Source organism: Arthrobacter sp. 05T423 (assembly GCF_056396245.1).
In genome coordinates, this window is the sequence record NZ_JBFTLC010000005.1 from 1 (window position 1) to 57671 (window position 57671).

The 57671-nt window shown below is 67.4% G+C and carries 52 protein-coding genes (1 of these 52 running past the window's edge); 14 read left to right on the plus strand and 38 right to left on the minus strand.

Features of this window, described 5'->3' with window-relative positions; all coding sequences use genetic code 11:
- Positions 1-467: 467 nt before the first annotated feature.
- The 4 genes from tyrS to AC1DFE_RS05690 form a co-directional block, all read right to left on the minus strand.
- Positions 468-1781, minus strand: coding sequence for a tyrosine--tRNA ligase (tyrS, locus tag AC1DFE_RS05675; protein ID WP_476904938.1), 1314 nt, complete (start codon positions 1779-1781; stop codon positions 468-470).
- 92 nt (positions 1782-1873) lie between these two features.
- Entirely contained in the window at positions 1874-4102 is a 2229-nt protein-coding gene (locus AC1DFE_RS05680) for a HelD family protein (RefSeq protein WP_476904939.1), read from the minus strand.
- 173 nt (positions 4103-4275) lie between these two features.
- Positions 4276-4833, minus strand: coding sequence for an adenine phosphoribosyltransferase (locus tag AC1DFE_RS05685; protein WP_476904940.1), 558 nt, complete (start codon positions 4831-4833; stop codon positions 4276-4278).
- Positions 4834-4842: 9 nt separating this feature from the next.
- Positions 4843-5481, minus strand: coding sequence for a DNA-3-methyladenine glycosylase (locus AC1DFE_RS05690; RefSeq protein WP_476904941.1), 639 nt, complete (start codon positions 5479-5481; stop codon positions 4843-4845).
- Between the two features lie 111 nt (positions 5482-5592).
- Here AC1DFE_RS05690 and AC1DFE_RS05695 point away from each other — a divergent pair, with 111 nt between their 5' ends.
- Both AC1DFE_RS05695 and AC1DFE_RS05700 read left to right on the plus strand, forming a co-directional pair.
- Complete coding sequence (locus tag AC1DFE_RS05695; protein ID WP_476904942.1) at positions 5593-7293, plus strand: DNA-3-methyladenine glycosylase 2 family protein; 1701 nt, start codon at positions 5593-5595, stop codon at positions 7291-7293.
- Between the two features lie 13 nt (positions 7294-7306).
- Positions 7307-7816 (plus strand): methylated-DNA--[protein]-cysteine S-methyltransferase, encoded by a 510-nt coding sequence (locus AC1DFE_RS05700; RefSeq protein ID WP_476904943.1) that lies wholly within the window; start codon positions 7307-7309, stop codon positions 7814-7816.
- 42 nt (positions 7817-7858) lie between these two features.
- Here AC1DFE_RS05700 and AC1DFE_RS05705 read toward each other — a convergent pair whose 3' ends face one another.
- From AC1DFE_RS05705 to argC, 9 genes are all read right to left on the minus strand, one after another.
- Entirely contained in the window at positions 7859-8638 is a 780-nt protein-coding gene (locus AC1DFE_RS05705; RefSeq protein WP_476904944.1) for a maleylpyruvate isomerase family mycothiol-dependent enzyme, read from the minus strand.
- A gap of 143 nt (positions 8639-8781) precedes the next feature.
- A complete protein-coding gene (argH, locus tag AC1DFE_RS05710) occupies positions 8782-10245 on the minus strand; it encodes an argininosuccinate lyase (RefSeq protein WP_476905150.1) in 1464 nt (487 codons plus the stop codon).
- A 35-nt stretch (positions 10246-10280) separates the two neighbouring features.
- Entirely contained in the window at positions 10281-11486 is a 1206-nt protein-coding gene (locus AC1DFE_RS05715) for an argininosuccinate synthase (protein WP_079551246.1), read from the minus strand.
- A gap of 74 nt (positions 11487-11560) precedes the next feature.
- Positions 11561-12097, minus strand: coding sequence for an arginine repressor (locus AC1DFE_RS05720; RefSeq protein WP_476904945.1), 537 nt, complete (start codon positions 12095-12097; stop codon positions 11561-11563).
- Positions 12098-13093 (minus strand): ornithine carbamoyltransferase, encoded by a 996-nt coding sequence (argF, locus tag AC1DFE_RS05725; RefSeq protein WP_476904946.1) that lies wholly within the window; start codon positions 13091-13093, stop codon positions 12098-12100.
- Positions 13090-14358, minus strand: coding sequence for an acetylornithine transaminase (locus AC1DFE_RS05730; RefSeq protein WP_476904947.1), 1269 nt, complete (start codon positions 14356-14358; stop codon positions 13090-13092). Before AC1DFE_RS05730 ends, argF begins: the two co-directional genes overlap by 4 nt.
- Positions 14355-15314 carry an acetylglutamate kinase gene (argB, locus tag AC1DFE_RS05735; RefSeq protein ID WP_476904948.1) on the minus strand — a complete coding sequence of 320 codons (960 nt, stop codon included), beginning with the start codon at positions 15312-15314 and terminating at the stop codon, positions 14355-14357. The genes AC1DFE_RS05730 and argB overlap by 4 nt, the downstream gene beginning before the upstream one ends.
- A gap of 30 nt (positions 15315-15344) precedes the next feature.
- Positions 15345-16511 (minus strand): bifunctional glutamate N-acetyltransferase/amino-acid acetyltransferase ArgJ, encoded by a 1167-nt coding sequence (argJ, locus tag AC1DFE_RS05740; protein WP_476904949.1) that lies wholly within the window; start codon positions 16509-16511, stop codon positions 15345-15347.
- Positions 16508-17539 (minus strand): N-acetyl-gamma-glutamyl-phosphate reductase, encoded by a 1032-nt coding sequence (argC, locus tag AC1DFE_RS05745; RefSeq protein ID WP_476904950.1) that lies wholly within the window; start codon positions 17537-17539, stop codon positions 16508-16510. The genes argJ and argC overlap by 4 nt, the downstream gene beginning before the upstream one ends.
- Before the next feature lie 185 nt (positions 17540-17724).
- Between argC and AC1DFE_RS05750 the strand changes: the two genes are divergently transcribed.
- The 4 genes from AC1DFE_RS05750 (at position 17725) to AC1DFE_RS05765 (ending at position 25382) form a co-directional block, all read left to right on the plus strand.
- Positions 17725-18813 (plus strand): fatty acid desaturase family protein, encoded by a 1089-nt coding sequence (locus AC1DFE_RS05750; protein WP_476904951.1) that lies wholly within the window; start codon positions 17725-17727, stop codon positions 18811-18813.
- A 92-nt stretch (positions 18814-18905) separates the two neighbouring features.
- Entirely contained in the window at positions 18906-19871 is a 966-nt protein-coding gene (locus tag AC1DFE_RS05755; protein WP_476904952.1) for a quinone oxidoreductase family protein, read from the plus strand.
- 167 nt (positions 19872-20038) lie between these two features.
- Positions 20039-23971, plus strand: a complete 3933-nt coding sequence (locus AC1DFE_RS05760; RefSeq protein WP_476905151.1) for a Pls/PosA family non-ribosomal peptide synthetase — start codon at positions 20039-20041, stop codon at positions 23969-23971.
- A gap of 61 nt (positions 23972-24032) precedes the next feature.
- A complete protein-coding gene (locus tag AC1DFE_RS05765; RefSeq protein ID WP_476904953.1) occupies positions 24033-25382 on the plus strand; it encodes a M1 family metallopeptidase in 1350 nt (449 codons plus the stop codon).
- A gap of 84 nt (positions 25383-25466) precedes the next feature.
- Here AC1DFE_RS05765 and pheT read toward each other — a convergent pair whose 3' ends face one another.
- The gene (gene pheT / locus AC1DFE_RS05770) at positions 25467-28010 is read right to left on the minus strand and encodes a phenylalanine--tRNA ligase subunit beta (RefSeq protein ID WP_476904954.1); all 2544 of its coding nucleotides are present in this window, start codon (positions 28008-28010) and stop codon (positions 25467-25469) included.
- 2 nt (positions 28011-28012) lie between these two features.
- Positions 28013-29074, minus strand: coding sequence for a phenylalanine--tRNA ligase subunit alpha (gene pheS / locus AC1DFE_RS05775; RefSeq protein ID WP_476904955.1), 1062 nt, complete (start codon positions 29072-29074; stop codon positions 28013-28015).
- Positions 29075-29502: 428 nt separating this feature from the next.
- Here pheS and AC1DFE_RS05780 point away from each other — a divergent pair, with 428 nt between their 5' ends.
- Together AC1DFE_RS05780 and AC1DFE_RS05785 are read left to right on the plus strand one after the other, a co-directional pair.
- Positions 29503-29883 (plus strand): eCIS core domain-containing protein, encoded by a 381-nt coding sequence (locus tag AC1DFE_RS05780; protein WP_476904956.1) that lies wholly within the window; start codon positions 29503-29505, stop codon positions 29881-29883.
- Positions 29876-30571: an SIMPL domain-containing protein gene (locus AC1DFE_RS05785; protein WP_476904957.1), complete on the plus strand. Its 696-nt coding sequence runs from the start codon at positions 29876-29878 to the stop codon at positions 30569-30571. Before AC1DFE_RS05780 ends, AC1DFE_RS05785 begins: the two co-directional genes overlap by 8 nt.
- A gap of 21 nt (positions 30572-30592) precedes the next feature.
- Here AC1DFE_RS05785 and pcp read toward each other — a convergent pair whose 3' ends face one another.
- Positions 30593-31234: a pyroglutamyl-peptidase I gene (gene pcp, locus AC1DFE_RS05790; protein ID WP_476904958.1), complete on the minus strand. Its 642-nt coding sequence runs from the start codon at positions 31232-31234 to the stop codon at positions 30593-30595.
- An 82-nt stretch (positions 31235-31316) separates the two neighbouring features.
- Here pcp and AC1DFE_RS05795 point away from each other — a divergent pair, with 82 nt between their 5' ends.
- Positions 31317-32486: an Rv2578c family radical SAM protein gene (locus tag AC1DFE_RS05795; protein WP_476904959.1), complete on the plus strand. Its 1170-nt coding sequence runs from the start codon at positions 31317-31319 to the stop codon at positions 32484-32486.
- A gap of 56 nt (positions 32487-32542) precedes the next feature.
- On the opposite strand, the gene AC1DFE_RS05800 is transcribed toward AC1DFE_RS05795, so the two are convergent.
- Positions 32543-33001: a (deoxy)nucleoside triphosphate pyrophosphohydrolase gene (locus AC1DFE_RS05800; protein WP_476904960.1), complete on the minus strand. Its 459-nt coding sequence runs from the start codon at positions 32999-33001 to the stop codon at positions 32543-32545.
- Positions 33002-33190: 189 nt separating this feature from the next.
- Between AC1DFE_RS05800 and AC1DFE_RS05805 the strand changes: the two genes are divergently transcribed.
- On the plus strand, positions 33191-34396 hold the full coding sequence (locus AC1DFE_RS05805) for an MFS transporter (protein WP_476904961.1): 1206 nt from the start codon (positions 33191-33193) through the stop codon (positions 34394-34396).
- A gap of 84 nt (positions 34397-34480) precedes the next feature.
- Here AC1DFE_RS05805 and AC1DFE_RS05810 read toward each other — a convergent pair whose 3' ends face one another.
- On the minus strand, positions 34481-35434 hold the full coding sequence (locus AC1DFE_RS05810) for a cation diffusion facilitator family transporter (RefSeq protein ID WP_476904962.1): 954 nt from the start codon (positions 35432-35434) through the stop codon (positions 34481-34483).
- A gap of 230 nt (positions 35435-35664) precedes the next feature.
- Here AC1DFE_RS05810 and AC1DFE_RS05815 point away from each other — a divergent pair, with 230 nt between their 5' ends.
- Positions 35665-35940 (plus strand): GlsB/YeaQ/YmgE family stress response membrane protein, encoded by a 276-nt coding sequence (locus AC1DFE_RS05815; protein WP_076798106.1) that lies wholly within the window; start codon positions 35665-35667, stop codon positions 35938-35940.
- Between the two features lie 176 nt (positions 35941-36116).
- Here the strand turns inward: AC1DFE_RS05815 and AC1DFE_RS05820 are convergent, their stop codons facing one another.
- The 4 genes from AC1DFE_RS05820 to infC form a co-directional block, all read right to left on the minus strand.
- Positions 36117-37013 (minus strand): TrmH family RNA methyltransferase, encoded by an 897-nt coding sequence (locus tag AC1DFE_RS05820; RefSeq protein WP_476904963.1) that lies wholly within the window; start codon positions 37011-37013, stop codon positions 36117-36119.
- Between the two features lie 53 nt (positions 37014-37066).
- Positions 37067-37522 carry a 50S ribosomal protein L20 gene (rplT, locus tag AC1DFE_RS05825; RefSeq protein WP_476904964.1) on the minus strand — a complete coding sequence of 152 codons (456 nt, stop codon included), beginning with the start codon at positions 37520-37522 and terminating at the stop codon, positions 37067-37069.
- Positions 37523-37638: 116 nt separating this feature from the next.
- Positions 37639-37833 carry a 50S ribosomal protein L35 gene (gene rpmI / locus AC1DFE_RS05830; protein ID WP_009358635.1) on the minus strand — a complete coding sequence of 65 codons (195 nt, stop codon included), beginning with the start codon at positions 37831-37833 and terminating at the stop codon, positions 37639-37641.
- A 118-nt stretch (positions 37834-37951) separates the two neighbouring features.
- The gene (gene infC / locus AC1DFE_RS05835; protein ID WP_476904965.1) at positions 37952-39046 is read right to left on the minus strand and encodes a translation initiation factor IF-3; all 1095 of its coding nucleotides are present in this window, start codon (positions 39044-39046) and stop codon (positions 37952-37954) included.
- A 382-nt stretch (positions 39047-39428) separates the two neighbouring features.
- On the opposite strand from infC, the gene AC1DFE_RS05840 reads away from it, so the two are divergent.
- On the plus strand, positions 39429-39815 hold the full coding sequence (locus AC1DFE_RS05840) for a DUF1844 domain-containing protein (protein ID WP_003798723.1): 387 nt from the start codon (positions 39429-39431) through the stop codon (positions 39813-39815).
- Positions 39816-39942: 127 nt separating this feature from the next.
- Here the strand turns inward: AC1DFE_RS05840 and AC1DFE_RS05845 are convergent, their stop codons facing one another.
- The 8 genes from AC1DFE_RS05845 to AC1DFE_RS05880 all read right to left on the minus strand — a co-directional run bounded on the left by AC1DFE_RS05845 (position 39943) and on the right by AC1DFE_RS05880 (position 46225).
- Complete coding sequence (locus AC1DFE_RS05845; protein ID WP_476904966.1) at positions 39943-41241, minus strand: MFS transporter; 1299 nt, start codon at positions 41239-41241, stop codon at positions 39943-39945.
- 59 nt (positions 41242-41300) lie between these two features.
- On the minus strand, positions 41301-42212 hold the full coding sequence (locus tag AC1DFE_RS05850; RefSeq protein ID WP_476904967.1) for an SseB family protein: 912 nt from the start codon (positions 42210-42212) through the stop codon (positions 41301-41303).
- 9 nt (positions 42213-42221) lie between these two features.
- Positions 42222-42968, minus strand: a complete 747-nt coding sequence (gene priA / locus AC1DFE_RS05855) for a bifunctional 1-(5-phosphoribosyl)-5-((5-phosphoribosylamino)methylideneamino)imidazole-4-carboxamide isomerase/phosphoribosylanthranilate isomerase PriA (RefSeq protein WP_476904968.1) — start codon at positions 42966-42968, stop codon at positions 42222-42224.
- A gap of 91 nt (positions 42969-43059) precedes the next feature.
- A complete protein-coding gene (locus tag AC1DFE_RS05860) occupies positions 43060-43218 on the minus strand; it encodes a hypothetical protein (protein WP_476904969.1) in 159 nt (52 codons plus the stop codon).
- Entirely contained in the window at positions 43219-43956 is a 738-nt protein-coding gene (gene hisH / locus AC1DFE_RS05865) for an imidazole glycerol phosphate synthase subunit HisH (protein WP_476904970.1), read from the minus strand. It abuts the gene before it with no gap.
- Positions 43953-44579, minus strand: coding sequence for an imidazoleglycerol-phosphate dehydratase HisB (gene hisB / locus AC1DFE_RS05870; protein WP_476904971.1), 627 nt, complete (start codon positions 44577-44579; stop codon positions 43953-43955). Before hisB ends, hisH begins: the two co-directional genes overlap by 4 nt.
- 59 nt (positions 44580-44638) lie before the next feature.
- Positions 44639-45757 carry a histidinol-phosphate transaminase gene (locus tag AC1DFE_RS05875; RefSeq protein ID WP_476904972.1) on the minus strand — a complete coding sequence of 373 codons (1119 nt, stop codon included), beginning with the start codon at positions 45755-45757 and terminating at the stop codon, positions 44639-44641.
- Positions 45758-45892: 135 nt separating this feature from the next.
- Entirely contained in the window at positions 45893-46225 is a 333-nt protein-coding gene (locus AC1DFE_RS05880; RefSeq protein WP_476905152.1) for a LysM peptidoglycan-binding domain-containing protein, read from the minus strand.
- A 459-nt stretch (positions 46226-46684) separates the two neighbouring features.
- Here AC1DFE_RS05880 and lexA point away from each other — a divergent pair, with 459 nt between their 5' ends.
- A complete protein-coding gene (lexA, locus tag AC1DFE_RS05885) occupies positions 46685-47431 on the plus strand; it encodes a transcriptional repressor LexA (RefSeq protein WP_476904973.1) in 747 nt (248 codons plus the stop codon).
- Positions 47432-47493: 62 nt separating this feature from the next.
- Here the strand turns inward: lexA and AC1DFE_RS05890 are convergent, their stop codons facing one another.
- Together AC1DFE_RS05890 and hflX are read right to left on the minus strand one after the other, a co-directional pair.
- Entirely contained in the window at positions 47494-49554 is a 2061-nt protein-coding gene (locus AC1DFE_RS05890) for an ATP-dependent DNA helicase (RefSeq protein WP_476904974.1), read from the minus strand.
- Positions 49547-51124: a GTPase HflX gene (gene hflX / locus AC1DFE_RS05895; protein ID WP_476904975.1), complete on the minus strand. Its 1578-nt coding sequence runs from the start codon at positions 51122-51124 to the stop codon at positions 49547-49549. Before hflX ends, AC1DFE_RS05890 begins: the two co-directional genes overlap by 8 nt.
- Positions 51125-51520: 396 nt before the next feature.
- Between hflX and AC1DFE_RS05900 the strand changes: the two genes are divergently transcribed.
- A complete protein-coding gene (locus AC1DFE_RS05900; protein WP_476904976.1) occupies positions 51521-52135 on the plus strand; it encodes a class I SAM-dependent methyltransferase in 615 nt (204 codons plus the stop codon).
- Here the strand turns inward: AC1DFE_RS05900 and dapF are convergent.
- From dapF to AC1DFE_RS05930, 6 genes are all read right to left on the minus strand, one after another.
- Positions 52116-53060 (minus strand): diaminopimelate epimerase, encoded by a 945-nt coding sequence (dapF, locus tag AC1DFE_RS05905; protein WP_476904977.1) that lies wholly within the window; start codon positions 53058-53060, stop codon positions 52116-52118. The two genes, AC1DFE_RS05900 and dapF, sit on opposite strands and share 20 nt — an antisense overlap.
- 133 nt (positions 53061-53193) lie before the next feature.
- Complete coding sequence (miaA, locus tag AC1DFE_RS05910; RefSeq protein WP_476904978.1) at positions 53194-54093, minus strand: tRNA (adenosine(37)-N6)-dimethylallyltransferase MiaA; 900 nt, start codon at positions 54091-54093, stop codon at positions 53194-53196.
- 4 nt (positions 54094-54097) lie between these two features.
- Positions 54098-55651, minus strand: a complete 1554-nt coding sequence (miaB, locus tag AC1DFE_RS05915; protein WP_476904979.1) for a tRNA (N6-isopentenyl adenosine(37)-C2)-methylthiotransferase MiaB — start codon at positions 55649-55651, stop codon at positions 54098-54100.
- A gap of 130 nt (positions 55652-55781) precedes the next feature.
- A complete protein-coding gene (locus AC1DFE_RS05920; protein ID WP_476905153.1) occupies positions 55782-56270 on the minus strand; it encodes a regulatory protein RecX in 489 nt (162 codons plus the stop codon).
- A 112-nt stretch (positions 56271-56382) separates the two neighbouring features.
- Complete coding sequence (gene recA, locus AC1DFE_RS05925; protein WP_476904980.1) at positions 56383-57435, minus strand: recombinase RecA; 1053 nt, start codon at positions 57433-57435, stop codon at positions 56383-56385.
- 210 nt (positions 57436-57645) lie between these two features.
- Positions 57646-57671, minus strand: the final stretch of a protein-coding gene (locus tag AC1DFE_RS05930; protein WP_476904981.1) for a DUF3046 domain-containing protein. 214 nt of this gene lie beyond the right edge of the window; 26 of the gene's 240 nt are visible here — the last part of the coding sequence; its start codon lies beyond the right edge, outside the window — the gene reads right to left on this strand; it ends in the stop codon at positions 57646-57648.

A 57671-nucleotide genomic window follows, 5' to 3' on the forward strand; every position in this document is an offset into this window, starting at 1 on the left:
GCGGACACCCGACTGCACAAAATTTGAAACCAGCCAAAAACACCAGACCACACCACGGAAGCGGATAGGCCCGGCAAATTCAACCAATTTAATAAAAAACCGGTATCAACAAACTTGGCACACTATTGAGTTCTCAAACAACAGACACATTCGAATACTTGTCGAAAATAAATCCTGGTTTATAACCGGGAATTTGTATTTCGCATTTCCTCGCTGCGATGTTTCCAGCTTATTTCATTCATTTTCACTTTGCAAATCCGGGTTATTCACCCGATATTCACTTCGTGGAACGAATCCGCCCAGCACTAATCGAAGCCTTTCTTCATTCATGCTTTGAAGTTGAAGAACTGCTTCTCAGTGAAGGGGGTCTGTCACCACTCAGCGGCGGCGACTCAGAAGACATTACACGCTCCCCCGCGGCCGTGCAAATCGGCTGCGGAGGAGCGTGCAATTTGTCCATTCCGGTGCTAGGAGCCGGACACCTGCACCGTGGCCAGGTTCTTCTTGCCCCGGCGCAGCAACAGGTACTTGCCGTGCAGCAGCTGGGACGGGGAAATCACCGCGTCCGGATCCGTGACTTTGGCGTTGTTGACGTAGGCGCCACCCTCGCCGACGACCCGGCGCGCCGCGGACTTGCTGTCCGACAGCCCCGAGGCCACCAGCAGATCGATGATGCCGAGGCCTGTCCCGTCCACAGAAGCAGACGGCAGTTCTGCAGTCGCAGCGGCAAGCGTCTGCTCGTCGAGCACCGACAGGTCGCCGTTGCCGAAAACAGCCGCGGAAGCAGCAATGACCTTTTCGGTGGCTTCAGCACCGTGGACCAGCGCGGTCGCTTCGTAGGCGAGCTTCCGCTGACCTTCGCGGGCGAACGGGCGCTCCGCGACAGACACGGCCACCTCTTCAATCTGGGCCCGGGTCAGGAAGGTGAACACCTTCAGCCGGTCCACAACATCCGCATCGGCGGTGTTCAGCCAGAACTGGTAGAAGGTGTAGGGGCTGACCATGGCCGAGTCCAGCCAGATGGCATTGCCCTCGCTCTTGCCGAACTTGGTGCCGTCAGCGTTGGTGATGAGCGGAGTGCCCAGTGCATGGACCGTCTTCCCCTCCACTTTACGGATCAGTTCGGTACCGCTGGTGAGGTTGCCCCACTGGTCGGATCCGCCGGTCTGCAGCATGCAGCCGTAGTCGCGGTAGAGCTGGAGGTAATCCATGCCCTGCAGGATCTGGTAGCTGAACTCCGTGTAGCTGATGCCTTCATCAGAGCTGAGGCGTGAAGCCACTGCGTCCTTGCGCAGCATGGTGCCCACGCGGAAGTGCTTGCCCACCTCGCGGAGGAAGTCGATCGCGCTCAGCGGTGCGGTCCAGTCCAGGTTGTTGACCATCCGGGCAGCGTTGGGGCCGTCAAAGCTGAGGAAGCGGCGGACCTGGGCCTGCAGGTAGCCGACCCACTCCGAAACGGTGTCCTTCGTGTTCAAGGTGCGTTCCGCCGTCGGACGCGGATCACCGATCAGCCCGGTGGAGCCGCCCACGAGGCCAAGGGGCTTGTGGCCGGCGAGCTGGAGCCGCCTCATGAGCAGGAGCTGGACCAGGTTTCCCAGGTGCAGGCTCGGCGCCGTGGGGTCGAATCCGCAGTAATACGTGACCGGTTCCCCGGCGAGGAGCTTTTCCAGTTCCACTTCGTCGGTGGACACGTGGACAAGTCCGCGCCATTTGAGCTCCTGCCAGATGTTGGCGAAGCTGGGGTCGTTCTGCTGGGATTCGAGGTCGTTTAGTTGTGACACGCCTTCTAAGTTAGCAGGATCAGCGGCACCCTGACCCTCGTGAAGGGCCGAAGGCAGGCCGGGCCGCGAACGGCCGGCCTGCCCTGGAAATATTAACGCTCGATGCCCGCCGGAACGTCCGCGGCCGCGATCAGCCGAAGGCGCTGCGTGGGGCGGGTCATGGCGACGTACAGATCGCCCACCCTGCCGTGCTCGTGGTTCAGCATGACGCTTGGTTCCAGGACCACGACGCCGTCGAATTCAAGTCCCTTGGCCTCCCGCGGGCTGATGACCACCACATCCTGTTCATAGCTGCCGGCACCGGTGCCCAGCCGGGAACCGTACTCCGCGCGCAGCGCCGCGGTGGCTTCCCGCAGCAGGTCGCCGTCGGCAATCACGGCGAGCAGACCGCCGTCGAGCGCCTGGAGCTCCTCGGGGAGAACCTCCACCAGCCGGCTCACGATGCCCGAATGCTCTACGCGGTCGATGATCGGCGACCAGCGGCCTTCGCGGACGGCCTTCGGCGCGGAAACCACCAGGCCGGCGGCATTGGCCATGCGCGCCGCCGCTTCGGCGATCTGTGAAGGCGTTCGGTAGTTCACCGTGAGCTCCTCCAGCTGCCAGCGGTCACCGAACATCGGGGCCAGGGCCCCCTGCCATGACTTCGCGCCGGCCACGGAACTCGTCTGGGCGATGTCCCCCACGATGGTGAAGGACTTGAGCGGGCAGCGGCGGACCAGGAGCCGCCACTGCATGGGCGACAGTTCCTGCGCCTCATCGACGACGATATGGCCGAAGGCCCAGGTGCGGTCGCTCGTGGCACGCTCGGCGGCCGTCAGACGGGCCTCGCGTTCCTCGTTCTGTTCAACGAGTTCCTCGGCAGACATCAGCACATCAACACCGGCCGACTCCATGTTGACCAGGGTCTGCCGGGCGTTGGCCAGCGCACGGGCCCGGTCCTGCTCCTGCTGGGCGAGGCCGCGGCCTGCAGCAGGATCCAGTTCGCCGAGCAACTCTGCTGCTTCGTCGAGCAGGGGGACGTCGGCCTCGGTCCAGGGCGCATCCGGGGCCCGCAGCAAGAGCTCGCGTTCCCTGGCGGTCAGGCCGGGGGTGCAGGCTTCGAGGAGCGCGGGCTTGCTGAGGAGCTCTTTCACGAGCTTCTCAGGGGTCATCGGCATCCAGCACAGGTTCAGCGCGATGCGCACGTCACGGGACGTCCGCACGTCCTCGGCGAGGTAGGAGCGGTCGGCGTTGTTGCCGATGTTGCCGGCCTCGACGAGCTCGGTCATCTGCTCCGTCAGCTCGCGGAGCAGGATCTTGACGAACGTAACGCGGGCCTCGTTGTGCGGCTTGCCGGTGGAGCGGGCGCGTTCACGGGCACGGCGGACCTGCCGGGGCGTGAGGGTCAGCTTGCGGCCGTCAACTTCCAGGATCCGGTTTTCCGCCGGAACGCGCTGCCGGTTGGCCACGGCGTTCGCGATGACGTCGGCCATGTCCAGCCTGCCCTTGATGGCGGCAACGTCGGCTTCCTGCTCCGGCACGGCGTTGATGCCCGGCATGAGCCTGCCGAGGCTGGCCATGACCACGCCGGTTTCCCCCAGCGACGGCAGGACGCGCTCGATGTATTTCATGAACGACGACGACGGGCCCACCAGCAGCACGCCGGCGGACTTGAGCCTGTCGCGGTGGGTGTACAGCAGGTAGGCGGCGCGGTGCAGTGCCACGGCGGTTTTTCCGGTGCCCGGCCCACCCTGGACCACGAGGGCACCGGAGATGGAGGACCGGATGATGCGGTCCTGCTCGGACTGGATGGTGCCCACGATGTCCGACATCCGGCCGGTGCGCTTGGAGTTCAGGGCGGCCAGCAGCGCGCCCTCGCCCTGCAGCGAGTCGGCGTCGGAAAGCATGTCCGCATCCAGGACGTCGTCCTCGATGGCCTTAACCTCCCGGCCCTGCAGGATCAGGTGCCGGCGCCGGCGCACGCCCTGCCGGTCAAATGCCGTGGCCTGGTAGAAGTGGCCGGCCTCGGGCGCACGCCAGTCGACCATGAGCCGGACGAGGTCCTCGGTGGTGAGTCCGATGCGGCCGATGTACTGCGCCTCGCCGGAGTCCAGGTCCAGCCGGCCGAACACCAGGCGGTCGTCGACGGCGTCAAGCTGGGCGAGGCGGTCCTCGTACAGGGCCGCGAAGGCGTCGCGTTCGGAAACGTTCTGCATGGTGCCGATTGCTCCCGCGCGGCGCACCTGCGCCAGCTGGGCGCGCTTTTCCGCGCGCAGTTCATCAAGCCGCGTGTACAGACCGGCTACGTAGTCCCGTTCGTGGGCCAAATCGGCGTCGAGCATCGTTCCCCTATCGCAAAAGACAGACCGTCCATTCTATAACCATTTCGGCTGGCGTGGCGGCTCTTGAGCTGCATAAGGCAGGTTATCTGACGGGGCGGGCCGCGCGCTCACCGACAAGACCGCCGGTCAGGGCCCGGAAAGCCGGAGTCACGGCGGCCCACGCGGGAAAGGGGTCAGAGCCTCAGCAGGGAACGCACGCGGTGCCCGGCAAGCGCGGACCGGCCGCGCAGCTCGCCGAGTTCCATCACCACGCCCACTCCGGACACGTGCACACCGCAGCGTTCGAACAGCCGTGCTGCTGCCCCGAGGGTGCCGCCTGTGGCGAGGACGTCGTCGAGGATCAACACCCGGCTGCCGGCCGCCAGATCCGTGGTGTGAAGTTCCAGCGTGGCCGTGCCGTATTCCAAGGCGTAGTCCTCCGAGTACACCGCTCGCGGCAGCTTGCCTGCCTTGCGCACGGTGACCACGCCGGTGCCGGTGGCATAGGCCGCGGCGGCGGCGAGCAGGAAGCCCCGGGCCTCGACGCCTGCCACTGCATCGAACTGCCCCTTGAACGGTTCCACGAGCGCCTCAACCACCGCGCGGAACGTGGGGCCGTCGGCGAAGACGGGGGTCAGGTCCTTGAAGCTGATGCCGGGCTTGGGGTAGTCCGGAACCGTGGCGCAGAGTCCCGAAATGAGTTCGTCAACGGGGCGGGACCTGGGCGCAGGGGCTTGTTCGCTGTGATTCACGCGTCAAGCCTACGCCCGCGGCGGGCGCGCCTTCGCAGCCTTGTAGCGGGACACGGTGGGGTCACCCGTGACCCAGAACCGCCACGGATAGTCGTGTGTGCCGCCGTGCCCGGCGACGCCGACCCGGGGCCCCGCGCTGACGTGGGCGGCGGGTGCCGGCGGCAGCACAAGACCAAACGGAGGGCCCAGTGCGTCCCGCCCGCTGTCCTCGGTGGTCAGCCCGAGCGCTGTGGCAAGCCTGGCGGGACCGCTGGCCAGGTCCTTTGCGGATTTCGACGCCGGCCGCCGCGCGAGGGCCAGCTCTCCGCCCTCAACAATTTCCCCTGCGCGCAGCAGGACAGCTGAGGCGTGGCCGGCCGGGCCGCAGACGATGTTGGCGCAGTAGTGCATGCCATAGGTGAAATAGACGTAGAGGTGGCCGGCCGGACCGAACATGGGAGCGTTCCTTCGGGTGGGGCCGCGGTAGGTGTGGGAGCCGGGGTCCGGGTGCAGGGAATCCACCGGTCCCATGTACGCCTCGAGTTCAGTGATCCTGACGGCGACGGAGCCGTCCTCGCTGGCATGGGTCAGGACGGCACCCAGCAGCAACGGGGCGATTTCCCGGGCATCGCCGGAGAGGAACTGCCGCACAGGGCCGCTGGTGGTCATGCCCCGACTTTACCGAAGCGTCTGTTGCCGGCCTGATGTCCGGGAAGCCACCTGTACGGCAATGTCCGATTTCCGCTAGCAGGGCACCGTTGCTGCTGGCAGGATGGAGTCATGGACTTCTGGCAGCGCTACCGCGCCATCGATGCGCGGGACACCCGCTTCGACGGGCAGTTCTATACCGCGGTGCGGACCACGGGCATCTACTGCCGGCCTTCGTGCCCGGCGAGGACGCCGAAGGCGGAGAACGTCACCTTCTACGAGACCTCCGCCGCGGCACACGATGCCGGCTACCGCGCGTGCAAGCGCTGCCTGCCTGAGGCTGTACCGGGCACACCGGCCTGGAACGTCCGTTCGGATACTGCCGGCCGGGCCATGCGGCTGATCAACGACGGCGTGATCAACCGCGACGGCGTCGAGGGGCTCGCCGCACGCTTGGGCTATTCTTCCCGGCAGCTGAACCGGATCCTCAGCCACGAACTCGGCGCCGGCCCGCTGTCCCTCGCCCGGGCCAGCAGGGCCCAGACCGCGCGCACGCTGCTGGTGTCCACCACGATGAAGCTCGCAGATGTGGCCTTCGCCGCGGGTTTCAGCAGCGTCCGCCAGTTCAACGAGACCGTGGCCGAGGTGTTCGACATGACGCCGACCGCACTGCGCAGCACCGCCAGGCACCATCCGTCCGCCCCCGCCAGCACCTCACTCACGCTGGCCCTCCCCTACCGTGAGCCGTTCGATCCCGGTGTGTTCAGCTTCCTTGCCGTCCGCGCCATTCCCGGGATCGAGGCCGGAACCGCAACGTCCTATGCCCGGACGCTGCGGCTTCCGCACGGCGACGCCCGGTTCAGCGTGGAATACACGGGTGCGGGGAACGGCAGCCTGGAGGGCGGCACGGCGTTTGGCGGCACGGCGTTGGGTAGCAAGCTGGCGTACGACGGCGGCCCGCACCGGCGGCCGCTGGTGCTCACCATTGGCGCGGTGGACCTGAGGGATCTGCCGGCCCTGCTGAGCAGGGTACGCAGGCTTTTTGACCTCGACGCAGACCCCGTCGCCATCGACGGGGCGCTTGGCGCCGACCCACGCCTAGCGGCGTCCGTCGCGGCAGCGCCCGGCATCCGCCTGCCGGGTGCCCTGGACCCACAGGAACTCCTGATCCGGGCCATGGTCGGGCAGCAGATCACGGTGGCCGCCGCGCGCACGGCCCTCACGCAGCTGGCCGCGGCCGGCAGCCCCAGCGCGGCCGCGGGCGACGGGCTTTCCAGGCTGTTCCCGTCACCGGCACAGATCGCAGAAGCGGGCGCGGAACTGCTGCGCGGCCCGCAGCGCAGAATAGACTCATTGCTGGCGGTTGCCGCGGCACTGGCCGGAAACAGGCTGGACCTTGGCTACGGCGACGACCTGGCCAGCCTTTCCGCCAAGCTGCTCCCGTTGCCCGGCGTGGGCCCGTGGACGGTGGGATACGTGGCCATGCGCGTCATCGGTGCGCCGGACATCTTCCTCGCCAACGACGCCGCGGTACGCAACGGAATCCGTGCACTGGCCGGCGGCGCGACCCTGGAAACCGGCGCGACCCTGGAAACCGGCGCGGGCCCGAACACCGCCGGCACTCCTGAAAGGGGCGCCGCGCCGTCGTCGGACTTCCGTGAAGTCAGCCCGTGGCGTTCGTACGCCACCATGCACCTCTGGCGGGCGGCCGCGGCTGGGTCCAAAGCGGCGGTGCCCAAAACAGCTGTCCGCAAGACAGCTGAACCCAAGACCGGTCTCCCCACAACCCCAACCGCCCGCAGGGCGCAGACAACGAAAGCGACAGTCCGATGAAAGCGACAGTGCAATGAAAGCCCAGCTGCTCACGATGACCACGCCGGACGGGCCGTTTACGATCATCGCCCGCGACGGCGTGGTGCTCGCCTCCGGCTGGACTGCCGACCCGCAGGACCTCACGGGCCAGATCCATCCGGACCTGCTGCCTGACGCCTACGAAGCGGCGGAGCATCTCGGCCCGATTTCCGCTGCCGTGGAGGCTTTCTACGAGGGCGATCCGGCTCCCGCCATGAGCGTGCCAGTCCTGCAGAAATCGGGCCCGTTCCGCGCCCATGCCTGGGACGTGCTCCGCACCGTCAGCCCGGGGGCACCGGTCACCTACACCGAATACGCGGAGCTGTCCGGCAACGCCAAGGCGGTCCGGGCTGCCGCCAGCGCCTGCGCCTTCAACGCGGCAGCGCTGTTCGTTCCGTGCCACCGGGTGGTCCGCACGGACGGCACAATGGGCGGCTTCCGCTGGGGACTGAGAATCAAGGAAAGCCTGCTGACCCGTGAAAAGCAGGGGCTCGCCGCAGTTTGAGCTGCTGCGCCCTGATCTGCGCGGCCTGGAATGCACCCTCAGCTATTTCGCCGGAACCCCGGAAGGCCACGGCAGCAGCTCCGGCAGGTCCACATCGTCGGCAGCGGCCGAGGCACGCAGGCTGCCAAGCGAAGGTTCCCGTCCGGCAAGCCAGGCGGCGATATCGGTGACCATGCCGCTGATGACCGTGGAACGGCCGCCGGTGCCGACGGTCACGGGAGGCATACCCAGCGGCTGCAGCACCAGCTTCTGGTCCTCGGGCACGCGTGCAGCGAGGAAGGCGAACAGGTGCTCGCAGAACGGCTTGCTCCACGTTTCCGGGCCGCGGCCGGTGTTGAGGTCTGAGGTGTGGATCACGAGCTCCCGCCAGAGGGCGAAGCCGCCGTCCAGGACCACTCCCCCACGGTAGGAGATGGGTGCGCGCCAGCCGTCAGCACTGGGCGCATCGTGAGCGGCGTCGGCATCGGCATCGGGAACGGGATCCAGCGAATCGAAGGCACGCAGCGCCCGCTCCAGCGCCGCGTCCAGGTCCGCGCGGTGCTCTTCCAGGGCATGCCCGGCGCTCATCTGGATGGCCTTCGTGCGGCCGTCATAACCGCCGTCGTACAGTTCCACCGTTTCGCCGCGCGCGGCGTACTCGAGCTGCCGGGCCATCGCGTTGGAGATGCCGGCGATGTGCGCGAGGACGTGCCCGCGGGTCCAGCCCGGAAGCGCGGAGGAAGCCGGGACGTCCTCCTCGGTGAGCTTGGCCGCAAGGGAGGCCACGGCGTCGGCCGCTTTGTGGAGTTCGGCGAGCAAAGCGTCAGGTGTGATCGCGGTCATGCCGCAATCGTAGCGGAGGGTTCAACCCCGTTAATGGAGGCCGGAACCAACCTTTAAACGCAGCGAGATGGCATTTCGCGGCAGTAGTTTCTAAAAACATTGCCGCGAAATGCCATCTCGCGCAGAAACGGGCGGGCAGTGTCCTATCCCGCGTACCCGCGGACGGCGTCGAGCTCGCCTTCCAGCACAGCCAGCTGACGTTCGACGGCGGCCGGTGCCGTGCCGCCCTGGGAGTTGCGGCTGTTGAGCGAACCTTCGGTGCTCAGGACGCTGCGGACCTCCGGGGTGAGGTGCTCCGAAATGGCGGCATACTCCTCATCCGTCAGGTCCCACAGCTCCACGCCGCGGCTCTCGGCCTGCTTCACGGCCGCACCGGACAGTTCGTGCGCCTCGCGGAAGGGCACGCCCTGGCGGACCAGCCACTCGGCGATGTCCGTTGCCAGCGCAAAGCCCTGCGGGGCCAGCGATTCCATCCGGTCGGCATTGAACTTCAGCGTGGCGATCATGCCCGAGACTGCCGGCAGCAGCAGCTCCAGCGTGTCGGCGGCGTCGAACACCGGTTCCTTGTCCTCCTGGAGGTCGCGGTTGTACGCGAGCGGCAGTCCCTTCAGCGTGGCCAGCAGGCCGGTGAGGTTGCCGATCAGGCGGCCGGCCTTGCCGCGGGCCAGCTCGGCCACATCGGGGTTCTTCTTCTGCGGCATGATGGACGATCCCGTGGAGTAGGAATCGTGCAGCGTGACGAAGGAGAACTCCTTGGTGGCCCAGAAGATGACTTCCTCCGAGATCCGGGACAGGTCCACGCCGATCATCGCGGCCACCCAGCCGAACTCGGCAAAGACATCGCGGGAAGCGGTGCCGTCGATCGAGTTGTGGACGGCGGAGAAGAAGCCCAGGTCCGCGGCCACGGCCTCGGGATCAAGGCCCAGCGAGGAGCCCGCGAGGGCACCGGAACCGTACGGCGAAACGCCGGCGCGCTTATCCCAGTCCTGAAGCCGCTGCACGTCGCGCAGCAGCGCCCAGGCGTGGGCAAGCAGATGGTGGCTGAGCAGGACGGGCTGCGCGTGCTGCAGGTGGGTGCGGCCCGGCATCGCCACGCCCTGGTGTGCCTTGGCCTGCTCCACCAGCGCGTCGATGGTGGCCAGCACGCCGCGGGCGATGATCCGGGCGTGGTCACGCAGGAACATGCGGCCCAGCGTGGCCACCTGGTCGTTGCGCGAACGCCCCGCCCGGAGCTTGCCGCCCAGCTGGGTCCCGGCGCGCTCGATCAGGCCGCGCTCCAGCGAACCGTGCACGTCCTCATCGGATTCCGCCGGCACGTAGGCGCCGGAGGCGACGTCCGCGTCCAGCTGCTCCAGGGCGGCGAGCATGCCTTCGAGTTCGGCGGCATCCAGCAGCCCGGCCTTGTGCAGCACGCGGGCGTGCGCCTTGGACCCTGCGATGTCGTAGCGGGCCAGCCGCCAGTCGAAGTGCGTGGACTTGCTCAGCGCAGCCAGGGCGTCGGCGGGGCCGCCGGCGAACCGGCCGCCCCAGAGTGCACCAGTGTTGGTCCCCGAGCGCGCCCCAACCTCGCTGCGCTCGGCCGGGGACCCCTGCGCTCGTGGGCCCATCTCGGACTTGGTGGTTTCCTGCTCAGCCACAGGGGCTACTTTCCTGCGACGCGGATGTCGCGGCCGGACGCAACCTTGGCGGACATGCCCCACAGCTCGATGAAGCCGCGCGCCATGGACTGGTCGAACGTGTCGCCGGTGTCGTAGGTGGCGAGGTCGAAGTCGTACAGCGAGGTCTCTGAGCGGCGTCCGTTGACGATCGCCTGGCCGCCGTGCAGCACCATGCGGATGTCGCCGGAGACATACTTCTGGGTGTCCTCGATGAAGGCGTCCAGGGAGCGCTTCAGCGGGGAGAACCACTGGCCGTCGTACACGAGTTCGGCCCAGCGCTGGCCAACGGTCGCCTTGAAGCGGGCCTGTTCGCGCTCGATGGTGATGTCCTCGAGGTGCTTGTGCGCGGTGATCAGCGCCATGGCACCCGGGGCTTCGTAGATTTCGCGGGACTTGATGCCCACGAGGCGGTCCTCGACGACGTCGATGCGGCCCACGCCCTGGGCGCCGGCGCGGCGGTTCAGTTCCTTGATGGCCTGCAGCGGGGTGACTTTGACGCCGTCGATCGCCACCGGAACGCCGGCTTCAAAGGAGATGGTGACCTCATCCGGTGCCGGCGGGAATTCCGGCGTGGCGGTGTAGTCGTAGATGTCCTTGGTGGGGGCGTTCCAGATGTCCTCAAGGTAGCCGGTTTCGACGGCGCGTCCCCAGACGTTCTGGTCGATCGAGTAGGGGTTCTTCTTGGTGGTCTCGATCGGCAGGCCCTTTTCCTCGGCGAAGGCGATGGCCTTGTCGCGGGTCAGGGCGAGGTCGCGGACGGGCGCGATGCATTTCAGGTCAGGCCCGAGGGTCTGGATGCCCACCTCGAAGCGGACCTGGTCGTTGCCCTTGCCGGTGCAGCCGTGCGCCACGGTGGTGGCGCCAAACTCGCGGGCGGCCTTGACCAGGTGCTTGACGATCACCGGACGCGAGATGGCGGAGACCAGCGGGTAGTGGCCCTGGTAGAGGGCGTTGGCCTTCAGCGTGGGCACGCAGTATTCGTTGGCGAACTCGTCAGACGCGTCAGCCACGTAGGCCTCGACGGCGCCGCAGCCGAGGGCGCGCTGGCGGATGGTCTCCAGCGATTCGCCGCCCTGTCCGACGTCGACCGCCACGGCGATGACCTCGGCGCCGGTGGCTTCACCGATCCAGCCGATGGCTACGGAAGTATCCAGGCCGCCTGAGTAGGCCAGAACAATACGCTCAGTCACGGAACATGCTCCTTAGTTGTTGTTTTTTGTCAGTTTGACTGTTGTTGTTTGCCGAGTAAGGACTCGGCCGGACGCTACTGGCCCGTTCCGGCTTCCTCGGCGAGCTGCAGGAACCGCGCGGCCAGTTCCGGCCCGCCCAGCGGGTCCCGGGCCACGAGCAGCACGGTGTCGTCCCCGGCGATCGTGCCAAGGATCGCCGGCATCACGGAATGGTCGATGGCGAGGGCCAGGAAGTTCGCCGCGCCCGGCGGCGTCCTGAGCACCACGAGGTTGGCGGAGGCCTCTGCAGTGACCAGCAGCTCGCCGCAGAGCCTGGCCAGCCTTGCGTCGAGGATCTCCTGGCTCACCCCGCTCTTGGCCGCCCGCTCCCCGCCTTCGCCCGGGACGGCGTACACAAGCACGCCCTCCTTGCCGCGGACGCGGACGGCGCCAAGCTCCACCAGGTCACGCGACAGCGTAGCCTGGGTGACCTGCACGCCGTCGTCCGCGAGCAGCGCCGCGAGCTCGGCCTGCGAACGCACCGACTCGCCGGTCAGGATCGCGGTGATCCGCGCCTGGCGGGCCGTCTTGGTGGCCGGGCTCGCGCCGGGGGAAGGAACGGGGACGGACAACTACGCCTGCCCTGCCAGGGGCCGCAGCCCGTCGACGACGGCCAGCCCGGACTGGTGCATGAGCCAGGCCATGAGCCCCTTTTGCGCATGCAGGCGGTTCTCGGCCTCGTCCCACACGATGGACTGCGGGCCGTCAATCACGCCGGCGGAGATCTCGTAGCCGCGGTAGGCGGGGAGGCAGTGCAGCACCACGGCGTCAGCGGCCGCCTGCGCCAGCGCAGCCTCGTCCACGGAGTATTCACGGAACAGCTTCATCCGCGATTCCTTTTCCGCTTCCTGGCCCATGGAGACCCAAGTATCGGTGGCGACGACGTCAGCCCCCTTGAGTGCCTCCGCCGCGTCCGTCGTGATGAGGACGGATCCGCCCGTCTCAGCGGCACGTTCCTGGGCGGCGGCCACGATGCCGGCCTCAGGCAGGTACCCCTCGGGGCCGGCGATGCGGACGTGCATGCCGGCAGTGACGCCGGCCAGCAGGTAGGAGTTGGCCATGTTGTTGGCGGCGTCACCGAGGTACGCCATGGTGAGGCCCTTGAGTTCGCCCTTGTGCTCCTTGACGGTCAGGAGGTCAGCCAGCAGCTGGCAGGGGTGGTAGTCGTCGCACAGGGCGTTGATGACCGGAACTTTGGAGTTTTCGGCCATGGCAACGAGGCCTGAGTGCGCGCCGGTCCGCCACACGATGGTGGAAACCATGCGCTCGAGGACCTTGGCGGTGTCCTCCACGGATTCCTTGTGGCCGATCTGCGCCTCGCCCGGGTTGATGATCAGGGCGTTGCCGCCCATGTCCGCCACGCCGGTGGCAAAGGAGACCCGGGTCCGGGTGGAGGTCTTGTCGAAGATGACAGCCACAGTCTTGCGGCCGCTGCCTTCCGCGGCGAACGGCTGGACGCTGTACGGCGCAGCCTTCATGCGGCCCGCTAATTCCAGGACCTCCGCCTGCTCGGCAGGGCTGAGGTCCGTGTCCTTGAGGAAGTGGCGGATGGTGCCTGTGGAAGTCACTGTGCGTCCTTTGCGGTTTGCAGGATGGCCGGAAGGGCGGCCAGGAAACGGTCCGCCTGCTCGATGGTCAGGATGAGCGGCGGCGCCAGCCGGATGGTGCGCGGGCCGGGGCTGTTGATGATGAAGCCGGCGTCCAGGGCTGCGGTCACGGCGGCGGGGGCGACGTCGGCGTCCAGGTCGAAGCCGATCAGCAGTCCCTCGCCGCGCACCTCGGTGACACCGTCGACGGCGGCCAGCGCCAGCCGGACATGCCCACCTACCGTGCGGACGTTGTCCAGCACGTGCTGGCTTTCGATGGCGTGCAGGGTGGCCAGGGCCGCCGCGGTGGCAACAGGGTTGCCGCCGAACGTGGTGCCGTGCTGCCCTGCGGACAGCAGCGACGACGTCTTCTCGCCGAACGTGACGAGCGCGCCGATCGGGAAACCGCCGCCTAGGCCCTTGGCCAGGGTGATGGCGTCCGGCACGATCCCGGCGTCCTCGCTGGCCAGCCACTTGCCCGTGCGCGCGATGCCGGTCTGCACCTCATCGAGGATCAGCAGGGCACCGGCGTCCGCGGTGAACTCGCGGGCTGCCTTCAGGTAGCCGGCCGGAAGGGGCCGGACGCCCGCCTCGCCCTGGATCGGCTCCAGGAAGACGGCAGCCACGGTGTCATCGACGGCGTTGCGCAGCGCCTCGATGTCTCCGAAGGGGATGTGCTCAACGCCGCCGGGCATCGGCTCGAAGGGCGCGCGGTAGGCCTCCTTGGCGGTGAGCGCCAGTGCGCCCATGGTCCGGCCGTGGAATGCGCCTTCGAGCGCGATGATCCGGGTCCGGGGCTTGCCGCCGGCCTCCCCGCCGGGAGAACCCGAGTTCCGGCGGGCCAGCTTGAAGGCGGCCTCGTTGGCTTCGGTGCCGGAGTTGGTGAAGAACACCTTGGAGCCGGCCGGCGCTGCACTGAGTTCCAGCAGCTTTTCGGCCAGGGCGATCTGCGTGGGGCTCGTGAAGAAGTTGGAGACGTGCCCCAGGGTGGCCAGCTGGCTGGAGATCACCGAGGTCACGAACGGGTGGGCGTGGCCCAGCGCGTTGACGGCGATGCCGCCGAGCAGGTCCAGGTACTCCTTGCCGTCGGCGTCCCAGACGAGGCAGCCCGCACCGCGGACCAGCACCCGCTGGGGCGTGCCGAAGACGCCCATGAGCGACGACGAGTAGCGCGCCAGCCACTCCGAACCTGCATGGCCGCTGGTTTCAACCAGATCGGTCACCGAGGACTTTTCCATAGTGTTCATCCGTTCGTCTCCTCGTCCGGGACAACCTGGGTGCCGATGCCCGCCGTCGTAAATGTTTCAAGAAGCATTGAATGGGGCAGCCGGCCGTCCACGATGTGCGCCCGCTCCACGCCCTCGTCGATCGCCTTGAGGCAGGCGGCCATCTTGGGAATCATGCCGGATTCGAGCCTGGGCAGCATGTCCCGCAGCTCGGAGGCCGTCAGGGACGAAATGAGCGAGGACCTGTCCGGCCAGTTGGCGTAGAGGCCTTCGACGTCGGTCAGGATGACCAGCTTCGAGGCGCCCAGCGCGGAGGCCACGGCCGCCGCCGCGGTGTCCGCGTTGACGTTCAGGACCTGGCCGGTGGGCTGGAAACGCGCGGTGCCCGCCACGCCCTCACCGGCGTCGGTGATCTCCGGGGCGACGGTGGAGATTACGGGGATCCGGCCGGCGTCGAGAATGTCCACGATGCCGGCGGGGTCAACTCCGACCACCTCGCCCACGAGCCCGAGGTCCACCTCCTCGCCGTCAACCACGGTGCCGGTGCGGACGGCGCGCAAGAGGCCGCCGTCCTCACCGGACATGCCGACGGCGTAGGGCCCGTGCGAGTTGATCAGGCCCACCAGTTCACGGCCCACCTGGCCGGTGAGGACCATGCGCACCACGTCCATCGCCTCGGGCGTGGTCACACGCAGGCCGCCCTTGAACTCCGATTCGATGCCGAGCCTGCCCAGCATCGAGTTGATCTGCGGGCCGCCGCCGTGCACCACCACGGGGTGGATGCCCACGTGGTGGAGGAACACGACGTCCTCGGCGAAGGCGCGGCGCAGTTCGTCGTTGACCATGGCGTTGCCGCCGTACTTGATCACCATGGTGGTTCCGGCGAAGCGCTGGATCCACGGCAGGGCCTCGATGAGCGTGCCTGCCTTGTCTTGGGCATCACTCATGGACGTTGACTCGCGGGTCTGGGTGTTCATGCGGCTGGTTCTCCAGGGTTGCCGGCGGATCTAGCTTGAGTAGGCGCTGTTCTCGTGCACGTAGTCGTGCGTGAGGTCGTTGGTCCAGATGGTAGCTTCCGCTTCGCCGGCCTGCAGGTCGATCTCCACGAGCACTTCGCGCGGCTCCAGGTCCACCAGCTTGCGATCCTGGCCGATGCCGCCGTTCTGGCAGATCTGGATGCCGTTCATGGACACGTTGAGCTGGTCCGGTTCGAACGCGGCATCTGTGGTTCCCACGGCGGAGAGCACGCGGCCCCAGTTGGGGTCCTTGCCGAAGATGGCTGCCTTGAAGAGGTTGGAGCGGGCCACAGCGCGGCTGACGGTTTCGGCGTCACGCTCGGTGGCGGCGTTGAATGTCCGGATCGCGATGTCGTGGCTGGCGCCCTCGGCGTCGCCGATCAGCTTGCGGGCCAGATCGGCGCAGACCTGGGTGAGGCCCTCGCCGAAGGTCTCCGCGGACGGGACGGCCTTGGACGCGCCGGAGGCCAGCAGCACGACGGTGTCGTTGGTGGACATGCAGCCGTCGGAGTCGGCACGGTCGAAGGTGACGCGCGTGGCATCGCGGAGGACGAGGTCGAGCATTTCCGGCTGGACGTCGGCGTCCGTGGTGAGCACCACCAGCATGGTGGCAAGCCCGGGCGCCAGCATGCCGGCGCCCTTGGCGATGCCGCCGATGGTGTATTCATTTCCCTCGGCGTCCGCGCCGGTGAAGACGGCCTGCTTGGGCACCGTGTCGGTGGTCATGATGGCCGTGGCGGCCTCGGCTCCCCCGTCGGCGCGCAGGGCTGCTGCGGCGGAGTCGATGCCCGGAACGATCTTGTCCATGGGCAACTGCTCGCCGATCAGGCCGGTGGAACACACAAACACGTCGGTGGCGGACAGGCCCAGTGCCTCGGCGGTCTTCTCCGCCGTCGTGTGCGTGTTCTGGAAGCCCTGCGGCCCGGTGCACGCGTTGGCGCCGCCGGAGTTGAGGATCACCGCGTCGACGCGGCCGTCCGAGACCACCTGGCGGGACCAGTGGACGGGCGCCGCGGCAACCCGGTTGGAGGTGAAGACGGCGGCCGCCGCCTTCGACGGTCCGTCGTTGACCACGAGGGCCAGATCCGGATTTCCTGAGGCCTTGAGGCCGGCCGTGACGCCGGAGGCACGGAATCCCTTGGGGGCGGTAACGGTCACGGGGCAACTCCCTGCAGGTTGAGGCCGGCGGTCTCCGGCAGGCCAAGGGCAATGTTCATGGACTGCACCGCTCCACCGGCGGTGCCTTTGGTCAGGTTGTCGATGGCGCACGTGACAATGACGCGCCCGACGTGCGCGTCGAAGGCCAGCTGCATGGCGGCGTGGTTGGAGCCCTGCACGGACTTGGTGGTGGGCCACTGGCCTTCCGGCAGCAGGTGGACGAACGGCTCGTCGTCGTACGCCTCCGCCCAGGCACGGCGCAGTTCCTCGGCGCCGACGCCGGGCTTGACCCGCGCGGTGGCGGTGGTGAGGATGCCGCGGCTCATGGGAGCCAGGGTGGGCGTGAAGGAAACCGTCACCGGCTCGCCGGAGGCGTTGGACAGGCCCTGCTCGATCTCCGGCGTGTGACGGTGGCCGCCGCCCACGCCATAGGGGCTCATGGAGCCCATGACCTCGGCGCCGATGAGGTTCACCTTCGCCGCCTTGCCGGCCCCGGAGGTGCCGGAGGCGGCGACGATGACGACGTCGTTCCCCTCGAGCAGGCCGCCGGCGAACCCGGGTGTGAGGGCGAGCAGCGCCGACGTCGGGTAGCAGCCCGGCACGGCGATCCGGTTGGCGCCCTTGAGCTTTTCGCGCTGGCCCGGCAGCTCGGGCAGGCCGTACGGCCACGTCCCGGCGTGGTCCGAGCCGTAAAACTTTTCCCAGGCTGCGGCGTCCTCCAGGCGGTGGTCCGCGCCGGCGTCGATCACCACCGTGCCCTCGGGGAGCTTGGCCGCGATCTCGGCAGAGGCACCGTGCGGGAGGGCCAGGAACACGACGTCGTGCCCGGACAGGTTCTCCACGCTGGTGTCCTCGAGAATCCTGCTGGCCAGGCCATGGAGATGCGGCTGCAGTTCGCCTAGTCTGGAACCGGCGTTGCTGTGTGCCGTGATGGCCCCGATGGTGACATCCGGATGGCCGGCCAGGAGGCGGAGGACTTCGCCGCCCGCGTAGCCGCTGGCGCCGGAAACGGCAACAGAAATAGTCATGAACACGACTATACAGCAAGACTATGCATAGGTCCCGATATTTATGCATGCGATGGATTCTGCCCGTAAACCCACTGCCCCGGGGGTTTGGAGCGTCAGCGTATGCTGGCAGAAGGGTGAGCTTGACCGTGCGGTCCGAATGTCGGCTGCAGCGTTGCCCGTAACAGTTACGAGGCGCCGCGTCCATGACCCCCACCACCACTTCGGAGCGCCCGCAGACGCGCGTCCGGCAACCAAACGCCGTTGTGCAGAGCTATTCCGAACTCCTTAAGAGCGTCAAGGCAGCCGGGCTGCTCGAGCGCCGTGTGGGTTTCTACATCACCCTGTTTTCCAGCCTGGTTCTCCTGATGACCGCGGCCTGGTTCGGTTTCGCGCTGATCGGCGACAGCTGGTTCCAACTCCTGATCGCTGCCGCGGTGGGCATCCTCTGCACCCAGCTGAGCTTCCTGGCCCATGAGGCCGGGCACCGGCAGATTTTCGCCTCCCGTCGGGCCAACGACTGGACCGCCCGCATCCTGGCCACCTCCGTAGCCGGCATGAGCTACTCCTGGTGGGAGCAGAAGCACGGTGCGCACCACAACCACCCGAACGTGATCTCCAAGGACCCGGACATCGCCCCCGGTCCCATCGCCTTCCACACTGAAGCGGTGGCCGACCGGCAGGGCAGGTTCGCTTTCCTGACCCGCAAGCAGGGCTGGTTCTTCTTCCCGCTGCTGTTCCTGGTGGGCCTGGGGCTTCAGATCGATTCGGTGAAGTTCGTCCTCCGCCGGGCCAAGGTCACGCACCGCTGGGTAGAGCTTCCCATCCTGCTTGTCCGCCTCGGCAGCCTACCCGCCCTGGCCTTCACCTTCCTGCCGCTGGGCATGGCTGCCGCCTTCATCGGCGTGCAGCTCGCTGTTTTCGGCTTCTACATGGGTGCGTCCTTTGCACCCAACCACAAGGGCATGCCGGTCCTTCCGGCAGACAGCCGCGTTGACTTCCTTACCCGCCAGGTCCTCACATCACGCAACATCTCCGGCGGCCGGTACATGGATATCCTGCTCGGCGGCCTGAACCGCCAAGTGGAGCATCACCTCTTCCCGGACATGGCCCGGCCCCAGCTGCATAAGGCAACCGCGATTGTGCGCCAGCACTGCGACGCACAGGGCATTCCCCTTACCGAGACCACGCTGGCCGCGTCATTCGGGATCGTTGTCCGTTACCTCAATGAGGTGGGACTCGCGGCGGGACGCCGCTTCGAATGCCCCATGGCTGCGGTCTCCCGGCGATACTGACCGGCTGCCCCGACTTCGCCTGTACCGCTCGTGTCCCTAGGATGAGTTGAGGAAGGGTGCCGGAGGTCCCGGCCCGGAAAAGGAGAAATTCCATGACGCACGCCATCGTCGCCCGGCAGCCGGGCGGACCGGAGGTCCTGGACTTCACGGAGATCGACCGCCCTGTCCCCGGACCCGGCCAGCTGCTGGTGAAGGTAGCGGCAACGGGCGTCAACTTCATTGATACGTACCAGCGCAGCGGCACCTACAAGGTGGCCTACCCCTTCACCCCCGGATCCGAAGCGGCCGGCGTCGTCGAGGAAGTCGGCGCGGGCGTGGAGGACTACACGGTGGGAAGCCGGGTAGCCACGGCCGAGGGAACCGCGTGCTACGCCGGGTACATCGTGCTGGACTCCGCAAAGGCCCTGCCCGTGCCGGACGGCGTGGACGATCACACCGCCGCGGCGCTCCCCCTCCAGGGCATGACGGCGCATTACCTGATCAACTCGTCGTTCCGCGTTGAGCCCGGGCACAACGTGCTGGTCCACGCCGGCGCCGGCGGGGTGGGACTGCTGCTGATCCAGCTCCTGAAAGCCCGCGGCGCCCGCGTCATCACCACCGTTTCCACTGATGAGAAGGAATCCCTGGCCCGGGGTGCCGGCGCCGACGAGGTGCTGCGCTACGACGGCTTCCTCGACGCCGTCCGGGACCTGACCCACGGCGCCGGCGTGAATGTGGCGTACGACGGCGTGGGAAAGGACACGTTCGACGACTCGCTGGCCAGCCTGCGCACCCGCGGTTCGCTCGTACTCTTCGGCGCGGCGTCCGGACCCGTTCCGCCGGTGGACCCGCAGCGGCTCAATGCCGGCGGCTCGCTGACCCTGACGCGCCCTTCCCTGGCCCACTTCCTCGGCAACCCGCAGGAACGGCTCTGGCGCTCCACGGAAATCTTCGGCGCCGCGGCCGACGGCAGCCTCAACGTCCGCGTTGGCGCCACCTACCCGCTGGCCGAGGCCCGCCGGGCGCACGAGGACCTCGAGGGCCGGCGCACCACGGGCAAGGTCCTGCTGGTCCCGTAACGCCGGTCTGTAACGCCGGCCCCTAAGAAGGCAGCCCCTGATGAACAGAGGGGAAACGATGTCACCTTCCGTTCATCTTGCTGCGAAAGAATCCAGCCGTGACTGAGCCGCTTCCGCAAACCATCGACGCCACAGCACCCTCGGCCACCGGCACGCCGGCGGCGGCCATGCTGCACGCAGCGCAATTCCCGGGCGCTGCTGCCACCCCGCCGGAGCGGACGCTGGTGGACGTCCTGGCCGACACCGCCGCGCGCTTTCCCGACGCTTCCGCGCTCGACGATAGCCGCAGGTCCCTGAGCTACGCCCAGCTCCTCGCCGAGGTCAAGGCCGAGGGCCGGCGGCTGCACCAGGCAGGCCTCGGAGCGGGCGACAAGATCGGGGTCCGGATCCCGTCGGGCACCAACGAGCTCTACATCGCGATCCTTGCCATCCTGCTGATCGGCGGCGCCTACGTGCCGGTGGATGCGGACGACCCTGACGAACGGACCAAACTGGTGTTCGGCGAGGCCCGGGTGGCCGCCATCCTGCGCGCCAACGGGGAGATCGTCACGGACAACAAGCATCCACGCCCCTTCCCTGCCCCGCGCCCGGCTACGCCCGACGACGACGCCTGGGTCATCTTCACGTCCGGCTCCACCGGAACACCCAAGGGCGTGGCCGTGCGGCACCGGTCTGCGGCCGCGTTTGTGGACGCGGAGGCCCGGATCTTCCTGCAGGCCGAGCCGGTGGGGCGGCAGGACCGCGTCCTCGCCGGCCTTTCGGTGGCCTTCGACGCGTCGTGTGAAGAGATGTGGCTGGCCTGGCGCCATGGCGCCTGCCTGGTGCCTGCCCCGCGGGCCCTGGTCCGCACCGGCATGGACCTCGGCCCGTGGCTGATCAGCCACGGCATCACCGTGGTCTCCACGGTCCCCACGCTTGCGGCGCTGTGGCCGGCCGAGGCCCTCGAGAACGTGCGCCTGCTGATCTTCGGCGGTGAGGCCTGCCCGCCGGAGCTGGCCGAGCGCCTCGCCGTGGACGGCCGCGAGGTCTGGAACACCTACGGACCCACCGAGGCGACGGTCGTGGCGTGTGCCGCACCCCTGGGCGGTACCGGTCCGGTCAGGATCGGACTCCCCCTGGACGGCTGGGACCTGGCCGTGGTGGGCCCGGACGGCGTCCCGGTCACCGAGGGCGAAGTCGGCGAGCTCATCATCGGCGGCGTCGGGCTGGCCCGCTACCTCGATCCTGCGAAGGACGCGGAGAAGTATGCGCCCATGCCCTCGCTGGGCTGGGAACGCGCCTACCGCTCCGGCGACCTGGTCCGCTTCGAAAACGCCGGCCTGATCTTTATGGGACGCGCCGACGAACAGGTCAAGCTCGGCGGACGCCGGATCGAACTGGGCGAGATCGACGCCGCCCTGCAGTCCCTTCCGGGTATTGCAGGCGCCGCCGCCGCGGTTCGCACCACGGCGGCCGGCAATCAGGTCCTCGTGGGTTACCTGGCTCATGCCGGCGGAACAGACCCCACACCGGACCGTCCTTCCTTGGACCTTGCCGCGTTCCGTGAACTGCTGTCCGCCACGCTGCCGGCGCCACTCATCCCGATGCTGACCGTCGTCGAGACCCTGCCCACCAAGACCAGCGGGAAAGTCGACCGGCACGCGCTCCCATGGCCCCTGCCGGGTGCCGGCGCCGCGGACGCGGATGCCGCACCGCTGAACCTGCCGGAGGATTCGCAGTGGATCGCTGACCAGTGGGAGGCCGTCCTGGGCAGCAGCGTCGCCGGCCTCGACGCGGACTTCTTCGCGCACGGCGGCGGTTCGCTGGCAGCCGCCCAGCTCGTCTCCGCCCTGCGGCTCCGCTACCCCACTATTACCGTCGCTGACATTTACGCCACCCCGCGCATCGGAGCTTTGATCGAGGCGGCCCGCCAGTCACTGCCCGACGGCGTCTCCGGAGGCCCTGCCCCGGAACGGCCCGTCCGCCCCACGGCACTGAAGTCACAGGTCTTCCAGACCCTCATGGGCATCCCGTTGCATATTCTGGCGGGCATGCGCTGGCTGACTTACCTGATGGCCGCCAACAACGTCCTGTTCGCGTTTGCGGGGTTCACGGCCGCGCCCACGGTGTCGTGGTGGTGGGTGGCCGCGTCCTGGCTGGTCTTTGTGAGCCCGGCGGGAAGGATGGCCATCTCGGTTGCCGCCGCCCGCCTCCTGCTGCGCAGTCTGCAGCCCGGAACCTACCCGCGGTCCGGCAAGGTTCACCTGCGCCTGTGGCTGGCCGAACAGATCCAGGACCTCTCCGGCGCCATTAGCCTCGCCAGTGCACCGTGGGTGCCCTACTACGCACGGGCCCTCGGCGCCAAGGTGGGACGCGACGTCCATTTGCACTCGCTGCCCCCGGTGACGGGCTTCCTTACCTTGGGCCGCGGCTGCAACATCGAGCCCGAAGTGGACCTGTCCGGGTGGTGGATCGACGGCGACCTCGTCCGCATCGGACACGTCCACGTCGGGGCGGAGGCCACCGTGGGGGCCCGCAGCACCCTCATGCCCGGTGCCAGCATCGGCGCCGGGGGCCAGGTGGAACCGGGCTCGGCGGTCCTGGGAAAGGTCAAGTCGGGCCAGGTGGTGGCCGGGTCCCCCGCAGAACGCCGGGGAAAGGCCAGGCACGAGTGGCCGGAGGGGCAGCAGGTCAGTTCGTTCCTTGGCAGACTCTGGTTCACGGCCTTCGCAGCCGCGTCCGCCGTCCTCGCGCTGATTCCGTACGCGGCCGGGGTGGCCGCTGCCCTGGTGGTCTACCTGTTCATCAGGGGCAGCGGGTCGCTGCTCACTGCCTGGCCGCAGGTGCTGGCGTCGCTGCCGCTCGCCGCCCTGACATGGTTCCTCATCAATTTGCTGCTGATCCTGGGCACCACCCGGCTGCTGGGAATCGGCCTGCAGGAGGGCTACTACCGGGTCCGCAGCCGCGTCGGCTGGCAGGTGTGGGCCACGGAGCGGGTGCTCGACATGGCCCGTGACCTGCTGTTCCCGATTTATGCGAGCCTGTTCACCCCAGTCTGGCTGCGGCTCCTGGGGGCAAAGGTGGGAAAGAATGTGGAAGCCTCCACGGTCCTGCTGCTGCCGTCCATGACCACGGTGGGTGAGGGTGCCTTCCTGGCCGACGACACCATGGTGGCCCCGTACGAGCTCGGCGGAGGATGGATCAGGATTGCGCCGGCCAAAATCGGAAAGCGCTCCTTCCTGGGCAACTCCGGCATGACCGCGGCGGGGCGCAGCGTGCCCAAGAACTCCCTCGTCGCGGTCCTGTCCGCCACGCCCGGCAAGGCCAAGTCCGGCTCCTCTTGGCTGGGCAGCCCGCCCGTCCGGCTGCGGCGCACCGCGGTGGCATCGGACAGCACCCGCACCTTCCAGCCGCCGGCGAGGCTCAAGGTGGCCAGGACCCTCTGGGAGCTGTGCCGGTTTGTGCCGGTGGCGCTCACGGTCGGCCTGGCCCTCGCCGTGATGCTGGCCTTTGACTGGATCGCAGCCTCCCTTGGCTACGCGGCCGCCGCTGCACTCGGGGGCGTGGTCCTGCTGCTCGCCGGCGGGGTGGCGGCAGGCTCCTCGGTGGCCGCCAAGTGGCTGCTCGTGGGCCGGATCAAGGCCGGCGAACACCCGCTGTGGAGCTCCTTCATCTGGCGCAACGAGGTGGTAGACACCTTCATCGAAATGGTCACTGCGCCATGGTTCGCCCGGTCGGCCAGCGGGACACCTGCCCTCGTGTGGTGGCTGCGCGCCCTCGGTGCCAGGATCGGCCGCGGCACCTGGTGTGAAAGTTACTGGCTGCCCGAGGCGGACCTGGTGACGCTCGGCGCCAGCTCCACGGTCAACCGCGGCTGCGTTGTCCAGACCCACCTTTTCCACGACCGCGTCATGAGCATCGACGCTGTTACGCTCGAAGACGGGGCGACGATGGGCCCGCACGGCGTCATTCTGCCGCAGGCGAGGATTGGCAAGGGCGGGACCGTTGGTCCGGCGTCCCTGGTGATGCGGGGCGAGACAGTTCCGGCCGGGACCTACTGGATGGGCAATCCGGTGAGCCCCTGGACCGGGCCCGGCGTCCCCGCGCCGCGTCTCAAATAGAAAACCCTGAAACCAGGACCGCCCGAAACGAAGACCCCGTACCTTGAAAGGCACTTTCAGAATGAGCACCGGAGAATCGCCCGGCCCCGCCGCCGTCCTCTCCGCCGGCGCGCCGGCCACCGGCGATCCCTACGTCCCGGGCCACGGAACGGACGCCTACCGCGTCCTCCACTACGAACTGGAGCTGGACTACAAACTGGCCAGCAACCGGCTGACCGGCCGCGCGGTCCTGGCTGCCGTGGCAGCGCGCCGCACAGCCGCCGTCGTGCTTGATATGACCGGTCTCAGGGCCCTCAAGGTGCAGCTCAACGGCACCCGCGTGCGGAAGTTCACGCAACGGGCGGAACAGCTGGTGGTGCACTGCGAGCAGCCCCTCGAAGCCGGGTCCGAATTCAGCCTCGACATCCGGTACGACGGAAACCCGCGGCCCCGGCGGGGGCTCTGGGGCGAGGTGGGCTGGGAGGAACTCACCGAAGGCGTCCTCGTGGCCGGACAGCCCAACGGCGCGCCGTCCTGGTTCCCGTGCAACGACCACCCGCGGAACAAAGCCAGCTACCGGATAGCCGTCACCACCGACGCCGGCTACCGGGCTGTGTGCAACGGCCTCCTGGTGGGGCAGGCCGTAAGGTCAAGCCGCCAGACCTGGGTCTACGAGCAGCGTGAACCGATGGCGACGTACCTGGCCACGGTCCAGATCGGCCGGTACGGGCTGGCGAGCCTGCCGGACTCGGGCGGAGTGCCCCAGTTCGTTGCGGCACCGGCCCAGCTGGCCACCCGGGCGGAGACAGCGCTCGCCCGGCAGGAAGCCATGATGAGCACATTCGTCAGCCGCTTCGGCCCGTATCCGTTTGCGGAATACACCGTGGTGGTCACCGCCGACGAGCTGGAAATCCCGCTTGAGGCCCAGTCGCTGTCCATCCTCGGCGCCAACCACCTGGACACCGGGTGGGAGTCGCAGCGCCTGATCGCCCATGAACTGGCCCACCAGTGGTTCGGCAACTCGCTGACGCTCGGCACATGGAACGACATCTGGCTGCACGAGGGATTCGCCTGCTACGCGGAGTGGATCTGGTCCGAGGAGGCCGGCGTGATGCCCACCAACGAGCGGGCGCGTGCGGCCTGGCAGCGGCTCAACGCCGGTGCCCAGGACATCCTGGTGGGTGATCCCGGCCCCGAACTCATGTTCGACGACAGGGTCTACAAGCGCGGCGCGCTGGCCCTGCACGCCCTGCGCCGCCGCTGCGGCGACCTCGCCTTCTTCGCGCTGCTGCAGGAATGGACACGGAGCAGGGCCCATAGTTCCGTGTCCACGCCCGAGTTCATCCTGACGGCCGACCGCGTCACGGGATTGGACTCGGAATCGCTGCTGCATCCGTGGCTGTACGAAGAGGCCCTGCCGCCGCTGCCTTGACTCGTTTCCAGCCGTTAGTTTTCCGGCAAAAAAGAAAAGACCACGCCCGAAGGCGTGGTCTTTTCTTTTCAGTTTGCTGCGCAGCTACCGCTGGACGGCACCAAACCGCTCGGCTGCCGCGGCGACGGCGTGCTCCCGCGCCTCCGACGCCTCGTCAGCGGTCAGCGTCCGGTCCGTGGCGCGGAAACGCAGGCCGAAGGCGAGGGACTTCTTGCCGTCCTCGATCCCCTGTCCCGCGTACACGTCGAACAGGGCCACGTCCTCGAGCAGCTCGCCGGCGCCCTCACGCAGCGCGGCCAGCACGTCGTCGGCGGGGACGTCCTGCGGCACCACGAGCGCCACGTCCTGCGTGGCCACCGGGAAGGTGGAGATGTGGCGGGCCACCACGACGTCGGCCGCCGCCTCGAAGAGGGCATCCGCGTTCAGTTCCAGCGCGACGGACCGCGCCGGAACGTCGTGCGCGGCCAGGAGCTTGGGGTGCAGCTCACCGCAGTATCCCACCAGCTCGCCGGAGCGCAGCGAAAGCTGCGCGGCGCGGCCCGGGTGGAAGGCCTGGTGACGGCCCTGGGTGACCACAAGCTCCACACCAAGGACGTCACCGGCCAGGCGGGCGATGTCCACCGCGTCCGCCCAGTCCCAGAGCCGCGGGGCGTGGCCGGCGGCGGCAGGCGAATCATGGCCGGTCAGGACCACGGCGACGTGCAGCGGCTGGTCTGGGACGCCGTCGTACAGCGCATCCAGCACCTCATCGGAGGGCTTGACGCCCAGCGGCGGAATGGACGGCGTACCTAGCGAGTCACCGGGCAGGAACACCATGCCGGCCTCGAAGACGGCGAGGTCGCGGAAGCCGCGGGAATGGTTGCGCTTGGCGACCTCCAGCAGGCCCGGCAGCACCGACGTGCGCAGGTATCCCTGTTCCTCGCTGATCGGGTTGGCAAGCTTGACCGCGGTCCGGGGTGCGCCCTCCTCGGCCACGCCAAACGTCTCGTTGGCGGCTTTCGACACGAAGGGGTAGGCCAGGACCTCGGTCAGGCCGGCGTCCGCCAGGGCCTGGACCAGGCGGCGGCGCTGCTGCTGAACGCGGGTCAGGCCGCGGCCGGGAGGTGCCACCGGCAGGGTCGCGGGGATCTGGTCGTAGCCCACCAGGCGGGCCACCTCCTCGGAGAGGTCCTCCTTGGTTTCCAGGTCGTTCCGCCAACTCGGAGCCGTGACGGTCCAGCCGGCGTCGGTCTTTTCGAGGACAGCGCCTAGGTCCTCAAGGGACGTGACGATCTGTTCTTCGGTGAAGTCGATGCCGATCCGTGCGGCGGGGAATTCCCCGGGCAGTGCGATGGTCACCGGATCGGGCGCGGTGCCGACGTCGGTGCCGGACTCATCCGCCGTCCCGCCGGCCAGTTCCACGAGGAGATCGACGGCGCGCTGGGCCGCGATGTTGGCGACCTGCCAGTCCACGCCCCGTTCGAAACGCTTGGAGGCCTCGGAGGGGAGCTTGTGGCGCCGGCGCGAGCGGGCAATGGAAACTTCCTCGAAGTGCGCTGCCTCGATCAGGACAGCCGTGGTGGTGTCGGAGACCTCGGTGGACGCCCCGCCCATGACGCCGGCGACGCCGATGGGGCCGGAAGCGTCAGTGATCAGCAGGTCCTCGGGGTCGAGCGAGCGCTCCTTGCCGTCGAGGGTGGTCAGCTTCTCCCCCGACACCGCACGCCGCACCACGATGTCGCCGGACAGCTTGTCCTGGTCGTAGAAGTGCAGCGGCTGGCCGAGTTCGAGCATCACGTAGTTCGAGATGTCCACCGGCAGGGAGATGGACCGAATGCCGGCCAACCTAAGCCTGGCGGTCATCCACGGCGGCGTGGGCCTGGTGGCGTCCACACCGCGGACGGTACGCGCCACGAAGCGGTCGCAGCCCGGCTTGCCGTAGATGGGCGCGTCGTCGTTGATCTTGACGCCGTAACCGCCGGAGAGGACAGCGGGAGCGCTGACCTTGGAGGCGGGATCGGTGAATTCCGTGCCTGTGGCGTGGGCATATTCGCGGGCCACCCCGCGGAGCGAGAACGCATAGCCGCGGTCCGGGGTCACGTTGATTTCGGCGGCCTCGTCGTAGAGACCCAGGAGCTCCATGGCGTCGGTCCCGATCTCGGGGTCCAGGCCGATCCGGGAGAGCACCAGGATGCCGTCGTGGTCCTCGCCGATACCCAGTTCGCGGACGGAGGCAATCATGCCCGCGGACAGGTGGCCGTAGGTCTTGCGTGCCGAGATGTGGAAGTCACCGGGCAGGACGGCGCCCGGAAGGGTGACCACCACCTTGTCGCCCTCGACAAAGTTGTGTGCACCGCACACAATGCCCTGCACGCCGGACGGATCAATGCCCTTGGCGGTGAGGGTCTGCTCCTGCCCCTCGGGGACAACGCGCACCTGGCACCAGTTGATGGTCTTGCCGTTGGACTGCGGCTCCTTGACCAGGCTCAGGACCTGGCCCACCACGACGGGTCCCCGCAGGGCGTCCGTGGGGCGGTGGACTGCTTCTTCCTCAAAACCGACCTTGACCAGTTCGGCCATGACGTCTTCGGCCGTGGCTCCGGCCGGTACCTGCGCGAATTCACGCAGCCAGGAAAGTGGGATACGCACTGTTAGATCTCCATCCCGAAGTGCTCGCTGAAACGTACATCGCCCTCGATCATGTCGCGCATGTCGCCGACCTCATTGCGGAACATGAGCGTCCGCTCGATGCCCATGCCGAAGGCAAAGCCTGAATAGACGTCCGGATCGATGCCGGCGGCCCGCAGGACGTTGGGGTTGACCATGCCGCAGCCACCCCATTCGATCCAGCGGGGCCCGCCCTTGGCGCCGGGGTGGAAGATGTCCAGCTCGGCTGAGGGCTCGGTGAACGGGAAGTAGTTGGGGCGCAGCCGGATCTGGGCTTCGTCACCGAACATCTGGCGGGCGAAGTGCTCCAGCGTTCCGCGGAGGTCAGCCATGCTGAGCTTCCTGTCGATGGCCAGGCCCTCGAACTGGTGGAAAACAGGGGTGTGGGTGGCATCGAGTTCATCGGTGCGGAACACCTTGCCGGGGCACAGCACGTAAATGGGCAGCTCCCGCTCCAGCATGGACCGGACCTGCACCGGCGAGGTGTGCGTGCGCATCAGCAGGTGGGCTTCGGGCGGCTCCACGAAGAACGTGTCCTGCATTTCGCGGGCCGGGTGGTCCGGCTTGAAGTTCAGTGCGTCGAAGTTGAACCATTCGGATTCCACCTCGGGGCCTTCGGCGATTTCCCAGCCCATGCCCACGAAGATGTCCGCGACGCGGTCCTGCAGCGTGGACAGCGGGTGCCGGGCGCCGGCCCGGCGGCGGCGGGGCGCTGCCGTGACATCCACGGTTTCCTCCACAAGGATGCGGGCGTCATTCTCCGCTTCGAGCTCGGCGGTGCGGTCCGCGAGCGCCTTGTTAACACGTCCCCGCGATGACCCCATCAGCTTGCCCGCAGCGGCCTTCTGGTCCTTGGGCAGGCGGCCGATCTCGCGGTTAGCCAGGCTGAGCGGTGACTTCTCACCGGTTTGGGCCAGGCGGACTGCCTTGAGTTCATCGAGGGTGGTGGCGCCGGCAATGGCGGCGACGGCCTGGTCCACGGCGGCGTTGATGGCGGCTTCATCCAGAGGGTTCGGGACGGCGGCGCCCGGCAAAGTTTCAGTCATCTACTGTTCTTAGCTACGAGTCGGGTGGTGCCAGCGGGCGGTGCAGCCGCGCCGGTTTCCCAGGCAGCGCGTCCGTCGCTGGCACGTCATTGCATGAAGTCATCCGAGGACGTCAATAGAAAAGACGCCCCCAAAGACAAGGGCAGGCTCGCCGGCGGGTGGCCGGCAGGCACTGTTCCCAGTCTAATTGACAGCGCCGGCCTAATTGACAGCCGGACTGATTGACTGCCCGACTGATGGACAGCCCGACTGATGGACAGCGGCCGGCTGCGGGGGGCGCCTGTATTTGCACGGCCGCCGGAGGCTAGCATGGCCAAATGAAGCAAGGCCCCCTGATCTTTCGCCGGATGATGCAAGGCCCCACAAAGCTAAGCTCCCTGTCGCCGGGCCCCCTCACGCAAGGACAGCGCCTGAGACGGCTCGCAAACGTGTTGAACGCCTCCACGCCGCTGGGGCTGGTGCTCGCCGGGCTGGCCGGCACCCGGACTTTCCGCGGTCCCCGCGGGCTGATTGTCGCCACAGGATACCGCTGGCGGCTTCCGCTGGCGGGGGCCTTCACGGTGGGCAACGTGGTCATCTTCCGCGCGGGCGCGGATGCCGCCCTGGCAAACCGAACGCTCCTGGGCCACGAGGAGCGGCACTGCACCCAGTACGCCTGGTCCCTGGGCCTGCCGTTCCTGCTCTTCTACTTCGCGGCTGCTGCCTGGTCGGCGCTGCGGTACGGGGATCCGGCGTCGGGAAATCCATTCGAGCGGCACGCCGGCCTGGAGGCCGGAGGCTACGCGGACCGGAGGCGAGGACGTGGGTGAGCCGGCCAGCCGGGCGGGTGCCCGGACCGTCACTGTCACGGGATCGGGAACCGCCGAGGCCGCCCCTGACCTGCTGACGCTCTCGCTGGGAGTGGAATGCCGGCGGGACAGCGCAGGTGATGCCTACGCCGCCGCCGGCGCGGCGTCCGCCGCCGTCAGTGGCGCACTTCGTGGCAAAGGAGTGCAAAACCCCGACATCAGCACCTCAGGGCTGAACGTCCGCGCCGACGTAGTCTGGCAGGAGGGCCGGGGGCAGCAGGTCACCGGCTATGTGGCATCCAGCATCCTCAGTGTGCGGCTCCGGAATCCTGCCGCGGGCTCCGACATCATCGCGGCAGCCGTGAAAGCAGGCGGCAACGACGTCCGCCTGGACGGGGTGCACCTCGGCTTCGCAGACACCGCGGCCGTCATGTCGCTGGCCCGCGAGGCGGCATGGTCCGACGCCCGGGCCGCAGCGGCGCAGCTCGCCGGGCTTGCGGGTGCCGAGCTTGGCGAGGTGGTCTCCGTCCGCCAGCACCCCGTACCGTCGGCGCCCGTTCCGGTGGGCGGGCTGCAGCGGGCCCTCGCCGCCGACTCCATGACGGTGGAGGCCGGCTCATCCAGCGTCAGCACCAGCGTCACGGTTGAGTGGGAGCTGATGAGTGGGAGCTGGGCTCCCGCGCCGGCTGAACCGCACCCCACCGGATGAACTCGGCTAACTGCAGGCGCACTAGTGGATGCTGCCGGCCGCGAGCGCGACGTCGGCTGCCCTGGTAAGCGAAGTTCGAACGGCGACGGCGATCGCCTCCGCCATTGATGCCAGCGGCAGTGACGGGTCACCGCTCCCCTGCGCTACCTGGTCCGGGGCGAACGGCACGTGGACGAAACCGCCGCGGACGGCCGGCCGGCGGGCGAGCTCGTGCATGAGCGTGTAGAAGATGTGATTGCAGACATACGTGCCCGCCGACTGCGAGACTTCGGCGGGCACACCGGCCACTTCCACGGCACGAAGGGCTGACTTCACCGGCAACGAGGTGAAATACGCGGCGGGCCCGCCCGGCACCACCTCCCGGTCCACGGGCTGGTTCCCGGCGTTGTCCGGAACCGGCGCATCATCGCAGTTGATGGCAACCCTTTCCAGCGACACCCGCCCGCGGCCTCCGGCCTGCCCGATACACACCACGAGTTCCGGCTCCGGGTCCTCGAGGGCACTCAGCAGCACATTGGCCGCCGCGCCGAACACACACGGCAGTTCCAGCGCCTCCACGGCCAGCCCCTCGCCGCGGAGCAGGTCCCGGGCGGACTCGGCTGCGGCCCAGGACGGATTGGTTGACTGGCCCCCGAAAGGTTCAAAGCCGGTGAGCAGAATCATGGTGCAAGCGTAGTCGCCAGTCTCCGGGAAACGCCGCCGGCAGCGCTTGACTTTAGTTCGAACATACCTTCGAATGGAGAGCATGAGATGGGACGCGCAGGCACTCAGACCGGCACAGGACGAAATGCCCGGAACCGCGCCGCTAGTACCCCTGGCCGGCCTGGTGCGCTCGGTGTCCACCCCCGAGTTCGCCGGTGTCACCTTTCATGAGGTCACCGCCAAATCGGTGCTCAACAAGGTGCCAGCCGGCTCCCGGATGCCATTCGAATGGACTGTGAACCCTTACCGGGGCTGCAGCCACGCGTGCGTCTACTGTTTCGCCCGCAAGAGCCACACCTACCTGGACTTCGACGCCGGACTCGACTTCGACAGCCAGGTTGTGGTGAAGATCAACGCGGCCGAGGTGCTGCGCAAGGAGCTGGCCAAGCCCTCCTGGAACCGGCAGCATGTGGCTCTTGGCACGAACACCGACCCCTACCAGCGCGCGGAGGGACGGTACCGGCTGATGCCCGGCATCATCGGTGCGCTGGCCGATTCCGGCACGCCGCTGTCCATCCTGACCAAGGGGACTTTGCTGGCCCGTGACGTTCCGCTCCTGAAGCGTGCCGCTGCGCAGGTGCCGGTGGGCATCGGCATCTCGCTCGCCATGACGGACGAACAGCTTTCCGAGGCGATCGAACCCGGCACACCCGGCCCGCGGGCGCGGCTCAAGCTCGTTTCCAGGCTCAGGGAAGCGGGGCTGCCCTGCGGTGTGATGGCCATGCCCATCCTGCCGTGGCTCTCCGACAGCGACGAGGCACTGGACTCCCTGTTCGCCTCGCTGGCGGCCGCGGGTGCCACCGGAGTCACGGCCGGTGCGCTGTATTTGAAGCCCGGCACGCGGGAATGGTTCATGCAATGGATCACTGCCCGGCACCCTGAACTGGCGGGGCGCTACCGCAGGCTGTACGGCACAGGCTCGTACGCTTCCAAGGAATACCGCATCTGGCTCGCCGGCAGGATCCGCTTCTTCAAAGCCCGGCACGGCTTCGCCGGATCGCATGGGTTCAGCCACCGGGACGTCGACGATCACCAGGGCGGCGATGCACGGGCCGCCCACACGCTGGCCGACGATCCGCGCGGCGAGGAAGCCGCCTACCCCGAGGGAAGCCTTCCGCAGCACCGGGCATGGCAGCTGGGTTCAGGGCAGCAACGGGCGGGGCAGCATGGCCAGCGCAGCGCAGCCCAGACGTCCCAGCCCACGCTGTTCTGATCTCCGCAACCTGGCCGCGCACCAGAAATCCACACCGTCACCAACGAAGGGTCGCGTTAATTTCCGGCGACGGAGTCCGCACGGCTCGGCGCGGCAACGATGGCGAGCAGCGCCCGGACAATTGGCAGGTCCGCGGGAATCCAGGGCAGCCTGAGAGCGTCGTCACCATTTCGGATGCTGATCCAGCGGAGTTCATCGTGGTCCTCGAGCGGCCGAGGTTCGCCGTCGGCAACTTCCGCGAACCAGACCCGCATCGCGGCCCGGTCATTCAGCGGCCACCCAGCGGGCTCCGGTGCTTCCAGTTCGGTTCCGAGGACCACGGCGATGCCGAGTTCCTCCCGGAGCTCCCGGTGCAGCGCGCTTTCGGGGGCCTCCCCCGGTTCCACTTTCCCGCCCGGAAATTCCCACATGCCGGCAAACTGCGGCGGCGCCGTGCGGCGTGCCACAAGGAGCCGGGCGGGAGCGGACAGTGAGTCGAGGACGGCGCCGCCGACGACGTTGATCAGTTCAGTCACCGGTCCAGTCTATGAGGCCCGGGCTTACAAGGACGCGGGCTAATGAGGGCCGGGCTCGCGAGGGCACGGGCTCGCGAGGGCGGGCCGACCTCCGGGGCAGGAATATCCATCCCGCCGCGAAGCTTGTTAAAATCGGACTTATCAGTGGCAACGAGGCCGACTCCGCAACTCCCTTCGAAAAGCAGGCACATGACTTCCACTGTCCAAGCTCCCCGCGCGCCCAAGACCGCAACGCACATCGGCCCCGCCATCTTGGCCCTGGCCATGGGCGGCTTTGGCATCGGGGTCACCGAGTTCGCCATGATGGGCCTGCTCAGGGAGGTCGAAATCGGACTCCGGATCAGCACTCCCGAAGCCGGCCATCTTATCTCGGCTTACGCCCTGGGCGTCGTCGTCGGAGCTCCCGTGCTCGCCGCCGTCGGGGCGAAGCTGCCGCGCAAGTTCCTCGCGCTGGGCCTCATGCTGTTCTTCAGCGTCGCCAACCTGTCCTCGTTCCTTGCTCCCGACTACGCAAGCATGCTGGTCTCCCGGTTCGCTGCCGGGCTGCCGCACGGCGCGTTCTTTGGTGTGGCCGCCGTGATCGCCGCTTCCCTGGTGGCGCCGACGAAGCGTGGCTGGGCCATCTCCATGGTGATGGCCGGGCTTACGGTCGCCAACGTAGTCGGTGTTCCCTTCGCCACGTGGCTCGGCCAGACCTATGGCTGGCGGCTGCTCTTTGTCCTGGTGGGAGCACTGGGACTGGTAACCCTGGCACTCATCTGGAAATTCGTGCCGTTCCAGAAGGCGCACGCGGACGCGAGCATCCGCAGGGAGCTGGGCGCACTCAGGCGGGCCCAGGTCTGGCTGGCGATCCTCATTGGCATCGTGGGTTTCGGCGGGTTCTTCGCAACATACACCTACATCTCCCACACCATGACTTCCGTGGCCGGGATTCCCGCCACCCTGCTGCCGTTCGTGGTGGCCCTGTACGGCCTGGGAATGGTGGCCGGCAATATTGTCGGCGGCCGGATCGCGGACAAGTCCGTGATGGGGACCATCTACCGCGTCCTGCCCGCAATCGCCGTCGCACTGGTGGTGTATGCCGTGGCCGTGCACTGGCCATGGTCTGCGTTCGTCATGGTGTTCGTGGTGGGCGGCGCCGGGTCCATGCTCGTCCCCGCTCTCCAAACCCGGCTGCTGGACGCTTCCCCTGATGCGCCGTCGCTGGCATCCTCGCTCAACCACGCCGCACTTAACGTTGCCAACGCCCTGGGCGCCTTCCTGGGCGGCTTGGTGATTGCCTGGGGCTGGGGCTACGTTGCGCCCGCCCTCGTGGGTGCGGTCCTGGCCATTCTCGGCCTGATGGTTGCGCTGCTGAGCGGGCTGCTGGAACGCAAGAAGCCGCTGGCCCCGTAACAGCAGTCACGGAGCCAGCGGCTCAAAATTGCACTTGTAGCCAGCGGCTCAAATAGGCGCTGGGCCGGCGGCCCGGGGCAACACCTAGGCTCCTGAGTCGCCCGCAAGGGCGGGGCCGCTGGCCACCTGCGCACGTCGGATGTCCGGCTCCAGGTAGATGACCCGCGCAATGGGAACCGCCGAGCGGATCCGGGCTTCGGCGTCGTCGATGGACTTGGCAATATCCAGCCCCGAGTCACCGGCCTCCACGCTGATCTTGGCGGCCACCAGCAGCTCCTCCGGGCCCAGGTGCAGGGTCTTGAGGTGAATGATGGCGGTTCCGTCCGCTTCGATGGCACTCCGGATGCGTCCGACGTCGTCCTTGGTTGCCGACTCCCCCAGCAGCAGCGACTTGGTTTCCATCGCCAGGATCACGGCAATCGCCACCAGCAGCAAACCGATCATCCCGGTCCCGATGCCGTCCCAGATCCCGTCACCGGTCAGCAGGGTCAGCCCCACACCGAACAGGGCGAAGAGCAGGCCCAGCAGAGCACCGAAGTCCTCGAGCAGGATCACCGGAAGCTCGGGCTGCTTGGCGGTGCGCACAAAGCTGACCCAACCCTGGCTGCCGCGGATGTGATTGGCTTCGGTGATGGCCGTCCGGAACGAGAATCCCTCAGCGATGACGGCACCCACCAGAACAGCCAGGGGAACCCACCAGAAGTCACCTTCGATTCCGTGCGGGTGCAGAATTTTTTCCCACCCTTCATACAGGGCGAAGAGTCCGCCGACGCTGAAGAGCACGATGGAAACGATGAAGGCGTAGATATATCGCTCGCGCCCGTAGCCGAAGGGGTGTTCCGGGCTGGCTGCCCGCTGGGCTCGCTTCCCGCCGACCAGCAGCAGGACCTGGTTGCCGGAGTCGGCGACAGAGTGGATGGCCTCAGCCAGCATCGATGAGGAGCTCGTCAGCAAGAACGCGACGAACTTCAGGACGGCGATGGTCAGGTTGGCGGCCAGCGCCGCGACAATCGCCTTGGTACCGCCATTTGCAGCCAAGGAAGGCTCACCTCTTCATGTGGGTATTACGACAGATGGGACAGGGCGGGATGCAACCGCCGCCTAGTAAATACCGTACCCGTCCGGCCCCGGACAGACACCGCACACCGCCTCCGGGCGCCACTAAAAGCCAAAACTAAGCCTGCTGACAAAGAAACACGCCCTGTGTTAGCTTGAAGCCATATCGGGACTGATAAGAATCGATCCCGACGAATATGAAGGAGCAGACAATGGGTTTTCTTGCTTGGATTATTCTCGGCCTGATCGTAGGCGCAATTGTTAAGGCTGTCATGCCCGGCAGGGTAGGCGGCGGCTGGGTCACCAGCCTGGTTCTGGGCGTCGTTGGCGCCATCGTCGGCGGCTGGATCGGCAGCCTTCTCTTCGGCAAGGGTGACCTGGCGTTCTTCGACCTTGGCACCTGGATCCTCGCCATCATCGGCGGCCTCGTGGTCGCAGGTATCTACGGCGCCATCACCGGCCGCAACCGGACCACCCGGGCGCCATAACCGGCCTGGCTCACAGGCACTGGACCTCAAAACGTCCAGGCTCATAACAGACAATAAAGACAGGAGCGGGGGTCCACCGGACGGTGGACCCCCGCTCCTTCTTGTATCGGAGTTTTTGTCCAGATATCGCGACTAAGAGGGCCTTTTCCGGCCGATATCTGCACAAAAACTCCCGGCTAGGCGGACTGCTGGGACCTCGCACTGGCGTAGAGGCAGACAGTGGCGGCCGTTCCCAGGTTCAGGCTCTCGGCGGCGCCATATACGGGCACCGCCACGCGATGGTCGGCAAGCGCCAGCTCGTCCTCGGAGAGACCCTGGGCCTCATTCCCGAACAGCCAGGCGGTGGGGTTTTCCAGGGCGTAATCCGAGCCCGCTGCCGAGGCGCCAAGCCGGCGTGCGGCGTTCTCGTCCTGCAGGCGGTCCAGGTTCAGCTGCCCGTAGCCGTCCGCCGCGAGCACTCCGATCCCGCGAGCCTTGCACTGCGCCGCAAACTCATTGACGTCGGCGCCCAGGACCACCGGCAGGTGGAAGAGGGAACCGGCGGTCGAGCGGACAGCTTTGGGGTTGTAAATGTCCACGCTGGAGCCGGTCAGGACCACGGCATCGGCACCCGCGGCATCTGCGGCCCTAAGCACGGTTCCGGCATTGCCGGGATCGCGGACCTGGCAGAGCACGGCAATCAGCCGGGGCCCGGCGTCGAGCACGTCCGCCAAGGCGACGTCCACGAAATCACACACCGCGACGATCCCCTGCGGGGTGACCGTGTCCGCCATGGCGGCGAGGACGTCGTCCGTCGCGAGCCGGGCACTGGTTCCCACGGCCAGTTCCTCGAACTCCGGGTAACGGTCCAGGCATGCCTCGCTGGCGTACACCTCGCGGACGATGCCCGGCTGGCCGGCCGCGATCCGCTGACCGTGGAGTACCAAGGCCTCACGAACCGCCTGCGGGCCTTCGGCAAGGAACTGCCGGCGCTTTAAACGGACCGGGCGCCCTGCAAGCTTTGCCACGTCCCGGACCCGATCTGATCGGGGATTGGAGAGTGGAAAGTCTTGCGGGCGCCCGGTTTGGTTCATATAAGAAACCTTAGTGGCTGTTGCCACCGGTCCTTGAACTGGGAGCTGCCTGCTTACTCAGCAGCTGCAGCAGCCGGCTTCTTCGCAGCACGTGCGCGGGTAGCCTTGGCCTTCGGTGCAGCCTCGGCGTTGGCGGCCGGAGCGGAAGTGTCAGCCGGCAGGGAGTCCTTGGCAACCTGGACCAGCGCAGCGAAGGCGTTGGCGTCGGAAACGGCGAGCTCGGCCAGCATGCGGCGGTCAACCTCGACCTCAGCGGCCTTCAGGCCCTGGATCAGGCGGTTGTAGGTCAGGCCGTTGGCGCGGGATGCAGCGTTGATGCGCTGGATCCACAGGCGGCGGAAGTCGCCCTTCTTCTTCTTGCGGTCGCCGTAGCTGTACACAAACGAGTGCAGCAGCTGCTCTTTGGCTTTGCGGTACAGGCGTGAGCGCTGTCCACGGTAACCTTTGGCGCGTTCGAGGATAACCCGGCGCTTCTTGTGGGCGTTTACCGCCCGCTTCACACGTGCCACGTGCGTACTCCTTCAAAAATCTGATCCCAAGCGACTACTGCCGGTAACCGGCCGGCCTGAGAAGGCTTATTGGTAGTTGACTGGTGCCAGGTGGCAGTCAGTCAGAGTGCTTGAAATTAGATGCCGAGCATCTTCCGGATGACCTTGGCGTCGCCCTTGAAGACGATCTTGTCGCCGGCGAGGCGGCGGGTCAGGCGGCTGGACTTGTGCTCCAGGTAGTGGCGGCGGTTGGCCTGCTGGCGGCGCAGCTTGCCGCTGCCGGTCAGCTTGAAGCGCTTCTTAGCACCACTGTGGGTTTTCATCTTCGGCATGGGAACCGATCTCCTTACGTATCCGCGGACAATGTCCGCAGTTCTATCGTGCAGCCGCCCCTGCGGGCGGCGTGCTGGTTGCTGGCTGACTGAAGGCGATGCCTTCCGCAGTTTCGAACTAGGTAGTCTTCTTGCCCGCCGGCTTGGGCGTGGGCCGGGGCGCTGCGGGTCGTGCAACAGGCTTCGGCGCGGCGGGCCTCGCCACCGGCTTGGGCGGGGCCGGGGCAGCTGCAGGCTTCGGCGCTGCCGGAGCAGGCGACTCAGCCACAGGAGCCTTCGGCTCAGCAGGTGCTGCCGCCTTCGGTGCTGCGGGCGCTGCCGCCCTGGGAGCAGCGGGGGCTGCCTTCGGGGCTGCTGCGCGGGGCGCCTCAGCCTCCTTGGCGGCCTTGGGCGCTTCCGCAACCTTGGGTGCTTCCGCGGCCTTGGGTGCATCGGCAACCTTGGGTGCTTCCGCGGCGGGGGTCTCGGCAGCCGGAGCCGCTTCGACCGGAACCGAGGGCGCTTCGACGGCGGCTTCCGGCGCAGCTGCCTCAGCTGTTGCCGTAGCTTCCTGCGCTGCCGGCGCCTCGTCAGCGGCGGCCTCCGTGGAAACCTGGAAGCCTTCCGGCAGAAGGTCGGCAAGCGACTGCGTCAGGGGTGCCTGATCGTCACCGGAGGTGTCCACACGGCCGGCAGCCTTGGCTTCGTTCTGGGCCTTGGCTTCAGCACGCTGGGTTGCACGGCGCGCTTCTGCCTTGGCCTCCGCCTTGTTCTTCAGCGGACCGATGACCATGACCATGTTGCGGCCGTCGATGCGGGGGCTGGACTCCACAACACCGACCTCACCGACGTCTTCCGCGAAACGCTGAAGCAGGCGCAGGCCCATTTCGGGACGCTGCTGCTCACGGCCACGGAACTGGATCATGGCCTTAACCTTGTCCCCGGCTCCGAGGAAGCGCAGGGCGTGACCGCGCTTCGTCTCGTAGTCGTGGGTGTCAATCTTCAGGCGGAACCGAATTTCCTTCAGAACCGTGTTGGTCTGGTTCTTCCGGGCTTCACGGGCCTTAACTGCGGCTTCGTACTTGTACTTGCCGAAGTCCATCAGCTTGCACACCGGAGGCTTGGCCTGCGGTGCAACTTCAACGAGATCCAGGTCGGACTCGGCAGCCAGACGCAGGGCATCCTCAATACGGACGATTCCTACCTGTTCGCCGGCAGGACCGACCAGCCGCACCTCAGGGACGCGGATACGCTCATTGATTCTTGGCTCGCTAATGTTAAAGCTCCTGTGTTTGTTATGGGTGTTCCACCGGCAAAATAGAGAAGGCCCCCAATTGCCGGAGCAATCGAAGGCCTCGAAGATCGGATGTGCACATCCCGCGAGGGACTGCACGCATTCCCCAGGCTCCTGCCCGGTGAAACGCCCGACCGTTACCCGGCAACCTTGCTTCCCTGAAGCTTCCAGGGAAAACGGCTGACGCGGGTGGGAGAGAACTCCGCTTGCAAACTGAATATCAATTCTACAGAACGATACCCGCTCACCGCACGTTCGCGGCAGTGGGTCTCATACACGGCAAAATAACGACATCCAGTCGGTCTGTGACAAGCTTACCAGTATGAGCACTCCAGACAGCAATTCACACGTCTACCAGGCGCCCGGCGCCGGGGACGACGTCACGCAGCAAATCCGCGACATCTCCGAAGTTCCCGCGATCGAGGTCATCACCACGGCCGCTGTGCACCTCATGAGCGCCTCCGCCGTAAAGCTGGGTCTGGCCGCTGAGGAGAACGCCGCAGAGCTGAAGGACCTGGACGAGGCCCGCAAGCTCATCACCGCCCTCGCCGGCCTGGTCACGGCGGCCGCCCCGGAGATCGGCTCGCAGCATGCCGGCCCGTTGCGCGACGGCCTGCGGTCCCTGCAGCTCGCGTTCCGCGAAGAGTCCATCATTCCGGATCCTCCGGGCAAGGGTCCCGGTGAGAAGTTCACCGGTGCAGTGAACTAAGGGTTGAATTACGACGGCGGCGGGCCGGCTCTTCGGGGCCGGCCCGCCGCCGTTTTTGTCGCCCACGTGCACTTCCCCCGGTGCCGGTCGCACTGCACCGCTACCTCGTCTCCCGAAACCGGGAGGGTCAGATCGAGGCGGCGCGGCGGCGGAGCTGCTGCAGGACCAGCCCCGCGACGCACAGGAGCACGCCGGCCACGCCGACGGACACGAAGCCTCCCGCCGGGCCGATGCTGTCGATGAAAAGTCCGGCCAGTGGAGCCCCCAAAGCCACGCCGGCGGTCAGCGCCGACCCATACCAGCCCATGGCCTCGCCGCGCCTGGCCTCGTCGACCAGCTCGGCCACCTTCTCCGATGCCGCCGATAGGACAGGCGCGCAGAGGAGGCCCGGCAGCAGCGACAGCAGGCTGAGGGTCAGGGTGTCAGTGGCAAAGCCCATGGGGATGGTCAGGGCAGCCATTCCCAACAGCAGGAGGATCGGGGAAACCGCCCGGTGCATGGCTCCGTAGATGAGGCCGCCGATCACCGATGCGGCGCACCAGAAGAGGAACACCACGCCAATTTCGCGCTGGTGCCCGCCAGTCTCCAGCGCGGCCACAATGCCAACGTCGGTGCCGCTGAGCACCATGCCCGCGCCCCCAGCAACGGCGAACACCGCGGCTACCGCCGCGGTGAACCAGCCGAAGCTGTTGGCCACCCTGCGCCGCAGGACTGCCCGGCGCCTGCTGCCCGCGGACGCAGGACCGAGTTCGGCCGCAGCCTCTTGCAGGTGTGCGGGGGCGGCGGCAACAACGGCAACCTCGGCGGCAACCTGTTCGTCCGCATCGCAGGACTCGGAGCGTACGGCACTGCGGGTAGGCGGGTTGAACCACATGAGGAAGAGTCCGGCCAGCGATGTCGAGACACCGACGGCGGTCAGCCCAAGCACCGACTGGCCGCTCGTGGCCACCACAGCACCGGCGGCCGGGCCGATCATGAAGACCAGCTCCGTGCTGACCGCATCCAGTGCGAAGGCGGTCCTGCGCTGGTCTCCGTCCGCCAGGACACCCAGGGATTGCCGCACAAGACTGAAAATGGGAAGCGTCAGCAGTCCGCCCACGAACACCAGCGGCAGCAGCCACTGGTAGGACACGTGCGGCACGATGGACCAGATGACGGTTTCCGAAATCACCGAAGGAATCAGCGCAGTCCGCAGGCCCGCCGTATCCACACGCCGGCCGCGCCATGGTGCGCCGAGCGCGATGCCGATGGTCATCACGGCCGCTGCAGTTCCGGCGGCCGCATATCCCTCCCCGAGGGTCAGGACGATGTGCAGGGTCAGCAGGACCCCCGCTGCCGAATGCGGGATGCGGGCAATCATGCCGACCGCCAGGAGACGGCGGATCGGCCGGACGGCCAGCAGCTCCCGGTACAGGCTGAAATTCACGGCTGGGTCCTCAATTCCGCGGCCGGACAGCAACGGAAGGGACCTCCACCGGTCGGCGGTTACTGCGCGGCGCGCCTTAGTTTGACTTCGATCGAATCAACGCGCTCACCAAACAATACATTCCGGCTCCACTCGGTCTGGAGGCCGGCAACGAGCGCCTGCACCGCAGCCGCGTCCAGGCCGTCCTCCAGGTAGAGCACCACACGCAGTTCCGGTCCGGCTCCGCCGCCTTCAACGCGGCTGCCGGAGGCCGTAGTGGTGGCCACTCCCCCGCCAGGAAGGACGTCAAGTGCGCGCACTGCGGGTTTGCCCTCCGCTCCGGTGCGCAGCACCGTGGCCAGCTCGGCGTCCGCGTAGGCCGGGACCCACTGCCTCTGCTGCGCGAGGGCCCAGACGGCCGGGCGCCGGACCACGAAGGTCACTTCGGAGCCGGGGTCCACAACCAGCAGCTCGGCGCCTTCGGCGACGGCCGACAGGGCGGCCCTCGCGGCGTAAACGGCCACGGGGCGCGCGTCCCGGTGCCATGCTGTCAGGGCTGCTGCCGTAGTGAAGATCGGCATGGCGAGGCGGCCGTCCGGCGCCTTGAGCGTCACCAGCGCCATGTCCGCCTGTTTGTCGGCGTGCACGCCGTGCGCCCCTTCGGCTTCCTCCGCCAGTTGCGCCACCACGGGAACAAAGACGCGGGCGGTGGCCAGCGAGGCCACCACCGCGGCTTCCTCACCGGCGCCCGTCACGAGGGCTGCGACCGCGGTGAGGTAGCCAGCGTCGGCCGTGCCGTCGTCGTCCTCGAAGTTGTGGATCTTGGCGTCATCGCCGGTGAGGCTGCGCCCCGCCCAGGGCTGCCCCGCGGAATCGGTGGTGCCTCCCGCCCCGGCGAGGGCGGCCTCGATATGACCGGGCAGCCGGCGTGCCGGCGGCAGGTCCGCTGCCGGTCCGCCGCGGTGCGTGGAATTGCCCTGGTGCTCGGTCACAACGGCGTCCTAGCGGCGGCCGGCGACGTCGAGGGCCTCGGGCAGAGTGAAGGCACCGGCGTACAGCGCCTTGCCCACGATGGCGCCTTCGACGCCGAGCGGCACCAGGGAACGAAGGACCTTAAGGTCATCGAGGCTGGAAATGCCGCCGGAAGCTACCACTGGCTTGCCGGTCTTCTCCACCATCCGCCGCAGCAGTTCAACGTTCGGCCCTTGCAGCGTGCCGTCCTTGGTGACGTCGGTGACCACGTAGCGGGCGCACCCGGCGTCTTCGAGGCGGCCCAGCACGTCCCAGAGGTCACCGCCTTCCTTAGTCCAGCCGCGTCCGGCCAGCGTGGTCCCCCGGACGTCGAGGCCGACGGCGATCCGGTCACCGAAGCGGTCGATGGCCCGCGCAGTCCATTCCGGGTTCTCCAGGGCGGCGGTTCCGAGGTTTACCCGGGCAACACCGAGGTCCAGCGCCTTCTCCAGCGACTCGTCGTCCCGAAGGCCGCCGGAGAGCTCTACCTTGATGTCCAGCCGGCCCACCACTTCGCGCAGCAGGTCCGCGTTGGAGCCGCGTCCGAAGGCAGCGTCCAGATCCACCAGGTGAATCCACTCCGCGCCCTGCTGCTGCCAGTTGAGGGCAGCTTCCAGGGGCGTCCCGTAGCTTGTTTCGCTGCCGGCCTCACCCTGGACCAGGCGCACCGCCTGGCCGTTCACGACGTCGACGGCGGGTAGCAGTTCAAGAGCCGGCAGCTCATTTTGGCTGGTCATCTGGGGGTCCTCAGTTCTTGTAGGCGCTGTAGTTCGTGGGGCGCTGTTCCCGTGCGTGCCGATTCCTGCGGCGCGAACGGCGGGTTAGGGGTTACTTGCCCGGAAGGGTCAGCAGGTAGGCGGCCAGCAGCGACATGGCAGCCAGCGCGTAGAAGCCGATCTGGATCCAGAGCGGCTTGCGCTGCTGCCTGAAGGACAGCCCGCCGCCCACCATGAGGCCGGCCAGTCCCATCAGGAGGATTGACCACATCTAGGCGCCCGCTGCTTGCCGGGAATGCGGCCCGCGGAGTCCGTCGACCCAGTTCTTCAGGAGCCGTGCGCCGGCGTCACCGGACTTTTCCGGGTGGAACTGGGTGGCGCAGAGCGGGCCGTTCTCCACGGCGGCGATAAAGGGGGCACCGTGCTCGGACCACGTAACCAGGGGCGGCGCCATCCGGGGCTGGATCACATCGAAGTCCCAGTTCTGGACACCGTAGGAGTGCACGAAGTAGAAGCGCTCACCTTCCACACCGTCGAAAAGCCTGGAGCCTTCCGGGACATTGACAGTGTTCCAGCCCATGTGCGGCACCACTTCGGCCGGCAGGAGTTCCACCTTGCCGGGCCACTCCCCCATGCCTTCGGCTTCGGTTCCGTGTTCGACGCCGGCCTCAAAGAGCACCTGCAGGCCGACGCAGATGGCCAGGACCGGACGGCCACCCGCAACGCGGCGCCCGATCATACGGATTCCGTCCACCGCCTTGAGCTCACCCATGACGGTTTCGAAGGCGCCGACGCCGGGCACAACCAGCCCGTCGGCGTTCAGCACGTCCTCGGGCTTGGAGCTGAGGATGACCTCGGCACCGGCGCGTTCCAGGGCTCGCACGGCCGAGCGGACGTTGCCGGAGCCGTAGTCCAGGACGGTGACGGTGGGCTTGCCCTCCGGGGAAGCCGGCTTCAGCGTGGCCGAGGGATCGATGATTGCGCCCTCGCGCAATACTTTTCCGGTCACAGTGCCCCCTTGGTGGACGGAATGCCCTCGACGCGGGGATCCGGCTCGACGGCTGCACGAAGGGCCCGCGCGAAGGCCTTGAACTGGGCTTCCACGATGTGGTGCGGGTCGCGACCGGCGATGACGCTCATGTGCAGGCAGATGCCGGCGTGCAGCGTGATTGCCTCAAAGACGTGCCGGGTCAGCGATCCTGTGAAGTGGCCGCCGATCAGGTGGTACTCCTGCCCGGCGGGCTCGCCGCCGTGCACCAGGTAGGGCCGGCCGGAGACGTCAACGACGGCGTGCGCGAGAGCTTCGTCCAGGGGCACGGTGGCCTCGCCGAAGCGGCGGATGCCGGCCTTGTTGCCCAGGGCCGTGCGGAGCACCTCGCCGAAAGTGATGGCAACGTCCTCGACGGTGTGGTGGACGTCGATGTGGGTGTCGCCGGTGGCCTTGACGGTCATGTCGATGAGTGAGTGCTTGCACAGCGCCGTCAGCATGTGGTCGTAGAACGGGACCGATGTGCTGATGTCCGACACTCCGGTGCCGTCGAGGTTGATCTCCACCAGCACGGAGGATTCGCTGGTGGCACGCTCCATGCGTGCAGTCCGTGCCTCGGCAGCCTTGGTTCCGGTGTCGCTCATGGTGATGAATGTCCTTTGACGAAGGATGGGGTCGGACCTGACCTGGTCCATATCCAAGTTTAGGCCGGAAGTGCGGACTGCCTGGCCAGGATGCTTTCCAGTGCGTCCAGGAAGGCTGTGGTTTCCGTCTCAGTTCCGGCGGTGACCCGCAGGTGGCCTGCGATGCCGACGTCCCGGATCAGGACCCCGGTGTCCAGCAGTTCCTGCCAGACCAGGTGGGGATTCTCCAGCCCGCCGAAGAAGACGTAGTTGGAGTCGGACGCCGCAGGCCGCAGCCCCATCCGCGTCAACTCGGCGACAATCCGGTCGCGCTGCCGCTTGATGTCCTGAACATCGGCCATGAGTGCCTCCCGGTGCCGCAGCGCCGCCAGGGCGGTTGCCTGCGTGACTGCCGAGAGGTGGTACGGCAGGCGCACCAGCCGGAGGGCGTCGGTCACTTCCGGGGCCGCGGCCATGTAGCCGAGGCGTGCGCCGGCAAGCGCGAACGCCTTGCTCATGGTCCGGGAGACGATGAGCCGCTCGCGGCCCGGCAGCAGCGTGAGGGCGCTGGGCGTGCCGTCGTGCGCGAACTCGTGGTAAGCCTCGTCCACCACCACGACTGCCTGGCTCGCCTCGCCCGCATCGTAGACGGCCTCCACCACATCCAGGCCAAGGCCGGTTCCGGTGGGGTTGTTCGGCGAGCACAGGAAAACGATGTTGGGCCGGAGTTCGCGCACCTGGCTTGCGGCCGACTCGGCACTGAGGCCGTAGTCATCAGCTCGCTTGCCGGCTATGTAGGCCGTGTCCGTGCCGCTGGCGAGGAGCGGGTACATGGAGTACGTCGGCGGAAAGCTCAGGAGCGACCGGCCCGGGCCCCCAAAGGCCTGGAGAATCTGCTGCAGGACCTCGTTGGAGCCGTTGGCTGCCCAAAGGTTCTCCGCGCTGAGCCCGTGGTCAAGGTATTCCGCCAGGGCTTCCCGGAGTTCGGTGAATTCACGGTCAGGGTAGCGGTTGAGCCCGGCGGCGGCCTCGGTTACCGCCGCGGAGATGGCCGCCCGCACATCGGCCGGCACCCCATGCGTGTTCTCGTTGACGTTGAGCAGGATCGGAACATCCAACTGCGGGGCGCCGTAAGGGCTCAGTCCCCTCAGGTTGGTCCGCAGGGGCAGTCGGTTCAGTCGCTCAAGCTGGTCAGTCACCTAGACAGTTTAAGTAATCCGCAGCGTTCGCCGGAAACTGTGACGGTTCCGCAACCCGGAACCTGGCGAAGTCGTGGCGTTCCGGCGCCAGAGGTCACGTCATTCGGACCGGCCTGTCTGTCTTAGTGGGTCCACTTACTTGGTGGGCACAAACAGCTGCTGGCCGGGCATGACCTTCCCGGCCTGAAGGTCATTGAGCTGGACGATGTCCGCAATCACATCCCGGGGGTCGCGGGACGGATCGACATGTCCGGCAATGGCCCACAGCGATTCGCCGGGCTGCACCGTGACCGAAACCGTGGGCGTGACGCTCAGGCCGCCCGCAGCATCGGCGGCCTTGGCGGGCGAGTTCAGCAGCCCTGCCAGGGACAGGATGACGGCGGCCAGAAGGACCAGCGGCAGGCCGATCAGGACAATCCGGCCGCGACGGGTGAGGCGGAGGCGCGGCGGCTTGCCGGGCCGGGACACTGCACGGGGCTGAGGCGCCGCGCCGCCGACTGTAGCGCGATGGAAATCCACGTACTGGACAGTGGCTGAACGGGACACTCCCGCTGAACGTGACACTCCCGTTGAACGTGACGCCGCCGTTGAAGTTGATGCTGCTGTTGAAGCTGACATGGCGTGAGCCCTCCTGGACCGATTTGTACTGCCTCGCATTCGAACAAACAATTCGAACACCGGGCTATCAAGCGGCCCTCACTAGAACACATGTTCGAACTTTGCTTTTTCTAGTTTTAGCACCTATCAACGAATTAAGTCGAGACTCGCTAGAACAAATGTTTGAAAAAGCCTTATGGCTGGCCTACGTTGGAAATCACAGAACAACCACATCTGCAGTTGATCAGCAGGGTCTGACATTTTTCAGGCCGGAAGTTCCCGGCCACTGCAGCGACCGCGGCCGGGAGGAACGGAAAGGCGTTGGCGAACATGGCAGCACAGGCCTCTGACGGCAAGGCTCCCCAGCGCAGCCCGCGGTCTCAGCGGACCCCCAAGGGACTTACTGTCCGGCAGAAGAAGATCCTGGAGACCATCCAGCGCTCGGTCAACGACAACGGTTACCCGCCGTCCATGCGGGAAATCGGCGACACCGTCGGCCTGGCCAGCCTGTCCAGCGTGACCCATCAGCTTTCCCAGTTGGAAAAGCTTGGCTACCTGCGGCGCGATCCCAAGCGGCCGCGAGCCATGGAGGTGCTGATGCCGCTCACTCTGGATGCGGGCACGGCGAAGTCTGCCGGTGCGGACAAAGCCCCAGCACTCAGGTCAGCAGACGCTTCCGTGTCCGAACTGCCCAGCGCCATGGACACGGCAATGGTGCCGCTGGTCGGCCGGATCGCCGCCGGCGGACCCATACTCGCCGACCAGATGGTGGAGGATCTGATGCCCTTGCCCCGCCAGTTGGTGGGGCACGGTGAACTGTTCATGCTCAAGGTCGCGGGCGATTCCATGGTGGATGCCGCCATCTGCGACGGCGACTGGGTAGTGGTCCGGCGGCAGAGCGACGCGGTCAATGGCGACATCGTCGCTGCGCTGCTCGACGACGAAGCCACGGTCAAGACGTTCCGGCAGCGGGACGGACACACATGGCTGCTACCGCAGAACACCCAGTATGAGCCCATCCTCGGTGACCACGCCGTTGTGATGGGGAAAGTGGTTTCCGTACTCCGCTCGCTGTAGTCTCTGGAGCTTGTAGCCCCGGGCAGCTTGTAGCCCCGGGCAGCTTTTTGCCCGGGGCTTTGTCACGCCTGCGCTCCGGCGAGCCTTTCCAGCGCCGCCACGGCGGTCTTCCGGTCTGTCGTCGGCCAGAACGGCGGAAGTGCAGCCCGCAGGAATCCGCCGTAGCGTTCCGTGGACAGCCGGGAATCCAGCACCGCCACCACGCCCTTGTCGTTCGTGGACCTGATGAGACGTCCCGCCCCCTGGGCCAGCCTGATGGCCGCGTGGGTGGCGGACACGGACATGAAGCCGTTGCCGCCGGCCTGGGCAACGGCCCGGGAGCGGGCGGTCATGAGTGGGTCGTCCGGGCGGGGGAAGGGAATCCTGTCAATCACCACCAGGCGGCAGGAACCGCCCGGCACGTCGACGCCCTGCCACAGTGACATCGTGCCGAACAGGCAGGTGTCGGGCTCGTCGGCAAACTGTTTCACGAGGGCCGTCATGGTGGATTCGCCTTGGCAGAGAATGCTGACATCCAGCCGCGTCCGAAGGGCGTCTGCCGCTTCCTCCGCGGCCCGCCGTGAGGAGAACAGGCAGAGGGCTCCCCCTCCGGAGGCGCGGATCAGTGACTCGAGTTCGTCCAGCGCCTCAGGTGACGTGCCCCGGCCCGGCTTCGGCAGGTGGCCGGCCACATAGAGGATGCCCTGCCTGGGGTAGTCGAAGGGCGAACCGACGTCGACGCCCGTCCAGCTCGGCGCACCGTCCCCGACCAGGCCCAGCCCGCCGGCGGCAGGTTCGAAGGCGGAGCCGATGGCAAGCGTGGCCGATGTCAGCACCACGGTATGCCCCGCAAACAGGCCTTCCCGGAGCCGGCCTGCGACGCTCAGCGGGGCGATGTTGACCAGCGCCGGGGCCGTCTCGTCCGGCGCCGAGTAACCCTGCTGGGGATCAAACGTGCTGTTCCGGGAGAACCAGACCACCTCGCGGTTTTCCCTGGCGGCGACCAGCCGCTCGCAAAGTTCCAAGATCACCAGGAGGCGGGAGCGCACGAGCTGCCTGCCGCCGTCGGCTGTTGTATTGCTGTCCCCTTTGGAATCCGACAGTGCCGCCCGGCACGCCTCGCGAAGCTGGTCCACGCAATCGAGCTGTTCGTCGTTGAGGCCGTTGGGCAGGAGCCCGCTGGGAACGCCCACCAGGGCCACCTCGAGATTGGCGGCTGCTGTGTTGAGGGCATCTACGGTGATCCCAGTGTGTTTGCGGGCGCCGGAGGCCGCGGCATGGACCATGGCCACCGATAGCTGCCCCGAAACCGCGCCGGTCACCCGGTCCTGGAGCTCGTGGGCCTCGTCCACCACCACGACGTCGTACTCCGGCAGCACGGCCAGGCCCTCGAAGGCGCTGACGGCCAGCATGGCGTGGTTGGTCACCACGACGTCGGCTTCGGCGGCGTTGTGCCGGGCCAGCTCGCTGAAGCACTCCTCCGCGAGGGGGCATTTCTGCGCGCCGAGGCATTCCATGGAAGTGACGGACACCTGCCGCCAGGCCCGGTCCGTGACGCCCGGGAGCAGTTCGTCCCGATCACCCGTCGTGGTCTGTTTCGCCCATTCGCGGAGCCTGACAACCTCCTTGCCGAGCTGTGACGAGGGGCCGCCCATGGCCGCGGCGAAGTGCGGGACGCTGGTGTCCTCGCCCAGCGAGAAAAGCTGGCCCTCCGACGGCTCCTCTGTGGGAAAGCCGCCCTCAAGCTTTTGCCTGCAGACGTAGTTGGCGCGGCCCTTGACCAGCGCAACCTTCACGGGCCGGTCGAGTGCCGGTTTGAGGCTTTCCAGCAGCCGGGGAAGGTCCCGGCCGACGATCTGGGTCTGCAGCGCCAGGGTGGCTGTGGAGACGAGGGTGGGCTTGTTGCTCTCGAGGGAATGGGCGATGAGCGGAACCAGGTAAGCCAGCGACTTGCCGGTTCCTGTGCCGGCCTGAACCAGCAGATGGTCGCCGGTCTCGATGGCACGTGCCACCTGCCGGGCCATCTCATGCTGGCCGCTGCGGCTTTGGCCGCCCATGCCCGCCACGGCACGGTCGAGCAGATCCAGTACATGCTGCTCGCCGGCCGTGGCGCTGGCTGCGGCGTCTGCCACCCCGTCAGTCATTAGTGATGAAGGATTCCAGTTCAGCCGCGAGGCCTTCCCGGACCATGACGACGGCGCGCGTGCCGCCCTCCTCGTGATCCAGGCTGAGGATCTCCGCGTCGGAGTCGTGCAGCTTGCTGATGAGATCGCCGCGGTGGTAGGGCACGAGGAGCTGCATCTTGACGTTCGGCCGGGGAATGGACTCGCTGATCGCCTTGAGCAGCTCAGCAATGCCCTCCCCCGTGCGTGCCGAGACCACCACGTGCCGCGGTTCGCGCTGCTTGAGCCGCTCCACCACAAACGGGTCGGCGGCATCGGCCTTGTTCAGGACGATGATCTCTGGCACCTTGCGGGCATCCACCTCGGCGAACACCGAGCGCACGGCGGCGATCTGGCCTTCCGGGTCCGGGTGGGACACGTCCACAACATGCAGGATCAGGTCTGCATCCGCCACTTCCTCAAGGGTGGAGCGGAAGGCCTCCACCAGCTGGGTGGGAAGGGAACGGACGAAGCCCACGGTGTCAGCCAGCGTGTAGCCGACGCCGTCGGAGGTCTCGGCCTTGCGGACGGTGGGGTCCAGGGTGGCGAACAGGGCGTTCTCCACCAGGACTCCGGCGTCGGTGAGGCGGTTCAGCAGCGAGGACTTGCCGGCGTTGGTGTATCCGGCGATGGCCACGGACGGGACTTCATTACGATGGCGGTTGGCCCGTTTGGTCTCCCGTGCCGGCTTCATCGCGGCGATCTCACGCCGCAGCTTGGCCATCCGGGTACGGATCCTTCGCCGGTCCAGTTCGATCTTGGTTTCACCGGGACCACGCGAGCCCATGCCGGCGCCGGCGCCGCCCACCTGGCCACCGGCCTGGCGCGACATCGATTCACCCCAGCCGCGGAGGCGTGGGAGGAGGTATTCGAGCTGGGCCAGCTCCACCTGGGCCTTACCTTCGCGGCTCTTGGCGTGCTGGGCGAAGATGTCGAGGATCAGCGCCGTGCGGTCGATGACCTTCACCTTCACGATGTCTTCAAGGCCGCGCCGCTGGGATGGAGCGAGTTCGGCGTCCACCACCACGGTGTCCGCGCCGGTGGACATCACCACGTCCTTGAGTTCCAGGGCCTTGCCGGAACCGAGGAAAGTGCCCGGGTCCGGCTTGGCGCGGCGCTGGACCAGTCCGTCGAGGACTTCCGAGCCGGCTGTTTCCGCCAGGGCAGCGAGTTCTCGCAGGGAATTCTCGGCGTCGGCAAGCGTGCCTTCGGTCCAGAGCCCGGTCAGCACTACGCGCTCCAGGCGCAGCTGCCGGTATTCGACTTCGGTGACGTCCTCGAGTTCGGTGGACAGCCCGGCCGTGCGGCGCAGTGCCCGGCGTTCTTCGAGGTCCTGCTGGTCGCCGTCGTAAGTGCTGTGTTCTTCGGCGAGCTGCGAGATGGCCTGCGCCTTACCCAGGACGCCCTTGCTGTCGGCGCGGCCGCTGTCGCCTGCCGCCGTATTCCTGGCCGGGACGTCCTTGGCGAGAATCCGGTCGATGACAGCCTGGATCTCCTCGGGACTCATGTCCTGGGCGGCTGGCCCGGATCCGGAATTTTGCTGATTGGTCATGGTCTCCTTTGAAGGTTCTGCATCTTCAGAATAGTGCTGATTGCCGCCCTTGGCTGCGGTATTCGCGCTGGGCTGACTGCGAGGGGTCATCAAGGTGCTCCTGACTGGCCGGCAGCGGGCATGCAACGCCGGCGGGAAGAGGTCTGATTGAGTGCTGTTTGGGCTGCGCTGTGTTGAAAGCTGCGCTGTGTCTCTCGCTTCGCTGCGGCGGAAGGTGATTAACCTGCATCGCCTCGGAAGGGAGCCCCGGGCCGGTAGCGGCGGCCGAAGCCGCGGGCAAAAGGAGCCGGCTACTCAAAAATCAGGAACATGCCTCCAAGGGTACCAGAACACCCGAGCCCGCTTTCGCATCCTCCCGGTTTCCCATCGGGCGGGCGGCCCACTAATCTGCCATTTATGGAGTCTGCCCACTATTTCAGCGCCTCACCTGCAGGGCCGTTCACCCGCAAGCCCCTCACAGTGGAACTGGCCGGTGAAACGCGGAAGCTGCAGACCTCGTCCGGCATCTTCAGCCCCGATGGAATTGACAAGGGCACATCCGTTCTGCTGGCCGAGGCTCCCGCCCCTGCCCCGCAGGGAAACCTGCTCGACATCGGCTGCGGCTGGGGACCCATCGCCCTGACCATGGCGCTGCGGGCACCGCACGCACAGGTGTACGCCGTGGACGTCAACGAGCGCTGCATCGCACTCACGAACGGGAACGCCGAGATCCTCGGGCTGAGCAACGTCGCGGCCAGCACGCCGGAAGATGTGGACCCGGAAGTCCGCTTCGACACCATCTGGTCCAACCCGCCGATCCGCATCGGCAAGGATGAACTCCACTCACTCCTGCTGCTGTGGCTGCCGAGGCTGGCGCCTGGCGGTTCGGCCTGGCTGGTGGTGCAGAAGAACCTGGGCTCGGATTCGCTTCAGCGCTGGCTCGCGGGGGTGCTGGACGACTCCTTCACGGTGACGCGGGAAAACACGTCCAAGTCCTTCAGGATTCTGCGGGTCAGGAAAGCGTCCCGGTAGCAACGATCGTTGCCGGGCCGCTGAGCACAATGTGCTCGCGGCCGCCGGCGACGGTGAAGAACTTCACACCCACGACGCCGCCCGGCACCTTGACCTGCCAGGCGTCCGGGGCGCCCGGCCCGGCCCAGTGACGGATGGCCACTGCCGCGGCACATGCGCCGGTGCCGCAGGACTGCGTTTCGCCGACGCCGCGCTCGTGGACCCGCATGGTCACGGTGCCCACGCCGTCGTGCACCAGTGGCTCGGCCGGAACAACGAATTCGACGTTGGTACCGTTCGCGGGAGCCGGGTCCACATGCGGCGCCGTGAAAAGCCGGGTGTCCCGGAGTTCGGACAGCTCGGCCAGCGCGACGACTGTGTGTGGGTTGCCCATGCTGACGGACAGCGCCGGCCGCGCCACCTCCAGTCCGTCGGCGCTGACGAGCGAATCCATGGCTCGGGCCGCTGCGTCGTCGGGGAAGATGAACTCCCAGGGGCCCATGTCGACGGCGTAGCCGTCACCTGAGCGGACGATGGTCTTGACTCCCCCGCGCGTGCCGATGCTCAGCGACCCGCCGGGAGGCAGCACGGCCAGGCCCTCGGCCAGGAGGAAGTGGACGAACACGCGAACTCCGTTCCCGCACATTTCCGAGAGCGAACCGTCCCCGTTGCGGTAGTCCATGAACCATTCGGCGTCCGGGTTTTCAACGAGGATCTGCCGGCCTTCGTCAAGGAGCCGGGACGGCACGGCCCGGATAAGGCCGTCGCCGCCTATTCCGCGGTGGCGGTCGCACAGGTGCGCGACCTGCTCTGCAGAGATGACGTGCACGCCCTCGGGATCAGCGACCAGGACGAAGTCGTTGCCGGTTCCATGGCCCTTGGAGAACCGCAGTCCGCTGAGTGTGGCGGCGGCGGGCCCGGCTGTTTCTGCAAGGGTTTCATTCATGGTTCAAGGTTACCCGCCCGGCCACGGCCCCATGAAAACGGCCCGGACCGGCTCGCAGGTGGCGGACGCTGGCCTGGATGTGGCAAGCGCGAGGGGCATAGGTGTCCTACTCAAAGTCCGTCGGCGTGCCGGCTCAGGTGCAGAGGGCGGCTGCCTTCGCAGCCAGCTCAGGGTCCTGCCAGTCCAGCCAGCTGATGCGGGGGTCGGCCCGGAACCACGTCAGTTGCCGGCGGGCGAACTGCCTGGTGGCCACGATGGTTTCTTCTGCTGCCTGCGCCACGTCCGCTTCGCCGTCTAGCACCCTGAGGAACTGGGCGTAGCCCAGTGCACGCGGGGCGGTCCTTCCGCGGCGCAGCCCCTGGGCGTCCAGCCGTTCAACCTCCGCCAGCAGCCCCCGCTCCACCATCCGGTGAACGCGGACGGCGAGCCGGTCGCGCAGCTGCTCGCGGTCCACGGCCAGACCGATCTGGATGGCCGGCTGGTGGTACTCGCGGGTTGGCATGAAGGAGCTGAACGGGCGGCCGGTCAGCTCGAACACCTCCAGGGCGCGGATGATGCGGCGGGCGTCACCGAGGCGCCCGGCGGAGACGGGATCCACCGCACGGAGCCGGTCCAGCAATGCTGCAGTCCCTGCCGCGGCGTTCTCCTGTTCGAGCCGGGTGCGGATTTCCGGATCAGTTCCCGGAAAGTCCAGCACATCGAGGGCGGCGCGAACATACAGGCCCGATCCGCCCGTCAGGATGGCGCGCTTGCCGCGGCGGTGGATGTCAGCGACGGCGTCCCTCGCCTGCTGCTGAAAGTCCGACACCGACGCCTCCTGCGTCACGTCCAGGATGTCCAGCAGGTGGTGCCGGACGCCCCGCTGTTCAGCCTCGGTGACCTTGGCGGTGCCGATGTCCATGCCGCGGTAGAACTGCATGGCGTCGGCGTTGATCACCTCGCCGTTCAGCGCCAGGGCTAGCTCGACGGCGAGGTCGGACTTGCCCGAGCCCGTGGGTCCGACAACCGCTATGACGGGGAGCTGGCCCGCCACCGGGTCAGCGGCTCCGCACCGGAAGTGAGGGCATGCCGAGCGACACACCCGTCCTGCCCACCACACCTGGTGCCCCACCCGGTGTTGGGGCGCCGCAGGAGTCGGCCTGGGCCCTGTCCCACGCGTCGCCGGCACGGGACCGGCGCAGCGAGTAATCCGCCGCGGTGGCCGGATCGGCGATCAGGTGGAAGGCGGCTGCTTCGGTGATGGTGACGGTCACCAGGTCCCCGGGCCTCGGAGCAGGAGCGCCGGCAGGAACCGTGAAGTGGACCAGCCGCTGGTCCTGGGAACGGCCCGAGAGCCGGTGGGTTTCTTCTGACTTGCGGCCGGACCGGGCTGTGACCATGACCTCGACGCGGCGTCCCAGCTGCTTGGCGTTCTCCTCCGCGGCGATGCGGTCCTGGAGCGCGGTGAGTCGCTCGAATCGTTCCTGCACCACGGCCTTGGGCAGCTGGTCCGGCAGGTCGGCTGCCGGCGTGCCCGGACGTTTGGAGTACTGGAAGGTGAAGGCGGTGGCGAAGCGCGACTTTTCGACGACGTCCAGGGTCGCCTGGAAATCCTCCTCCGTTTCCCCGGGGAAACCGACGATGATATCCGTGGAGATCGCTGCGTGCGGCATCCTGGCGCGGACTTTATCCAGGATTCCTAGGAATTTCGTCGACCGGTAGGAACGCTTCATGTCCCGCAGGACCTTGTCCGATCCGGACTGGAGCGGCATGTGGAGCTGCGGCATGACGTTGGGCGTCTCGGCCATGGCGTCGATGACGTCGTCGGTGAATGCGGCCGGATGGGGGCTCGTGAAGCGCACCCGCTCCAGGCCCGGGATCTCGCCGCAGGCGCGCAGCAGCTTCGAGAAGGCCTGGCGGTCCCCGAACTCCACCCCGTACGAGTTCACGTTCTGGCCCAGAAGTGTCACTTCGATGGCGCCGTCATCCACCAGTGCCTGGACTTCGGCCAGGATGTCCCCCGGCCGGCGGTCCTTTTCCTTGCCGCGCAGGGCGGGGACGATGCAGAAGGTGCACGTGTTGTTGCAGCCAACCGAAATGGACACCCACCCCGAATAGACGGAGTCACGCTTGGTGGGCAGGGTGGAAGGGAAGACGTCCAGCGACTCGAGGATCTCCAGCTGAGCCTCATGGTTGTGGCGCGCCCGGTCCAGGAGGGCGGGCAGGGCACCGACGTTGTGTGTGCCGAAGACGGCATCGACCCAGGGCGCCTTCTTGAGGATGGTTTCGCGGTCCTTCTGGGCGAGGCAGCCGCCCACAGCGATCTGCATCCCCGGGTTGGCCGCCTTGATCGGCGCCAGTTGGCCGAGGTTGCCGTAAAGCTTGTTGTCGGCGTTCTCCCGTACCGCGCAGGTGTTGAAGACCACGACGTCGGCCTGGGCACCTTCCGCCGGTACGTAACCGGCAGCCTCCAGCATCCCCGCCATGCGCTCGGAGTCGTGAACGTTCATCTGGCAGCCGAAGGTACGCACCTGGTAGGTGCGGGGCACAGCGGCGTCGCCGGTTGGTGCGTTCTCGGTGCCGGTTGCGGGGGAAGGATAGGTCAGACTCACCCATTAAGGGTAACGGCTGCGCTCACTCCTGGGGTGCGCTCCGAGGGGGCGGCCATCCCGGGGCGCGCTCACTCCGAGGCTGCGCTCCGAGGGGCGGCCATCCCGGGGCGCGCTCACTCCGAGGCTGCGTTCACTCCCAGGGTGCGGTGGCCGCGTCGGTGGCCTCGCCGGCTGCAGCGTCCAGCACCTCGCCCACGATCCGGAAGGCCTGCGAGGGCGGGTAGCCCTTGCGGGCGAGCATGGACGCGAGACGCCGCGTGGCCTTGTCGCGTTCCGTCCGGTCTGCCAGGTCCGTCCCCGGGCGCAGCTTGCGTTCCACGAGGTGGCGCGCGGCGGCTTCCTCGTCCTCGTCGCTAAGCTGCTCCAGGGCCGAGGCCGCCGTGTCCGAGTCAATGCCTTTTTCCGAGAGTTCGCGGCGGAGCGCTCCCTTGGCCAGCTTGCGGGACTGCGCCCTGCTCCGCACCCACATGTCCGCGAACTCGGCGTCGTCAACCAGCCGGACCTCTTCGAAGCGGTCCAGCACCGCCGCGGCGACGTCCTCCGGTACGTTGCGCTCGGCCAGCTTGCGTTCAAGCTGCAGGCGGCTCTTGGGCGACGCGGTCAGCTGGCGAAGAACGATGGCGCGGGCGACCGATGCCGGATCTGCCTCCCGGTCCCCGTCCGGATCGGGGCCGGGCCCTGCTTCGCGGTCCTCTCCGGCCTTCGCGAAGGCCGGAGAGGACCGGCGTTTGCTAGAAACCGTCAACGGCCTTCAGCTTCGGTGAGGCTTCGGCATCGGCCGCAGGCTTGGTTCCCACGCCGAGCTTTTCCTTGATGAGCCGTTCCAGTTCCGCGGCCAGTTCCGGGTTGTCGCGCAGGAAGCGGCGCGAGTTCTCCATGCCCTGGCCGAGCTGGTCACCGTCGTAGGTGAACCAGGACCCGGACTTCTTGATGATGCCGTGCTCCACGCCCATGTCAATGATGCCGCCCTCGCGGGAAATGCCCTGACCGTAAATAATGTCAAACTCAGCGATCTTGAAGGGCGGGGCCATCTTGTTCTTGACGATCTTGGCCTTGGTGCGGTTGCCCACGGAGTCCGCGCCCTCCTTGAGGGTCTGGATGCGGCGGACGTCGATACGGACGGACGCGTAGAACTTCAACGCCTTACCACCGGTGGTGGTTTCCGGTGAACCGAAGAACACACCGATCTTTTCGCGCAGCTGGTTGATGAAGATGGCGGTGGTCTTGGTCTGGCTCAGGCGGCCAGTGATCTTACGCAGCGCCTGGCTCATAAGACGGGCCTGGAGACCGACGTGGCTGTCGCCCATGTCGCCTTCGATTTCGGCGCGCGGGACGAGAGCGGCGACGGAGTCGATGACGACGACATCCAGGGAGCCGGAACCGATGAGCATGTCCATGATTTCAAGGGCCTGCTCGCCTGTGTCCGGCTGGGACACGAGCAGCGCGTCGGTATCGACGCCCAGCTTGGCGGCGTATTCCGGATCCAGGGCATGTTCGGCGTCAATGAAGGCGGCAATGCCGCCTTGGCGCTGGGCATTGGCGACGGCGTGCAGGGCAACCGTGGTCTTACCCGAGGATTCCGGTCCGTAGATTTCCACGATGCGGCCCCGCGGGAGACCGCCGATTCCCAGCGCGACGTCCAGGGCGATGGAGCCGGTCGGAATGACCTCGATGGGCGCACGGACTTCGTCGCCCAGGCGCATGACTGAGCCTTTGCCGAACTGCTTGTCAATCTGGGCAAGCGCTGCGTCGAGCGCCTTCTGGCGATCCGGGGCTGCGGCCATGATTCACACCTCTGATACTTTCTCGCTTTGGAGGGGCCTCTGCGGCCCTTTGTTTGTCATCACCGACGCTAGCGCTACCCTCTGACATTATTGCCGGGCAGGCGTGCATATGTGGATAACCCGCTGCCAAAAAGCATAGTCGCACCCGAACAGATATTCGAACAACCGCTCGGCGTGTCAACAGCTTCTTGGGCGAAGTCGGGGGCCTTCTCAGGCCAGGTAAGGCCCGTCCTGGC

Bases quoted from the DNA above. Each gene is read 5' to 3' on its own strand.
- recA (WP_476904980.1), bottom strand. From the start codon at position 57,435: ATGGCCGCAGCCCCGGATCGCCAGAAGGCGCTCGACGCAGCGCTTGCC.
- hisB (WP_476904971.1), bottom strand. From the start codon at position 44,579: ATGAGCGACACCGGAACCAAGGCTGCCGAGGCACGGACTGCACGCATG.
- AC1DFE_RS05820 (WP_476904963.1), bottom strand. From the start codon at position 37,013: ATGAACCAAACCGGGCGCCCGCAAGACTTTCCACTCTCCAATCCCCGA.
- AC1DFE_RS05890 (WP_476904974.1), bottom strand. From the start codon at position 49,554: ATGACTGACGGGGTGGCAGACGCCGCAGCCAGCGCCACGGCCGGCGAG.
- hflX (WP_476904975.1), bottom strand. From the start codon at position 51,124: ATGACCAATCAGCAAAATTCCGGATCCGGGCCAGCCGCCCAGGACATG.
- priA (WP_476904968.1), bottom strand. From the start codon at position 42,968: ATGACCAGCCAAAATGAGCTGCCGGCTCTTGAACTGCTACCCGCCGTC.
- argH (WP_476905150.1), bottom strand. From the start codon at position 10,245: ATGGGCCCACGAGCGCAGGGGTCCCCGGCCGAGCGCAGCGAGGTTGGG.
- AC1DFE_RS05900 (WP_476904976.1), top strand. From the start codon at position 51,521: ATGGAGTCTGCCCACTATTTCAGCGCCTCACCTGCAGGGCCGTTCACC.
- AC1DFE_RS05730 (WP_476904947.1), bottom strand. From the start codon at position 14,358: ATGAACACTATGGAAAAGTCCTCGGTGACCGATCTGGTTGAAACCAGC.
- pheS (WP_476904955.1), bottom strand. From the start codon at position 29,074: ATGACTGAAACTTTGCCGGGCGCCGCCGTCCCGAACCCTCTGGATGAA.
- AC1DFE_RS05690 (WP_476904941.1), bottom strand. From the start codon at position 5,481: ATGACCACCAGCGGCCCTGTGCGGCAGTTCCTCTCCGGCGATGCCCGG.
- AC1DFE_RS05750 (WP_476904951.1), top strand. From the start codon at position 17,725: ATGACCCCCACCACCACTTCGGAGCGCCCGCAGACGCGCGTCCGGCAA.
- AC1DFE_RS05700 (WP_476904943.1), top strand. From the start codon at position 7,307: ATGAAAGCCCAGCTGCTCACGATGACCACGCCGGACGGGCCGTTTACG.
- AC1DFE_RS05680 (WP_476904939.1), bottom strand. From the start codon at position 4,102: ATGCTCGACGCCGATTTGGCCCACGAACGGGACTACGTAGCCGGTCTG.
- argC (WP_476904950.1), bottom strand. From the start codon at position 17,539: ATGACTATTTCTGTTGCCGTTTCCGGCGCCAGCGGCTACGCGGGCGGC.
- argB (WP_476904948.1), bottom strand. From the start codon at position 15,314: ATGAACACCCAGACCCGCGAGTCAACGTCCATGAGTGATGCCCAAGAC.
- lexA (WP_476904973.1), top strand. From the start codon at position 46,685: ATGGCAGCACAGGCCTCTGACGGCAAGGCTCCCCAGCGCAGCCCGCGG.
- AC1DFE_RS05695 (WP_476904942.1), top strand. From the start codon at position 5,593: ATGGACTTCTGGCAGCGCTACCGCGCCATCGATGCGCGGGACACCCGC.
- AC1DFE_RS05795 (WP_476904959.1), top strand. From the start codon at position 31,317: ATGAGATGGGACGCGCAGGCACTCAGACCGGCACAGGACGAAATGCCC.
- AC1DFE_RS05840 (WP_003798723.1), top strand. From the start codon at position 39,429: ATGAGCACTCCAGACAGCAATTCACACGTCTACCAGGCGCCCGGCGCC.
- AC1DFE_RS05760 (WP_476905151.1), top strand. From the start codon at position 20,039: ATGCTGCACGCAGCGCAATTCCCGGGCGCTGCTGCCACCCCGCCGGAG.
- pcp (WP_476904958.1), bottom strand. From the start codon at position 31,234: ATGATTCTGCTCACCGGCTTTGAACCTTTCGGGGGCCAGTCAACCAAT.
- AC1DFE_RS05860 (WP_476904969.1), bottom strand. From the start codon at position 43,218: ATGTGGTCAATCCTCCTGATGGGACTGGCCGGCCTCATGGTGGGCGGC.
- AC1DFE_RS05705 (WP_476904944.1), bottom strand. From the start codon at position 8,638: ATGACCGCGATCACACCTGACGCTTTGCTCGCCGAACTCCACAAAGCG.
- AC1DFE_RS05815 (WP_076798106.1), top strand. From the start codon at position 35,665: ATGGGTTTTCTTGCTTGGATTATTCTCGGCCTGATCGTAGGCGCAATT.
- AC1DFE_RS05765 (WP_476904953.1), top strand. From the start codon at position 24,033: ATGAGCACCGGAGAATCGCCCGGCCCCGCCGCCGTCCTCTCCGCCGGC.
- AC1DFE_RS05755 (WP_476904952.1), top strand. From the start codon at position 18,906: ATGACGCACGCCATCGTCGCCCGGCAGCCGGGCGGACCGGAGGTCCTG.
- AC1DFE_RS05805 (WP_476904961.1), top strand. From the start codon at position 33,191: ATGACTTCCACTGTCCAAGCTCCCCGCGCGCCCAAGACCGCAACGCAC.
- dapF (WP_476904977.1), bottom strand. From the start codon at position 53,060: ATGAATGAAACCCTTGCAGAAACAGCCGGGCCCGCCGCCGCCACACTC.
- rpmI (WP_009358635.1), bottom strand. From the start codon at position 37,833: ATGCCGAAGATGAAAACCCACAGTGGTGCTAAGAAGCGCTTCAAGCTG.